We start from the raw sequence: 57,671 nt of genomic DNA on the forward strand, positions 1-57,671 counted from the left end.
TGCATCGTAGACATCGTCATTGAGCGTCTCGGTCGCCGAACCTTTTGTATAAACCTCAATTGCATCCCAGCCGTTTTTCACGCGCACATCCGAGCTGATGCGCAGCAGAACATTTCGGATATTGGTACTGAGCTGTTTGGTCAGCAGCTTGCGAACCGGGCGCGTTTTAATGGTGATTTCAGGGAAGAGTTTGACAACAAATTTCATAGCGGGATCGACATAAATTAATAAAGCGGCGGAGTATAACATTCTCTTACTGCGATGGTGATTGCCAGCTTTGAATATGTTGCATAGTATTTAAAGGACTTCGACTGTTTTAAGGCGGCTTGCTGCGTCTTCAGGCATCCGACATGATCGCCACTTTGAAATGTTCGCACTTATTAAAACAGAGGTACCGGAAACTATGCTCGAGTTTCAACAGCAGGCTGGCGCTGAAACCCCACTATACATAGAAGATACCGATATTCCATTGCCGGAAACTCTCAACCCTCGAACGCGCTATGCTTATTTCAGCACCATTGCCAAGGGTGGAAAATCGCTGATTAAATCCTGCAGGGACCTGCATCTGCGACGCACCGTCTGCTATAAAACTTTAAGACCGGAGTTTGTCGGCAACAAGATCGAGTCGACCCGGTTACTGCGCGAAGCGCGAATTTCAGCCATGCTGCAACACCCCAATACCATACCCACCTATGAAGTGGGCCGGGATAATCGCGGCAATTACTACTTCACTATGAAACTGGTGCACGGCTACACCCTGCGCGAGGTCTTAAATTACCGGGAGCGTTACGACCTAGGCCAACTGATGGATGTGATCATCCATGTCGGTAATGCCCTGGCTTATGCACATTCTCGCGGTGTCATCCACCGAGATATAAAACCGGAAAACATCCTAATCGGCGCTTATGGCGAAACCCTGTTGCTGGACTGGGGCTTAGCGAAAGTCTGGCACAAAGAAAAGGATCAACCCGACAACGAAGCCGACATAGAGGAAGTGGATGCCGACCCAGGCATGACCGGCGAAGGTAAGCTTCAGGGAACCGTGATGTATATGTCGCCGGAGCAAATCAGACGAGACCCATCAATTGATTCCAGGTCCGATGTTTATAGCCTGGGCGCTATCCTTTACGAGACACTGACCGGCGTTACACCGTTTCAGGGCGAGGTTGTCCAGACGCTTTTAAACCAGGTGGAAAATGATGTTCCTAAAAGCCCTCAATCTGTATCGAAAACCAAGGTTCCTTCGGTTTTGGCTGATTTGACCATGCAGTGTCTGCACAAAGAACCAGGGAAACGCCCCGAGTCTGCCGCCGAAATTGTTCGCACCCTCAAAGGTGACTGGAAACGCTAAAGAATACAAAAGTCAACGACACTAAAAGCGATCAGAAACATGCCACACATTGATCTAAAAGAACTTGCAAAACTGGGTGAGCAGCTCGATGCCACAACCTCCGAACTTTGCTGGGAAAGTGCAGCAAAAAGCGATGTTGGCAAGGTTCGGAAGGTCAACGAGGATGCCTATATTTGTTCGCAAGAGCAAAACTTGTGGGCCGTGGCCGATGGCATGGGTGGTCACAGCCGCGGCGACTACGCCAGCCAGGTCGTTGTTGAATCCCTTCTGTACTTCAGTAAAAAAGGCTCTTTAGACAAAACCATAATAGAGATAGACAGCTGCTTAAAAAACGCCCATCAAGTTTGTCGAAACACCTTCCCCTCTGAGCGAGTCGGCTCAACCGTCGCAGCGCTGTATGTGCAGAGCAACTATTGTTTTTTCCTTTGGGCCGGCGATAGTCGAATTTATCGACTGCGTGATGGTTTGTTCGAACAACTCACTTGCGACCATACGCTTGCGCAACAAAAATGCGCTCGCGGTGAGTTAAGCCCAATCATGGCTGCGGTTCATCCTTCTGCAAACATACTCACACGCGCCATCGGGGTTAACCAGGTTCTCACCATCGAAATTGTCTACGAAAAGGCCCTCGCTGGAGATCGCTACCTGATTTGCACTGATGGCCTGTACAACGATTTGGGGAGAAAGGAGATAGAGACCTCACTTGCACAAGGGTCACCTAAAGAAGCATGCTCTCATCTGATTACTTCCGCGATCGCCAACGGCGGTCGGGACAACACTTCAGTCATCGTTCTGGATGCGAATGCACCGGATTAGTCTCTCACCTTCAAATACCTGCCCCATATAAGTGCGGTCAGCAGTTTTTCGCCTCCTTTTGAGGCAAAACTCATTCTTCCACTCGAGATTCCCTTGCGAAAGCTTCATACCTGCAAACACCCGTCACCGCTCGCTCATTGGGCATTCATGCGCTCTTTTTGGGCAAAACACCCATATAAAGCGCCAGATTCATCCGTTTTTTTAAGAATTGGAATAAAACCTGCTATATCCCGAACTGTTATTCGTGAACAACAAACTACCCAGTGTTTACGACTAGGTTCGTGAACACTAACGCAATGAAACACAAGTGGAGTGAATCTCACCATGAAAAGTAAGTTGGAGTACATCTGGCTTGACGGCTACAAGCCAACCCAGAGCCTGCGCAGCAAAACAATGGTCCGTTCTAACTTTGGCGGTACGTTAGAAGAATGCCCAATGTGGTCTTTTGACGGAAGCTCTACCGAACAGGCTGAAGGCAATGCATCCGATTGTCTGCTGAAGCCCGTTGCGATCATTCCTGATCCAGGTCGTTTGAACGCTTACCTGGTCATGACTGAGGTTCTGAATGCAGACGGTACGCCACATGAGTCTAATGGTCGCGCAACCATCGAAGACGATGATGATGATTTCTGGTTTGGTTTTGAGCAGGAATATTTCCTGTGGAATCCTGAAACCAACTTACCTCCTGGCTTCCCTGCAGGCGGCTATCCTCCACCGCAAGGTCCATACTACTGTTCAGTAGGTGCACGCAATGCTTATTGCCGTGACCTGATCGAAGAACATTTGGATCTGTGTCTTGAAGCAGGCCTGAACGTTGAAGGCATTAACGCTGAAGTCGCTGCTGGTCAGTGGGAATTCCAGGTCTTCGCTAAATCAGCAAAACGTGCTGGTGATGAAATCTGGCTAGCACGTTACCTGCTTGAGCGTACTGCCGAGAAATACGACTTATCTATTGACTGGCATCCGAAACCACTGGGTGACACTGACTGGAATGGCTCCGGTATGCACTCCAACTTCTCCAATGGCGCGATGCGTGAAGCTGGTGATGAATCTGTATTCACCAAGATCTGTGAAGAATTTGGTAAGCATGTTGAAGAGTGTATCGCTGTTTACGGCGCGCACAACGAGCAGCGTCTGACTGGTAAGCACGAGACTCAGTCAATCGATCAATATAGCTATGGTGTTTCTGACCGTGGTGCTTCGATCCGTATTCCAATCGGCACAGTAGAAGATGGCTGGAAAGGTCGTCTGGAAGATCGTCGCCCAGCGTCTAACGCAGATCCATACAAGGTAGCGGCCATTAACGTTAAAATCACTAAAGCAGCTTTAGCATAATCGCTTAACGAGCTTTAGTTGTTTATGTATAAAAGTCAGGCATTGCCTGGCTTTTTTTCTGCCTCAAACCCAGACTATAGCTGCGTTGATTTTAGTACAGCAAAGCAGGCATAATCTGGCGCGGAAAGTTCAACACCACTAATGGCAAAGCATTTGCCACACCATGCTCACTGTTAGTGTCTAGTAGGGAGACAACTTAAGCCTTCCCGTACACCACCTTATAACCGCTCAAGAATTGAGCGTTTTCAAAATGGAGACGTAAAATGTCGCATACGCTTTCGCTGATAAAAGAGTCTGAAGCTCGCTGGGTTGACCTGCGTTTTACTGATACAAAAGGTAAAGAGCAGCACGTAACAATCCCCTCTTCAGAAGTGGAAGAAGATTTTTTTACAGAAGGTAAAATGTTCGATGGATCATCTATTGCTGGCTGGAAAGGTATTAACGAGTCAGACATGATTCTGATGCCAGACGACTCTGCATCTGTTCTGGATCCATTCACTGAAGATGCGACTGTTATTGTACGTTGCGGTATCGTTGAACCATCAACTGGCGAAGGCTACAACCGTGACCCACGCTCTATTGCGACACGCGCTGAAGAATACCTGAAGTCTACCGGTCTGGGTGACGCAGCTTACTTCGGTCCTGAGCCAGAGTTCTTCGTATTCGACGACATCAAGTGGGGCGCAGACATTTCTGGCGCGTTCTACAAGATCGATTCCGACGAAGCTGCATGGTCTTCTGAGAAAGCGTTCGAAGACGGCAACTTCGGTCACCGCCCTGGCGTTAAAGGCGGTTACTTCCCAGTACCACCTGTTGACAGCCTGCACGAAATCCGCGCACAAATGTGTGACGCGATGGAAGCTATGGGTCTGGAAATTGAAGTACACCACCACGAAGTAGGTACAGCGGGTCAGTGTGAAATCGGTGTTGGTGCCAACACTCTGGTTAAGAAAGCTGACGAAGTTCAAATCCTGAAGTACTGCGTACACAACGTTGCTCACGCATACGGCAAAACAGCGACCTTCATGCCTAAGCCACTGGTTGGTGATAACGGTTCCGGTATGCACGTTCACATGTCTTTCGTTAAAGACGGTGTTAACCAATTCGCTGGTGACGTCTACGCAGGCCTGTCTGAAACAGCTCTGTTCTACGTTGGCGGTATCATCAAGCACGCTCGCGCGCTGAACGCATTTGCGAACGCTTCTACCAACTCATACAAGCGTCTGGTTCCTGGCTTCGAAGCTCCGGTAATGCTGGCTTACTCTGCCCGTAACCGTTCTGCTTCTATCCGTATTCCTTACGTTACTGCGCCTAAAGGCAAGCGTATCGAAGTTCGCTTCGGTGACCCATCAGCTAACCCTTACCTGATGTTCTCTGCTTACCTGATGGCTGGCCTGGACGGTGTTCTGAACAAGATCCACCCTGGCGATGCGGCAGACAAAGACCTGTACGACCTGCCAAAAGAAGAAGCGGCAACTTACCCAACCGTTGCTTCCAGCCTGGAGCAAGCTCTGCAGGCTCTGAGCGATGACCGTGAATTCCTGAAAGCTGGCGGCGTATTCGACGATGACACAATCGACGCATACATCGAACTGAAGATGGAAGAAGTTACTCGCCTGGCAATGACGACTCACCCAGTTGAGTTCGACATGTACTATTCAATCTAATTCTTCGGAATCAGCTTGAAATGAAGCCCCGCTCTGCGGGGCTTTTTAGTTCAGGGGTACTGAAATAGCGCGCCCCTAAGTTTAACCGTCATTAATGATTAGCCTAAATCATGACCACTATTTTCTATTTGGAAATCACCGAGAAGCCGCTAGGTACAACGCTATTGCCAGAATCACTGACGGTCAGTGAAATTCAGATCGACCAGCCGCAGTTCAACCGCTTTCTATACCAGCTGATCGGCGCACCATGGCAATGGACCGATAAACTAAAACTCAGCGATGAGGATTGGAACAGCTATGTCTGCCGCCCGGAATTACGCACCTGGGTTGCCTATAAAGAAGGCGCCATCGCCGGTTACTTTGAATTGGAAACACAGGGAAAGGCTATAGAACTGAAGTACTTTGGTCTGGAACAGGGCTTTATTGGCCAGGGTTATGGCAAGGCACTACTTAGCTACGCCATTGCGCAGGCCTGGGCGATTGCCGGCACTGAGCGCGTTTGGGTTCATACCTGCTCACTCGATCATGAAAATGCGCTCAACAACTACCAAAGGTGCGGCTTTAAACTCTATAAGACCGAACAGGAGTAAGCAGTTACTCAGGCTTGGGCTCTCGCCGCTTGGGTCATTGCCGCTTCAAGGTCATCCAGCTGATACTGATTGAACACCTGAATCCCATTGCGCTGCAGCAGCTCAGCCGTAATGCCCGAACCTTCAATCAGCTTGCCACTGTAGCTGCCGTCATAAATCTGCTGATTGCCACAAGACGGGCTCCGCGCTGCCATCAACGCAAAGGCACAACCCTCTTTTTTGGCAACCTCCAGCGCATTATTCGCACCGGAAGTGAATTGCTCAGTGACATCGATGGCGTTAATGGTCACGACTCGAACGGCCGACCCGCTTGATTGAATTTCAGCCGGCGGCCTGGGCGTCGGCAGGCCACCATCAACCTCCGGGCACACGGTTATGACCCGCCCGGCATCAATCAGCGCAGCAAGAAATGGATGGTCCACCAGCTGACCACTCCCGTTGTAACGGACCTTTTCACCCAGTAAGCAAGCACTTACCAGCAAGTTTTCCATCTGATCAGGCATCTACTGAACTCCTTCGGCAATGGCTTGCCACTTGGTCACTCCTTCCCGGGCTGCGCGAGCACCCGAGATATTTCCTGCTGCGGAGCGCGACTGAGCAATAATCTGCCACAGTTCCGCTTTTACCTTTGGGTTATCATTGGCGTGCGTCATGCCCTTCAGTGCGATCTGCTCCGCCTCATCAAACCTTTGCTGCCCCATGCGCACCGTCGCCAGTTGCCGGTACAGATCCGGGTCATCGCCCAAAATGCGCAGCGCCCGCTCCAGTTTCAGCTCAGACTCCGCCCAGTTACCCTCCGCCTGACTTTGCAGTGCTTCTTTCTGCAACTGCTGCACAACCTGGCTTTTGGTATTTTCCGGCTGCACCGAAGACACTACGACCGGGTCTTTAACAGTCGCAGCGGCTTCATAACCGGGGTCGGCTTGCTCCATCGGTTTCGTTGTCACGGCCCCGTGCGTAGCAGATGCTTGCCCAGCACTTTCTGAATCTGCTGGCAGCGTATTACAGCCGGCAACAAACACGACCAGTAAAGCAATTACACCTAGTTGAAAACTTTTTGCCACCATGATTTTTTATCCGTTTCACTGTTCTGTTCAGAATTATGGCAGCCCAGCCCTTTCGCTGGTTTGCTGCCTGCTGCAAAGGGTATATCTCGGGTATTGCCGCACCAGTCTGGCACTTCAATACCGGCATCATTCACCGAGTAATAATTTACCCCCACCGGAGTGGAGCGGCGATCCTGCACCGGCTGCAACTGATCCATTACCCGAATCCAGATGGGCAGGGCACCGCTGGAGCCGGTTAACGGCGTCGGCTCATTATCATCCCTGCCCACCCAAACAACCAGCTGCCGGTCTCCGGTAAAGCCGGCATACCAGGCATCCCGGTTTTCATCTGTAGTGCCGGTTTTTCCGGCCGCCCACCAGTAGGGGGGTAAATCGCGGGCAATGCGTGCACCGGTTCCGGTCTGCGTCGCTTCATGCAGGGCGGCCTGCAGCAGATAGATTACTTCAGGCTTAAAGCGCTGGTCGACCTTGAGGTTGAAGCGCTGAATCACCCCTTTGTCCGGATGAGTGACCGCACGAATCAGGTTCAGTGGCGAATAGAAGCCATTGCCCGCCAGGGTCTGATACATCTGCGCCACCTCGAAAGGTGACATTTCATGCGCACCCAGCATCACCGAAGGCACCAGCGGCACATTGTCGCTAACACCGAGCCGCTCGATCACATCAAATACATTGGCCAGGCCAACCTGCATACCCAAGCGGGCTGTCGCCTGATTGTACGACTTGGCCAGTGCATCGATCAGCATTGGGTTGCCGTGACTTTTTTTATCGTAGTTGCGCGGAGTCCAGACATCGCCTTCGCGGGTCGAGACCGCCACATCCGCATCGCTGATGGTATCTGCCAGCGTATAGCCGCTTTCCAGGGCTGCCAGATACACCGCCGGCTTCATCAGCGAGCCGACCGGCCGAACAGCATTCAAAGCGCGGTTAAAGCCAGTTTCTTTCGCATAACGGTTGCCGGTAATTGCCAGTACATCGGCGGTAGAAGGCCGCGTCATCACCGCAGCGGCCTGCAAACTGCCTGATTGCAAACCATAGCCGCGCTCAGCCTGGCTCACTGAGGCATGGACGTTGTCTTCCAGTGCCGCCTGGGCCACAGGGTCGAGCGTTGTATAGATAGTCAGGCCTTCGGCCAGTAAATCATCCTTGCGGTAATCTGTCGCCAGCTGCAGGCGCAAAGCCTCCATAAAAGCCGGGAAATCCGCCTGGCCTGGCTTGCTGGTCACGCCTAGCGGCGAATTGATGGCGTTATTAAATTCAGATTCGCTGATCAGAGCCTGCTCAAACCAGACATTCAGCACAACATCGCGTCGCGCTTTCGCCCGCTCTGGGTTGCGGCGCGGGTTGTAATAGGAAGGCCCCTTAATCAAACCCACCAGCATTGCCTGCTGTTGAATAGACAGCCCTTCCAGGGTGGTGCCGTAGTAAAACTGCGCGCCCAGCCCAAAGCCATTGATCGAGCGCGACCCCTGCTGCCCGATATAAACCTCGTTCATGTAGGTTTCCAGAATGTCATTCTTGCTGTAATGAACCTCCAGCAGAATAGACATCAGCGCTTCGTTAACCTTCCGGATAAGGGTTTTTTCCGGCGTCAGATAGAGGTTTTTAACCAGCTGATTGGTCAGCGTACTGCCCCCCTGGCGCGCCGAACCCGAGGAAATATTCGCCCACAGCGCCCGCGCAATGCCCCGAAATGAAATACCCCAGTGCTCAAAGAAGCGATCGTCCTCGACCAACAGCAGGCCCAACACCAACCGTTCCGGCAGTTCATCCAGCTTATAAAGCACCCGGTCTTCAGCAACACCCGGGTATATCTGACCTAAGTACAGTGGGTCCAGGCGGGTCAGCAGTACCGAGCGGCCGGCCATATCGGTAATGGAACGAATGCTGTCAGCGCTGAAATCCACCACCAGCCTCTGGGCCTGTTCACTGCCGTCCCAGAATTCAAAGCCTCGGCTGTAAAGTACGATCGACGAGCCCTGCTGCTTGTAACGGCCCGGCTGATTGACCAGTGAAGACTCCACATATCCCAGCTGATCGAGCAGTGCTGTCAGCGTCTGCTGGCGCATGGTTGCACCGGCATACAGCTCCTGTGCTTCACTGTAGACGCGCGCAGGAATCTGAAAACGCCGGCCTTCAAAGCCTTCGCGGACCACGGCATTCAGGTAAATCATCCAGAACACGATCAGGCAGACAATGATCAGGCTGATCTGCAACAGCAGCTTCGGCAGCCACGAGAAGCGCCCTTTAGCTGTCTTTTTTGCGCTGGCGGACTTGCCTTTGGCGGGCGTCTTTCGCTTTGGCGCTGAACCGGCTTTGGGTTTCGTCGTTCTGGAACTTTTTTTCGGGGAGGTTTTTTTAGTCATAGGGGCGGCATTATAGAGGTGTGATTTGGGCCTGTCTCTGAACTCTTCAGCATATTGAGGTCAGCTATCGGCAATTTATTGTCATCATTTTTGAGGAAACGTGAACAGATTCTTAACGCCAACTTCGCAATCGGCAGATAAGGAGGTTAAACTAAAGTCGTGTTCTGAACTGAAAAGTTGCCAGTATAAGGATTTTCAAATGTTGCAACGGCTATTCTTACTAATCGTTCTTTGCCTGCCTCTCACCTCAATGGCTGCCGGCAAGGTATACACCTGGACCGATGAATCCGGCACCGTTCACTATGCGGACCGGCCACCTGCAGATATAGAAGCAGAAGAGATTGAGTTTCAGGGCAAAAAGAAAGCGCCTGTTTCGGTCAATGAGGGAACTCTGGCCGGGCAGTGGTATGGCCGCTCCGACAAAGGCAGTGAAGTGAAGCTGACCTTCAATGAAAACGGCACCATCACCTATACGCAAACAAAGTCTGATCAATCGGTGTTTAACTATCAGGGCTTGTGGAGCCTGGAAGGTAGCAGTATTTCAGTGATCACTGAATTCAGCCAAACCGCGCCGGCCAATGGCGACTTCAAACGCTCACCAGAGCCCATGCAATACGTGTATAACGTGCTCGCCTTTGGCAACAACAGCATGGAATACATTATCGAGTCTGAGCGCTTTACGGTCAGCCGCATCGATTTCAGCCAGTAGCGCACTAGAAGAGCGACATCTGCTCATCAATCAGCGCAAAAAAATCCAAATCTAAAAAATGCAGCAGCGCCTGAGCAACAGGTGCCAGCTGCTTTTCTATGTAGTGCTCGTAATCCGGCGCAGCGGTCACAAAAGGCACCGGCTGCCAGCCTTCAACGGTACGCACATACTCTATGGTCCGCCCCTGCCAGCCAGGCTGTAATCGCCGCCTGATTAAGGCCGCCTGTACATGCGGCGGAATATTTTTCTGATACTGCTCCGGCCTCCGGCGTAAAGATTTACGGTAAATAATCTGGTCATCCAGCTCACCGTTTTTAAGCTGCAACACCGTTTGCGCGATCAGGGGTTTAAAATTAACGCCGGTAAAGAAGCTCTCGTAGAGCGATATCTGAAAGCGTTTGGCAAGCGGCGTCCAGTCTGAACGCACGGCCTCCAGGCCCTTGAACACCAGCTCATGACCGGCTTCTGTTTTTTTCCAGCCGGCATAGCGCTTTTTAGAGCCTTTGTCGGTGCCGCGAATGGTTGGCATGACAAACCTTGAATAGAGCGTTTCAAACTCAATTTCCAGGTGGGATTCAAGCCGATAAAGGCTGGCCACCTGTTGCTGCCACCAGCGGTTGAGCAAGCCGGCAAGTTCGTGCCCAAGCTGTTCCGGGTCGTGGTGATCGGCGGCATGCACAAATACAGAATCGGTATCCCCATAAATAACTGCAAAGCCTCTGGCCTCAATAAACTCACGGGTCTGCTGCAGAATCTGATGGCCACGCATGGTAATGGAACTGGCCAAACGGGGGTCGAAAAAGCGGCACAAATGGCTGCCCAGTACGCCATAAAAGGAATTCATAATAATCTTAATGGCCTGCGACATTGGCGCATTCTTTTGTGCCTTAGCCTGATCGCGCGCGGCCCATAGCTGATCAATCAACGCAGGCAGAATGTGCTTTTCACGATGGAACCGGGCGCCCAGAAAACCCTCCACCGATTCATCCTCAGAGCCTGCCAGACCCAACTGCAGGCCGAGCGGATCAACCAGGAAGGTACGGATTATCGATGGGTACAGGCTTTTGAAATCCAGAACCAGCACATTGTTGTAGATGCCCGGCGCGCTATCCATAACAAAGCCACCGGGGCTGGCATCGTGCAGCACCTGCTCTCCAACGTGGTTGGCAATGAAGCCGTAGCGGTGCAGTCGGGGCAGATAAACCGTATTGAAGGCAGCCGATGAGCCGCCGGCACGCGACATCGGCAATCCGGTCAGGTGGGCACGCTCGATGAGAAAATGCCACAAACCGGCAGCATCAAACAAATCCAGCACCAGCTGCGCATCTTCAAGGTTATATTGGGCAAAGGCAGTCAAATTCTGGCGATACAGCCGTTCGATCTCCGCCACGCGGTCATCTACATGATCAATCCTCTTACCCCGCTTTAATACAGACTGAGCCACGGTTTCCAAAGAAAAGTCCTCAAAGAACCAGGCCGCAGAGCGGAAAGCACCCGGGCCATCAACCACCTGCCGGCCTTCCAGTTCAATGGCGTATCGCTCCTGATTGTCGCTGCGCTGACGCCAGACCGGTGACTGACGGTTGCGGCCAATGCTGAACGGCACCCCCTCCCGGTCACAATGCTGCTGCAGTATGCGCAAATCAAAATCAATGACATTCCAGCCGATGATGCAGTCCGGATTGACCTGCTGAATAAAGGCAACCGTTTGCTGCAGGCAGGCTTTTACGGTGTCGACAACAACCAGCCCGGGCATATCTTCGGGCGGCCGGCTTGCACCGCCGGGGTCAACAATCAGGACCTGCTTTTCACTTGGGGTGGCAAGCGCGACGCTGTACAGCGCCGGCAGCTTACCGGGCGTATACCATTCGGTTTCGATATCCACAGACAGACAATGCAAGGATGGCTGACTGTGAGCCGGTTGCGGCTTGGCGTCCGTAAATTGCAGGCTGCCAAACAGGAATCGCTCCATCAGGTAACGATCCGACGGCATTACATCATCTTCCCAGACGGACATCCCCTGGCTGCGGCCCTCTTTCACCCAGCGACGCTGAGCCCGCACCGACCGACTGTATACCGGCACCGCCTGCGCGCCCATCAGGGTCGTAAAGACGCGCTCGCCCACCCGCACGGCGAACCTTTTCTGCTGCCAGAGTCGCTGCCAGGCGGGCAACTGTGTCTGGGCGACAAAGCACACACTTTCCTGCGCGGTCACAAGCCACTGCTCGGCGTGGTTTTCGCCCTTCAGCCAAAAACGCAGATCAATACCGTCTGCCTGTTCCTGCCAGTGATGGCTGACTACGAATAAAGGTGTATGTTCTTTCAACGGGAGTCTCTTAATCTAACAGCTGGTTAGAGTCTAACATTCCGACGCCAATCTAACCTTCAGGGTTGCTCGCTGGTTCACGTTCAGGAATAGTATGCCCCTCTATAATTGGACCAAGACAATCTTAAACAAGAAAACAGGTGGAAAAATACGATGTTATTGCTTGGTGAACGCCCGGAATATGTAGACCAACTGTCTGATCGACTGCGTAAATTATCGCAGCGGCTGTTTGAAGACTTGCCCCATGGCAAGCATATTACTCTGAACGCCACCAGCGATCTGTATGCACTGGAATCGTCCGAAAACCTGTTTCTGATTAAAAATGGCGGTGTTTCCGGTCATGGTGACAACCGTCTGTGTGTCTATTTTGAGCCCTTTGATCTGATCGGCCTGACCCAGTGCTATCAGCTGAAATCCCTGCGAATCTCAGTCGACGACAGCGCCGAGGTTATCCAGGTCAACGCCGATACCCTGCTGCGCTACGTGAATGAAACCAAAGAACGCCAGTCGATCTGGCTCAGCTATCTGGTTACTCTGATTTCTCTGTTCCAGGATGGCTTCGCCCGCAACCAGATTCAGGCCAGCCAGCCCCATACCGGCTTTCTGAGCTTTACCCAGGGCCAAACCATTATCTCCCAGGGTGATGACGCCCATGAAGTATTCACAATTCTCAGCGGTAACGCCGATGTTTTCGTCGATGACGTAAAGGTTGGCGATATCCAGACTGACGAAATTTTCGGTGCAATGGCCGTGTTTACCGGCGAGCAACGCAGCGCCACGGTCGTGGCCAGCGAAAACTGCACCGTACTGGCCGTGCCGCGTGAAGACTTCATCAGCCTGATTCAATCCCACCCGCAGACCACCATGACGCTGATTGACAATATGGCGCGCCGCATCCGTAAGCTGAACAGTCTGCTGGCAGAGCAAGATACATGAACCGAAGCAAACCGACCCCGCAAGATGAGAACCCAGAAGCCGGCGCTAGCGTAACACCGAAGATACTGGTCGTCGGCGGTGCCAATCTGGATATCACCGGCAGCTGCTTCAATCGGCTGATTCCGGGCGATTCCAACCCCGGCATTATCAAGAACAGCCCCGGCGGCGTTGGCCGCAACATTGCTGAAAACCTTCAGCGGCTGGGCATTCAGACATCGTTACTGAGTATTATTGGTCGCGATTTCGGGGGCAGCCTGATTCTCCGGTACTGCAACGAAGCCGGCATCGATACCTCGGCCTTCTTTGAACACGAAACCCTCAGCACCGGCACCTATATGGCCATTAACAACCAGATTGGCTCGCTGCTGGCGGCCATTTCTGACATGGCCGTTATCGATACCCTAAGCCCCTGTCTGCTGGAAAAAAGGCTCTCCTATTTTGCTGCGGCCGATGAGATTATTCTCGAGGCCAACCTGAGCAAAGAGGCCATTGAATGGATCTGCCAGACCAACCCACGCAAACGCATTCATGCCGATGCCGTGTCTGCCACCAAAGCCGTTAAGCTGAAGCCGGTGCTTAAGCACCTCGATACCCTCAAGGTTAACCGGGAAGAAGCCGCCGCCATTATCGGCAGCCACGGTGACGATGAGTTCCTGGCCAAATCGCTGTTCGACCAGGGTGTAAACCGGGTGTTGCTCAGCAAAGGGCCACAAGGCTGTTCGCTTTACTCTAAAGAGGCGATAGAGGACACTGCCGCGATAAAAGGCGAGAACATCAGCGATACCGGCGCCGGCGATGCATTGCTGGCAGGTTTCATTGCCGCACAATACCTTCTGAAAAGCCAAAAAGACCGGCTGCAGTTTGCATCGGCCTGCGCCACCTTTGCGCTCGGCAGCGAGGAATCTGTCAATCCGCTGTTAAGCACAGAGCAGATCAGAAGCCAATTTTTAAGTCACCTTGATAAGGAAGCCTGGCTGTAAATTCAGGTTAAAGCATGAATCAATTACTCGATATAAACCCGGAAGTTGCCAAAGCCCTGGCAGAAAACAAACCTGTCGTTGCGCTGGAAAGCACCATTATTTCCCACGGCATGCCCTGGCCGGATAATGCCGAAACCGCCCTGCTGGTCGAACAGACCATTCGCGATAACGGTGCGGTACCGGCAACGATCGCCATCATTAACGGTCGCCTGAAAGCCGGGCTGACCAAAGAAGAGATTGAGATGCTGGCCAAGGCCGGTCAGTCCGTCATCAAGTGCTCCCGCCGCGATCTTCCCTATGTGTGCGCCAAACAATTGCATGGTGCCACAACCGTTGCAGCGACGATGATCATTGCCCAGCTTGCCGGTATCAAAGTCTTTGCCACCGGCGGTATTGGCGGGGTTCACCGTGGCGCCCAGCAGACCTTCGATATCTCTGCAGACCTGCAGGAACTCGCCAACACCTCAGTTGCCGTGGTGTGCGCCGGCGCCAAGTCGATTCTCGACCTGGCACTGACCCGTGAATATCTGGAAACCCAGGGCGTGCCGGTATTGGGCTATCAAACCAGCACCCTGCCGGCCTTCTATACCCGCAGCAGCGATCAGAGCGTCGATTATCAACTGGACAGCGGTAAAGAAATTGCCGACTTCCTGCAGGTTAAATGGGATATCGGCCTAACAGGCGGCGCGGTCATTGCCAACCCGATCCCGGAGCAATACGCCATGCCGGAAGAAACCATTACGGCAGCCATCGACCAGGCACTGGCCGAGGCAGAGCAGCAAAGCATCCATGGCAAAGAATCAACGCCCTTCCTGCTGGCGCGCGTTGCCGAACTCACCGGTGGCAACAGCCTGGCGAGCAACATTCAGCTGGTACTGAATAACGCCCGCCTGGCCTGTGAAATTGCCAGAGAACTCGCTTAAAACAGCGGATCTGCTGTCTGGGCCGGTCTGCTAACAAGGCGGCCCAGACGCTTCAGAACATCTCAGCTGGCATCGCCATGGTTGGCGCACTTCCGGCACAGACCTTGGCATAGTAAGCATCGGCTTCGGGCAGCAGCTTGTCGAAGAAGTACTTCGCGGTCATTTGCTTGGCCTGATAGAAATCACCAGCACCGGTTTGCGCCGCCTGATCCATTTTCAGCCACATGTGGCCATAGGCAACCAGACCAAACAGATTCAGATAATCACAACTGGCGGCACCAATAACGGCCGGATCTTGCTGAGCGGTAGAGCAAACAAAATCTGTAGCCTGCTCAAGCTTTCCCAACGCCTGGGTCAGCGCGGCAGCATAAATGTTGCCTGACGCTGAGGCGATATCATCACGGATCAACTGGCTGTAACCAGCAAAGGCCTCGCCGCCATCGGCCACCACTTTTCGGCCCATCAGGTCGAGCGCCTGAATGCCATTGGTACCCTCGTAAATCTGCGCAATGCGTGCGTCGCGGACAAACTGCTCCATGCCCCACTCACGAATATAGCCATGACCGCCGAATACCTGCTGCCCCAACACAGTGGCATCAAAACCCCGGTCGGTGAAGTAGGCTTTCGCAACCGGCGTCAGTAAAGCGACCATCGCCGCTGCATTGGCTTTCTGTTCGTTATCCGGGTGATTTTTCGCGATATCCAGCCACATACCCACGTAGGCAGCAAAGGCCCGGCCGCCCTCATTATAGGCACGCATGGTCAGCAACATACGCCGCACATCGGGGTGCACAATGATGGGGTCGGCGGGCTGATCCGGCTGCACAGCACCGGCGGGCGAGCGCGACTGAACACGCTCAAGTGCGTAGTTACGTGCAAACTGATAGGAAACCTCACCCAAGCCAATGCCCTGCAGGCCAATCGACAGGCGCTCGTAGTTCATCATGGTGAACATGGCGGCCAGGCCTTTGTTTGGCTCACCGATCAGATATCCGGTGGCGCCGTCAAAGTTCATCACACAGGTGGCAGAAGCTTTGATGCCCATTTTATGTTCCAGGCTACCGCAGCTGACGTTATTCGGTTCAGCACATGCACCCTGCTCATCGAGCAAACGTTTAGGCACCAAAAACAGCGAAATACCCCTTGGCCCGGCTGGGGCATCCGGCAGCTTGGCGAGCACCAGATGAATGATGTTTTCAGTCAGATCGTGATCACCCCCGGTGATAAAAATCTTGGTTCCGGTCAGGCGGTAATTGCCATCCTCTTGCGGCACGGCCTTGGTTTTCAACAGACCCAGATCCGTTCCGCAGTGAGGTTCGGTCAGGCACATGGAGCCCGCCCAGCGCCCTTCATACATGGGCGGCAGGTAGGTCGATTTCAATGTTTCACTGCCATGGGTAACAATGGAAAGGCAAGCACCGGCAGTGAGCGCCGGGTACAGTGCGAAGGAGGTATTGGCCGAATACACCATCTCTTCAAACATGACGGTGAGCATTTTGGGTAGCCCCTGCCCGCCGTAATTGATATCGCCACCCAAGCCAATCCAGCCACTTTCAGCAAAGGTATTGTAGGCTTCCTTGAAGCCTTCGGGCGTATGCACGATACCGCCTTCCAGCCTTGCACCCTGTTCATCACCGGACCGGTTTAACGGCAGCAGCTCGCCTTCGCACAGCCGGGCGCCTTCTTCATAGATGGCACGGGCCAGCTCCATGTTGACATCTTCCGTTGCCGGCATCGATGCCCACAGTTCATCAGCCCGGAAGACCTCATCGAGTACAAATTGAATATCGCGAATGGGGGCTTTGTATTCCGACATAACTCACCCTTTAATTAATTGTTTTTATTCAGAAACGGCAGGTAAAACCTGCCATTCGGGTTTAATAAGCAGTGCTATCAGAACGCAAACTGCTCGTCATCCAATGCCATCAGGGTTTCAACGCCGGCAAGCATCATCTGCTTATGGCCGCTGATGCGCGGCAGAATTCGGGCAAAGTAAAAGCCCGCCATTTTAATCTTGGCCTGATAGAAACCTTGCTCTTCGGTGCCGGCATTGAGGGCATCCTGCGCGGTTTTTGCCATGCGCAGCCAGTAATAGGCCAGCGTGACATAACCGGAATACATCAGGTAATCGACGGCAGCGCCGCCCACCTCATCACGGTTGGTCATCGCCTTCATACCCACCTGCATGGTGATTTCACCCCACTCTTTATTAGCTGCAGCCAGCGCTGCGACCATCTCTGCCAGCTCGTCATTGCCTTCCAGTGACTGACAGAATTTATGCACCACTCTGGTAAATCGCTTCAGGCTTTCACCCTGACTCATCAGCACCTTGCGGCCGAGCAGATCGAGCGACTGAATTCCGGTGGTACCTTCATAGAGCTGGGAGATACGGTTATCGCGCACAATCTGCTCCATACCCCACTCTTTTATATAGCCGTGACCACCAAACACCTGAACGCCATAGTTGGCCGCTTCGGTCCCCACTTCGGTCAGGAATGCCTTGGCAATTGGCGTCAAGAATGACAGCAGCTCGTTGGCTTCATTCCGCTCTTCGTCAGAGCTGGCGTATTTCACTTTATCGACCATAAAACCGGCATCATGCAGCAACGCCCGGCCGCCTTCGGCGAAGGCCTTCTGGGTCATCAGCATTCTGCGCACATCCGGGTGAACAATGATCGGATCAGCAATCTGATCCGGCGCTTTTACTCCGGTCAGCGAGCGCATCGCCAGACGCTCACGGGCATAGGCCAGTGCGCCCTGGAAGGATAGCTCAGAGGAAGCAACACCCTGCATGGCGGTACCAAGGCGGGCAAAGTTCATAAAGGTAAACATGCAGCGCAAGCCTTCGTTTTCAGGGCCCACCAGAAAACCCTTTGCGCCGTCGAAATTCATCACGCAGGTTGAATTGCCGTGAATACCCATCTTGTGCTCAATGGCGCCACAGTGGACATCGTTGCGTGTTCCGTCCGGCAACACCTTAGGGACGATAAACAGCGAAATACCCTTGGTGCCTTCTGGCGCACCTGCGATTCTCGCCAAGACGATATGCACGATGTTTTCGGCCATATCGTGCTCGCCGGAGGAGATAAATATTTTCGTGCCGGTAATGCGATAAGCACCGTCTGCAGCTGGCTCGGCTTTGCTTTTCAGTGTCCCCAGGTCAGAGCCACAGTGAGGCTCGGTCAGGCACATAGTCCCCGTCCACTCACCGGAGACCAGCCGGGTCAGATAGGTCTCGCGCTGCTCATCGGTACCATGAATTTCAATGGTATTCATCGCGCCGTGCGATAACCCCGGGTACATCCCCCACGACCAGTTCGCGCCGGAAACCATTTCAGAAACGACATTACCTATCGACTCGGGTAAGCCCTGACCGCCAAATTCTGCCGGTTGCGCCAACGAAGGCCAGCCGTTATCAACCCACTGCTGATAGGCCTCTTTAAAGCCCGTTGGAGTGGTCACCTCTCCGTTTTCAAAGGTACAGCCTTCGTCATCACCGACCTTGTTCAGTGGCGACAGCACTTCTTCACAGAATTTAGCGGCTTCAGACATGATGGCATTGACCATATCAGGGGTTGCGTCTTCAACTCCAAGAGCGGCGTAATGCTGCTCCGAGCCGAGCACTTCATGCAATACAAATTGCAGATCACGTAAAGGGGCTTTATAGGCGGGCATATGTCTTTCCTCTCTGAACGGCCCTCGCTGGGGCTCTGTCTTGTTATTTTTTTCGCCGATGCAGCCTGAACTGAACAAGAAAGCATCAAACGATCGTTTGAAACATATGTTCGCATTGCTGTTTAGTCAAGTAAGCCTTTGGTCTAGCACACCTGCCGTTTGGCAGGCAGACTGCACGAAAGCCACGGATTCAGCGGTACCGAAGCCTGTTGGATCAGGCAGAGTGACTCTAGATTGAATCGTTACTTATAGCGGTTGATTTATGCCTTAAGGTCATAATTTATGTGCTTACATCTTTGCTTGTTATTGTGCTCGGGTATAAACTCCCAAGATTACCAACATGACTAAGTAATCCCATACCTGCCTGATGACAACTGACACCGACTGGTTTAAACGAGTTCAGCAATTACACCTGCCTGCGGTGCTACCGGTAAACTCGCTACCCCAAGCCGACGCACCTCTTGGCGAGTGGATGGATGTCATTCGTGAAGACCCTCTGCTGACCATCCATCTGTTTCGCTTTGCTAACAAAATGCTGGCAAGCCACGATGTTTCTGTCCGTACGCTTGATCAGGCCGTGTCTCTGCTGGGCAATAACCGCCTGGTCGAGCTCACCACCAAGGTACCGCGCATTGCTGAAAACACACCTTCAGAAAAGGGCTTACTGAGGGTTATAGGCGATAGCCTGCTTGCGGCCAGCCTGATGCGTCAGTGGTTTGAGATCCGCAGAATCCCCTGGACTGAAGCCGATTACTGGATGACTCTGTTCTATGACATTGGCTTATGGGTGTGCTGGCTGCTGGAACCGGAAAAGATGGAGACCATTGAAAACCGGGTAAGAGAAGGGGAAAACCGCGAGCACCTGATTGAACAGTTTATGGGCGTCAATACCCGCGACTGGAATCTCAAGTTGTGCAACTATTTTCAGCTACCTGTTCTGCCGGATGAAGACACCATTGCCCAATCCGGTGCTCACCTGCAGCCGTTTAAAAAATCGGCACTCAAATTCTTCCTGCCTTTCAGCCACGAGCTTTCCTTTGCTGTTCGTCAGGACTGGAATTCAGACGCCATGAAAACACTGTGCCGAACCGGTGAAACATCGTTAGGTCTGCCCGATTTCTATCAGCAGTTAAAAGTCTGGGTTGCCAATGCTGCCCGTGAGTTCCGCTTGCATCACACAGCCACTGCCGCACGCCATTTACTGGCTCAGCAGCCATCGGTATCGACCAGTCATGATTGCGGCGGCTTTTCTGAATCGGATCTGGCAGCCGCCAACAAGATTGCCGCTGCCGCCATCGAGCGCAGCAAATCAGAACAAAAAAGCATCTGGGATATTACCGATGAGAGCCTGCCCTCTATCTCAGAGATCGATCTGGGCACCGACACCAGCTTTACTGACAGTAATGAGTGGCCCATTCTAAACAAGCCAACCCGACGACTCAGTGTTGATCTGGATGCACAGAAGGAAATTCGCCGGCAATTTCGCAACAGAAAAACCTGGCACTCGGCACTGGAAATTCAGGAAAGCGCGCTGTTTGGCTTAAGAAAAGGCCTGCGCCTTTCACGCATTGTCACCATGGAGGCGGAAGGCGGCTTCTGGCAAGTGTTTGATTCAGATGGCTGCAAAACCAGCCCTCTACTGCGCCGCTTGAAATTCCCCATGCATTCGTCTGAGTTCATCACCCAACTCAGCAAAAAAGTTACCACCCTGTGGGTGAACGACAGCAACCGGGAAAAGGCCGACAGGCTTCTGCCCCCGCCACTGATGATGGCAGCCGGAGGTGAAGGTTTTTTCCTGCGCTCATTCGCCATCGGTTCTGACATTACCATGCTGCTATATGCGGATGCTTTTGAACAAAGCGACTACCTCAACGAAATTGACTACCAGCTGTTCAGAGACTATTGCGCCGATTGGAACGTCGCTTTAAACAAAATGAGATCCTGATGACCCAACTTAAAAACGCGCTGTTCCTGGCGGCCCAATTCCTGCTGCCGCACCACCTTGTTTCTCGCCTGGCCGGGCTGTTAGCCGATTCGACTCTGTCGGCGGTTCGCAAGCCATTAATCAGCCTGTTCGCCAAGCATTTCAACATCTCGCTGGCAGAAGCCCAGATTGAAGACCCTGATGACTTCGGCAGCTTCAATGATTTTTTTACCCGCGCCCTGAAACCGGAAGCGCGCCCGGTTGATTCCGCAGCCGACACCTGGGTATCGCCAGTAGACGGCGAAGTCAGCCAGTTCGGCCCCATTGAAAACGACCGGGTCATTCAAGCCAAAAAGCACAATTTCAGCCTGACAACCCTGTTTGGTGGCGATAAAGAAATGGCCAGGCGATACGATGGCGGCAGCTTTATGACCCTGTATCTGTCGCCCAGTGACTACCACCGGATTCACATGCCGAAGGCAGCAAAACTGGTTAAAACAACCTTCGTACCGGGCCGGCTTTACAGTGTTAACCAGCTGACGGCTGAAAACGTCAGCGGGCTTTTTGCGAAAAATGAACGCCTGGTCTGTGAATTTGAATCTGCAAGCGGCAACTTCACCATGGTGCTGGTTGGCGCCATGATCGTTGCCAGCATTGAAACAACCTGGGCCGGCGTTGTTGCACCCGTTCAGAAACGCATCGTTCAAACTGACTTCACCAGTATTAAGCCAGTGGCATTTGAGAAGGGTGAAGAGATGGGCCGATTCAGATTAGGCAGCACCGTCATTCTGACTTTTCAATCAAACCAGGTTAATTTTGAAAAAAATATTGCCCTGAATTCAAAAATTAAAATGGGTGAAGCCATTGGGCAAAACTGTAACAAAAAGTAATCTGACAGCCAGAACTGCCAGCCAGCAAAATCTGAACCGAGCCCTTTACGCCAAGCTTTCGGCGTATTTGAATTTCTATCAATGGTTGAGTTAAGAAAACCCATTTAAGCCCAAAAACCGCCACGTTCCGGCACTACCAGCAGAATTAGAATGGGGTCACAAAGCCCCAAATTCCGATGGCAATACTTCAAATTCCAACTAGGTTTAACTTATTAATTTGAACAGCATGGAGCGAGCGATGCAAAACCAACTCATGATTTTTTCGGAAACCAATATCTATATCTTATCTAAGCTGGTCGCGCTGGTGAGAAGAGAAACAGGCACCCGACACCGCCTGAATTCCGAAGACTCAATCAAAAATTTGTTAATCGATGCATCGCGCTCCAGTGACGAACGCATTCAGAACCATTACTTCCGCTTTCTGGAAAACCTCACACCGGAGCAACTGGTCAGCTTCAAGCAATATGGCCTGACTATTCCAAGCAAGTATATGCGCAAGCCAGGCCTGCTACCCACGCCGGTCAGCCGCAAATATGCCTACATGCCTCGTTAGCCATTACTAACTACCCGGCAGTAGGTCAATCTCTGCCGGGTTTGAGTAACAATTCAACTTTGCAAACGCCCCATAACCGAGTATCCTGCGCCGCTCAAACTAAACAATGCTCAGAATTCCAAAAATGTCAGAACAACCAGCAATCCCTCAGAATCAGGAAGAAACCAAACTGAAACTTGAGGCTAAGCGAAAGAAAGAATACGAAGCCAATCGAAAAGCCCTTGAAGAACTTTGTACTCTGTATCCGGAAGTGTTCAATACATCCTCACCCAAGCCTCTGCAGATTGGCGTACACAAAGCCATTGCAGAAGATGGGAAGCTGTCTAAAACCCGTATCCGCAGAGCATTGAACCTCTATGTTCGCATGCGCCGTTACATCGCCTGCCTGCAGGAAGGAGCTGATCGGGTCACGATAGGTGGGGAGTCTGCCGGCGTTGTAACCGCAGAAGAGGCGAAGCACGCGGCTGAAAAGCTGGCTGAAATCGATAAAAAGCGCGCTAAGCGTAAGCCTCAGCCAGAAAAGCCTAAGCGTCGCCCTGCCCGCAAGCCGACATCTGCATCCAAAGCAGTCAAGCCAAGTGCCAAACAACCGGCTAAAGCAGCTGTAAAGGCTGAATCGAATGAAAATTCTGAAGAGCGTTTTCAGGCAAAGCTGGCAGCTCTGGTCAATAAGCGCACCAACTAGGCTTATCCAACAGCCAAGGTTAACTAACAGCCGCTGCTGATCAGCAGCGGCCATCTGCTTAGCTGCGATCCTGAGTAAAGGCCATCACTCCACCGATATCGGCCTGGCCGAGTAACACCATCACCAACCGATCGACCCCAAGCGCAACCCCAGCGCAATCCGGTAAGCCATGCTCCAGCGCTGCCAAAAAATTATGATCAATAACTGGCTTTTGCACACCCATAGCCGCCCTTAGGTGAGCCTCTTCCTCAAAGCGTCGCTTCTGCTCGGTTATATCGGAAAGCTCATAATAGCCATTGGCCAATTCCATCCCCTGCCAGTAAAGCTCAAACCTTCGCGCCACGGTACAGCCATCAACCTCACGAAAGCGCGCCAATGCGGCCTGCTGCCTGGGGTAATCATAAACAAAGGTAAGCTGCTCAGGTGGCAGCCCGGGTTCAACAACCATCGACATCAGCGCATCCAGGCAATCATCGCGCGTCCAGTCAGCCGCGTCACAATTGAGCTGCTGATTACAGGTACGCCGAAGCTCATCAACCGCAGCCGTATGAGGGCATGGCAGCGCAAAGCGGCTGAAGGCCTGTTTATAGCTTAACTGAACAACGGGTAATTCTGGCTGCGAAGCAAGGCCTCGCACCAACTCCGCAACCTCATCCATAAGCTGAAACTCATCGAACCCCAACCGGTACCACTCCAGCATGGTAAATTCAGGGTTATGACGACGCCCACACTCATCCAAACGAAACACCCGGGCCATCTGAAAAATATCGCCGCTGCCTGCGGCGAGTAAACGCTTCATAGCGAATTCCGGCGAGGTATGCATGAAATAGCCATTGGAGGTTTGCCACTGACTCAACTGAACATCGGTTCCGCTGGCCCGGGAAAGTATCGGTGTTTCAACCTCGAGCACATTTTTGTGCTCAAAAAACTGCCGGATACTGCGCACGACCTTCGCGCGCTCAATCAGGGAATCAATAGAGGCATTGGGTTTCCAGCTCTCAGACAAGGTAATCTCCCGGAAATAATCGAAAAAAAAAGCCGCATCAGCGGCTTTATGCATTCAAAGAATGCGATTAGCTCTTGGCGCGGCTCAGGTAATCGCGTGAGCGGGTATCAACACGAATAACTTCACCTTCATTGATGAACAACGGTACTTTCACGACTGCACCGGAAGACAACTTCGCCGGCTTGGAGCCACCGGTTGCGGTATCGCCCTTTACGCCCGGGTCGGTTTCAACAACTTCCAGCTCAATGTGATTTGGCGGTGTAACCACGATAGGCGCGCCATTGAACAGCGTCACCTCAAAGGCTTCCTGTTCTTTCAGCCAGTCAATGGTGTCGCCAACGGCAGCTTTGTCGGCGGCAATCTGCTCAAAAGAGCCATCCGTCTTCATGAAGTGCCAGAATTCGCCATCGCTGTACAGATATTCCATTTCAATATCCATAACATCGGCCGCTTCAATAGACTCACCAGATTTGAAGGTACGCTCCCAGGTGCGAGCAGTTTTTAGGTTCTTCAGCTTTACACGGTTAAAAGCCTGACCTTTACCCGGTTTAACAAATTCATTTTCAACGATAGCGCATGGCTCACCGTCTAATAAAACTTTCAAACCAGACTTAAATTCATTGGTAGAATATGTCGCCATAATCCCTATCTTCTGTTTACCGAATTAAAAGAGCGCATATGATACCTGTTTCTGCTTCAACTTTGGACTCCAATCTCATCGGAAAGTCGGAGCACTCCACCCTCAGCTGGCAGCAACAGATGGCACAGAGCTTTAAATCTGCCGGTGAATTACTGGAATTCCTCAATCTGAAACCGGCAGATCTGCCCTATAGCATTGATGACAGCCAACCTTTCAGCACTCGGGTTACCCGCCACCTGGCCAGCCTGATCAACGCCAACAACCCCTACGACCCGATTCTGCTGCAGGTGCTACCTACTCAGCAGGAAAACACCGACATCAAGGGCTTCGTGGCTGACCCGCTGGAAGAAGCAACCGCTAACCCCATACCCGGCCTGATTCATAAATATAAAAACCGGGTATTGATCATTGCCCATCAGGCTTGTGCCATGCATTGCCGCTACTGCTTCCGCCGCCACTTTGAGTACCAGCAAAACAACCTCAATTTTGAAAACCTGGAGAAAATTAGGTGCTACTTGAGTGAGCACCCGGAAATTAACGAGGTGATTCTCAGTGGTGGCGATCCGCTCAGTATTTCTGACAACAAGCTGGCCGCGATCATCAGCACGCTAAACACCATTCCTCATCTTAGGTTCCTGAGAATTCACAGCAGAACACCCGTTGCTATCCCCGACCGACTGAGTGATGACTTTATTAATCTGCTGACGAACCAACGACTCACAACAACAATGGTTGTTCACATCAACCATCCGAACGAACTGCCTGAGCAACTCAAACGGAGGTTGCTGTCCTTAAAAGCTGCGGGGGTCAACCTGCTGAATCAATCAGTACTGCTAAAAACCATCAACGACAGCGCAGACATACTTATTGAGCTGAATAAAAAGCTGTTTGAAGCCGGGGTCATGCCCTACTACCTGCACATGCCTGATAAAGTTCAGGGTACAAGCCACTTTTACATCGACCATACGCAGGCCGCTGAAATCTGGGATAAAATGCAGCGGGAGCTATCTGGCTATCTGGTGCCAAAACTGGTCAGAGAGATACCTGGCAAGGTAAGTAAAACTTGGGTTAACCCAACGCATGAAAGTGAATATTAGCTCACACGGAAGTAATCATTTCTGCGATATGCTGAGCAAGGCTCAACCATTTGATTAGTAGATAAAAAATCAGGACAATGCGAAGATTACTATAGCTATAGTTTGGTGCAATTTGACCAGCTTCAACCATAAATACGCAGGTTTTTTGCAAAATCTGATCAAAGGTTGAATTTGAGCAAAAGCAGCTATACTGACAGGGACGACGGATAGAGAATTGCATGCGACACCGCAACCAGCCATACCTAAATATACCTGAGCAAACTCAGACGACTCTGACCTTTTGCGACCCGACTACCAGGCAGGTTAGGGCATGGGTTGATAGTCTGCCAATGGCAAACATCGGCGAAACGTCTCGCCAGCTCTATCACGCAATTATCGAATTCAACCAGCTGAAGAGCACTGATGCCGTGCGACTTGAGCTGCTGGATATGATTCGCCCGCCTATTCACTTTGTTTGCCAGCAGTTAAACAACCGCTACCTGTATCAGGGTGTGGTGCTGGATGAACAGCAGCGCAAAGTCGCCAACCTCGCCCAGGCTCTGCAAACACACCTGGCGATTGGCTATAAAATTGTGGTCCAGCGCCTAATGGACCAATCCGGCACCACCAGCAAGCAAAAGGCGCCTCTGGCGAAAGCCATTCAGCGATCCATGACCGAGCTTATGCCGGCTATCCTGCGCTCTTATCAGCTCTACATTCAGACACCGACGGGTATCTGGCAGGAAATTCATCAGCTGTATCAGATAGCCTCCGCATTCAACCTGCAGAATGAAGTGGTTAACGACCCTATGGAAAGCACACAGCTGAGCATTCAGCAGGCTTACCTTAAAACCATTCTTTTAGGTGCGTGCCAGCCAAACCAGCTGCTGCAACGTGAGCTGAGCGATGTTTATGCTGCCCTGAGCAAATGGGTTTCCTTTTTAACCATCGATGAAGTTGCCGATGATAAATCCGTTCTGGTCATCAACCCGGAAGTAGACAGCGCCCCTATCTACCGCTACCTGATCAAAAAATCGAACCTCTCCGATTACCTGGGCGTAAACGTACTGCCATTAGTTCGGGTGCTGCATAGCGACCATAAAACCCTTTCAGCCGCCAATAGAACCAGCAAAACCCTTATCGTTGACGAAAAATTTAACATCGGCCTGCTGGAGCACCTGATTCAATCCTGGGGTGGCATGAAGCAGCGCAGCTTTTCGCGCACACCCGCCAGCGGCGATGTTTCAATCGCTGTCGGCCTGACGGCAACACACTTCCATATTGCCGAAGGCGTGGGCTTTTATTCGCTCCTTTATGGTTCAGGTCACAGTAACAACCCGTTTATGGGGGCTGTCAGCAGCCGTTTCAGCGCCGCAGACACCCAAAGTATTAAAGAACAACAGGATATCTGGAGTGCCTCTTTCGATGCTGATGGCGCTGCCGGCACTTCAACGGGTGCAACCGACGACCCGATTGAGTTTTCTGCTGATAAGGATGAAAACCACCCCAAATATGCCGGCCAGCTGGTAAACCTGAGCCCGAGGGGCTATTGCATTCAGTGGACCGACTCACCCGCTTCTAACCTTAAAACCGGTGAAATTGTCGGCATTAAAGAAGATCAGCTGAGACACTGGAATTTAGGCGTGGTCCGCTGGATCCGCCAGGGCAAAGAGATTGGTACCCAAATGGGTATTGAACTGCTGGCACCCAACAGCCGGCCATGCGGTATTCGCCTGCTGAATAAAACCGGCTCGCATGGCGACTTTTTGCGCGCGCTGTTCATTCCCGAAATCAAAGCCATCGGTCAGGATGCCTCGGTCATCACCCCCAAGCTGCCATTCAACATTGGCAACAAGGTAAGCATTAACATTAACGGCACCGATGAAAAGTACCAGCTGACCAAGCGTATTATGTCGACCGGCATTATCAGCCAGTTCCAGATTCGCTCGGTCACTCAGCGCACTATGGAACCAGAACAGAGCACCTCATCCTCCGAGGATGCCGACAGCTTTGAAAGCCTGTGGCGTCAATTATAAGCCAGCAGGCCAGCTGCCAAATGTGCAAACAATATGGAAGTGACGCCTTGTCAGAGTCCATGTCAACGATACCTCTCGCTTTATAGCGCCAACTTGGTAACACTTTAACGAATCCATTCATTCAGAAAGTGTGAAGTTCTACCGTTTAACTCTATACTTCTACCATTAATCAATATTTCAAACTAAAGCAGTTAATTTCATGAGCCCTAGTTCAAGCAGTGCTATCCGCATTCTCCTGATACATGACACGCAAAATGAAGCCGAGCCGGTTGCCAACGCAATTCGCAACTCGGGTCAGGCTGTGCGCAGCCATTTTATTGCGTCAATTGGCGAATTGTCGGAAGTCATTGACGAACAAGCCTGGGACATCATGCTGGTAAAACTGAACACCGCCACACTCGATGCCACCGAAGCTGTGGAAACGGTTCAGCGAGATGGTAAAGACATCCCCATTATTGGCCTGATTGACGACTACAACGAAGACATCATATCCAGCGCGCTGGATATGGGTATGGCCGATGTGGTGGTTGAAAGCTCTGAGCAACATATCGCACTGGCCACAAAACGGGAATTCGCAGCACTGAAAGACCGCCGAAGCCTGCGTAGCCAACGGGTCAGCCTGCGCGAATCTGAAAAGCGCTGCCAGCTGCTTCTTGAAAGCTCTGTTGATGCTATTTCCTACGTTCATGAAGGCATGCACATCTATGCCAACCCGGTGTATATGGATTTATTCGGCTACGGCGATATTGAAGAGCTGCAGTGCATTCCGTTAATGGATCTGGTTCAGGGTGATGAAGTCAGCAAGCTGAAAGACACGCTGAAACACTATTCAGATGGCAACATCAGTAGCCTGGATACCGTTGGGGAAAATGCTGACGGTAAAACATTTAAGATCAACATGACCTTTTCAGAGGCCTCATACGAAGGTGAGCCCTGCACGCAGATTGTTATACGCAAGAGCGAATCCAAGAGCGAAGCCGAGCTTAAAGAAAAGATCAAGGAAATCAGCCATCAGGATATCGTTACCGGCCTGCACAACCGTGTTTACTTCAATGAAAAACTTGAACAAAGCTACCAGCAGGTGCTTGCGCAGGGCAAACGACAAATTGTTTCGCACATTGGCATCGCCAATTTAGAATCGGTTAAGGTCAACATGTCTGTCACCGATACCGACGACCTGCTGAAACAGATTGGCGAACAATTACAGAAACACCAGACAGCCGATTCCACCCTGGCGCACTATTCGGATGGCATGTTCTCCGTTATTTACCACCAGCTGGATCTGGAGAAGGCCCAGGAACACTGCACGTCAATTCTCAGTAGCCTGAATAGCCACCTGTTTGAAGTCCGGAATAAAACCATTCCTGTGGAGCTGGTATTTGGACTGGCGCATATCGATGAAGCCTGCAAAGACGGCAATGAAGCGCTGGTCCATGCCGACCTCGCCTTTAACCAAGCGGTCAAAGAAGGCAAACAGATCGCCTATTTCGACAAGTCCGATATTGCTAATCTGATGGATAACTCGATCATCGCCAAAATTGAGCATGCGCTGAACCATGACGGCATGCATCTGCAGTTTCAGCCAATCATGAGTCTGCGCGGTGACAGTCAGGAACACTATGACATTCTTGTCCGGCTTAAAGACAAGGATGGTGCAGACATATCACCAAAAGAATTTTTACCGGCTATTGAGCACAGCGAACTGAGCGGAAAGCTCGACCGCTGGGTAGTGGAACACTGTGTTGAATCCCTGTCGGAGCATCGCAAGCGCGGCAACAACACGCAGCTGCTGATTCACCTGACCTCCGCTACCATTCAGGATCCAACCTTCTTACCCTGGGTTAACAGCCTGTTGAAGAAGAACAAACTGCCGGGCGATTCGCTTTGCTTCCAAATCTCAGAAGATACCGCGCTCAGTTACCTGAAGGTTGCTAAAGCCTTCAGCAAAGGCTTATCGCTTCTGAAGTGTCAGCTGTCAATCAACAACTTCGGCATGGCCCGCGATGCTTTCTCGCTGACCCGCCACCTGCATATTGATTACGCCAGAATTCACCCAGCCTTTGTTGATCAGCTGCTCGAGCAAGGCCAGGCCTCTGAAGAGCTGACCAACCTGCTGAAAGAAATCCACAGCAATGAGATCAACTCTATTATTCCGAAGATAGAAAACGCCGAGGTACTGGCGTCCCTGTGGGAGCTGGGGGTCAACTACATTCAGGGCTACTACCTGCAGGCCCCTCTGGATGACATGGAGTACGATTTCGACTCCGACGAGGAAGAGGCTGTTTAAAGCCTCTTTTTTTTCGCTAAAACAAACTCAGGCGTGCATTTCCTGATCGCGGAAGCCCAGGAAGTAAAGCACACCATCCAGCCCCAGTGTAGAGATTGAGTGACGGGCACTTTCCTTGACAATTGGCTTAGCTCTGAAAGCAATGCCCAGCCCTGCCTCTGACAACATTGGCAGGTCATTAGCGCCATCGCCTACTGCAATGGTCTGCTCCAACTGTATGCCTTCCTGCTCGGCCAACCGCTTCAGCAGGCGCGCCTTCATGGCACCGTCAACAATATCGCCCGTGACCTCTCCGGTGACCTTACCATCGACAATATCGAGTTCATTGGCATAGACAAAATCGATACCCAGCTTCTTCTGCAGGTAACGGCCAAAGTAGGTAAAGCCGCCGGAAAGAATCGCCGTTTTGTAGCCATAGGCTTTCAAATTACGAATCAGACGCTCGGCCCCTTCTGTAATTGGCAGCTGCTCGGCAATTTCAGAGAGTACGGACTCATCCAGGCCCTTAAGCAACGCCATTCGACGGCGGAAACTCTGCTGAAAATCGAGCTTGCCCTGCATCGCCTCTTCGGTAATGCGGGAGACCTCATCACCAACACCGGCAGCCTCAGCCAGCAAATCAATAACCTCAGCCTCGATCAGCGTGGAGTCCATATCGAAACACACCAGACGGCGGTTTCGGCGGTAAACGCTGTCGACCTGGAAGGCAACATCTACATCCAGCTCAGAACTGATCTGCAGAAAACGAGCACGCAGTTGCTCCAGGCTCTTCGGATGCCCCTGCAGCGTCAGCTCAATACAGGCCTTATCGCTATCAACATCGTTATCCAGCGCCACCCGCCCTGTTAGTCGGGAAATATTCTGAATATTCAGATTCTGCTCGGAAACGGCCTGTGATACATGATTCAGATGAACGGCATTTATTCTGCGCGCCAGAATCGTCAATACGAAGCGATCCTTACCCTGCTGATTTACCCATTCCTGATAGGCCTGATCACTCACCGGCGTAAACTTCACCTGCAGGTCCCGCTCGTGTGCCTGGAACAGCAGCTCTTTAAGCATGTGGGCGCTGTCCTCGGATTCCGGTAACTGCACCAACATCCCCAGGGAAACCTGATCATGAATGACTGACTGACCGATATCGAGAATCGTCACGCTGGATTCCGCCAATATCTGACTCATTGCAGCGGTCAGACCAATCTGATCCTGACCACTGACTTTCAACATTAAAATAGTACTCACGCCGTCTCCGATGTCTTCAGCTTTTCAGCTGATCTAACGTTTTTAAGGCGTCGTCAGCAACACCTTGTAATTCATGGATCAAGTCATCCGTTTCATGAGACGATAATGCTCTTACACGATCTTTCGGACTCATTAAAAACAAGCCCTTCTGCAAAGCCTTAATTTGCTTTTCCAACTGTTCAACAGCGTTGCTCATACGGATTCCTCTCTTCTTATAGTGGGTGGTCTGTTCTTATTGTGCGAACACAGACGATGATTTTTATTGCTCAGCCCTTTAAGATAGCCCCAGCTGACTGGGCTTGCGAGCTTGCGCTGTTATTGTATCGACTAACCTGATTTAATCCACCATCATGAAAAACCTGAACTGGCTACTCCAACCGCTCGCTTTCTTTGCCGCGGCCATGCTCATCCTGCTGAACGTACTGCTGTTTGCAATCTGGTACATTCCGGCAGTCAACAATCTAAGCTCAGCGACAGAGCAGCTGGGCAACAGCCTGGTTCGCAACCTCGCCTTTGAGGCCACCTCGGCGCTGCACAGCAACAACCGGGTAAGCCTGAGCAACCTGCTAAACCGGGTCAGCGATCAGGATAACGTTCTGTTGGCCACCGTCATTGCCGATGAAACCGGCAATCGCCTGAGCTCGCGAACCAAGAACACCACCGAAACCGGGCGGGTATTCAGAGCCCCAATTCAGTTCAGCAACGAACTGCTTGGCTACGCCGAAGTCTCGGTCAGTGAGCGTAATATTCAGCACTGGAAAAAACAGGCCATCAACAGCTGGCTGGTGTTTAACATCGTCGGGCTTTTTGGCCTTGGCTTGTTCCTCTATTTACGCCATCAGAATCACCAGAAAGAATGGGCCAGCATTGCGGGCACCATTAAAGAGCAACTGCCTGCCGTGGCCCAACAGCTCAAAGGCACACCCGAACAACAGCTTAAGCAGCTGTTCACCCTGCTGAACCAGCCAATGCAGCAGCATGGCAAACTCATGCAGCACCTGAATCAGAGTGAGGCCGGCCTGAATACCGAGCGATTGTTTGAGCAGGTAGAGCTGGGAGACGGTGGCAGTCAGTATCTCGATGTTGCACTGGTTTCGGTCGTATGCCAGAACTGGGAACAGCTGATTCGCATCTATGACGCCAATCAATTGCAGCAGCTCTGGCAAAGCTATGAGCAACTGATGATTCAGGTCAGCGAGTTGTATCAGGGTATCGTTCTGCCAGACGGACTCACCCTGGCATTCGGTCTGACCGGCTCTGACGACTACGCCCTGAACGCCGTCTGCTCTGCCCGTGTAATACAGATAGCGCAGGACTTAATGGGCCAATCCCTCGATCAGCTGGCACCTGCGCTGGGCATTGCCGTCAGTTCAGGCCCGGCCTTTATCAGCCGAACCCACAAACACGGCCTGCCACTGCCGATGGTCGCCGGCGATGCAGAAACCCGCCTGTCGCAAATAAAAGCCCTGCAGCCGGTCGATCAGATCCTGCTGGCTGAACCACTTTTGCAGCACCCGGAAGTCAACGCCAAGATTGAGGCCAACCTGGTCAGAGATATCACCCTGCGTGACGGGCAGCGACTGGAAGTTTGGGAGCTGGACGCGATCAGTGAAATGGACAGACTTTTACATCAGCAAGCTGCAACCCTTGCAGACAGCAATCAGATTTGAGGAACGCCATGACCGTCTTATGCCACATACATGATCTGGAAGAAGGTAAATCCCGCGGCTTCGACAGCCCTGCCGGGCCGGTTTTTGCGGTCAAACGGGACGGCCAGATTTTTGTTTATAAAAACGAATGCCCTCATCTTCACACCAACCTTGAATATCAGGCCGATCAGTTTCTTGATGCTGAAGGCGCACTGATTGAATGTTCGGTGCATGGCGCACTGTTTGAGATTGAAACCGGCGCCTGCCTGGCCGGCCCTTGCCAGGGCGAATCACTGATTCCGGTTGAGTTTGAAATACAGCAGGAAAAGATATGCATTGCCTAGAGATTACATACCTGCAGCAAAGCTAATCCAGATAGCTAAAGCGAAACTCAACCTCTTGCAACCACTGCTGACGGTTGCCCTGTTCCTGCCATAGCTGCAGAAAGGTATAGTCTTTGCCCGGCACCGTCTGCCCGGGCAACAAACGCGACAGCGGCAGCGTTACAAAGGCGTTAAAGAACAACTCCGGGCGCGGCAACTCAATACCCTCAACCACACCGGCCTGCGCGCCATAGGTGACGACATCAATATCCAGTGTACGCGGTGAAAACTTCGGGCTGCGGCGATCCCGGCCATGATCATCTTCAATTTGCTTTAAGCGGGCGATCAATTCAGTCAGTGACAGGTCGGTGCAAATGACCGCAACCATGTTAAGGAAGGGGCTACCATCGAAACCGACCGACGCCGATTCATAAACCGGCGAGCAATCCAGCGCTCCAAATTGCTCGTGCAGGGCCTTTAACCCGGCATTGATATTCCGGTAACGATCAACGTTGCTGCCAAGGCTTAAAGCCACCTGCTGCTTATTAAGAGACTGCCCGGTCATTCAAAGCAGCGCTCTATGCGAGTTCCAACCGCCGAACAGCCTGGCACGGCCGCAGGCTTATTAATAGCCAGACGCACCCGCTTCACGCCAAACTCCTGATGCACCAGGCGACACAAACCTTCACCGATCGACTCAATGAGCTCAAAGGTTTGCTCTGCACACCAGTCGCGCACCAACCTGGACAGGCGATCGTAATCCAGAGCCAGGCTCAAATCGTCAGTTGCACCGGCAGCAGCGCAATCAAAATCTATATCAAAGTCGAGAATCAACTTTTGTCGGGCATGGCGCTCAAAGTCATAGACACCAATCAGGCTCTCAACCTCTAATCCGTGAATGTACACTACATCAGACATTAATCGGCTCCAGTTCATCCAACGGCCAGCGCGCCTTTACTTCAACCTTGAGCGAAGATTGCTGACCGGCCTTAAGGCGCAGCCAACCGGCATAGGCAATCATGGCACCGTTATCGGTACAGAATTCTGGCCGGGCATAAAACACCCTGGCCCGCTCTTTCTTACACATGGCATGCAGCGCCGTACGCAGCGATTTGTTGGCGCTGACACCTCCGGCAATGACCAGTGTTTTATGGCCGGTCTCACGCAGTGCCCGGCGACATTTAATAGCCAGCGTTTCAATAACAGCCTGCTGAAAGCCACAGGCAATGTCGGCCTGAATCTGCTCTTCCACTACCTCATCAACGGCGTGCCGGGCTATGGCAAGCCGTACTGCTGTTTTTAGCCCTGAAAAGCTGAAGTCCATGCCCGGGCGGTCAATCATCGGCCTTGGAAACTCAAACACACCCTTTACACCCTGATCAGCCTTCTGGCTCAGCAGTGGCCCGCCCGGATAGGGCAGCCCCATCATTTTTGCGGTTTTATCAAAGGCTTCACCGGCGGCATCGTCGAGGGTTTCGCCAAGAATCCGATAACAGCCAGGTGCGCTGACATCAACCAGCATGGTATGACCACCACTGACCAACAGCGCGACAAACGGATATTCCGGCGGCTGCTCTTCCAGCATCGGGGCCAACAGGTGACCTTCCATATGATGCACAGCAATGGCCGGCACACCCCAGCCCATCGCTAACGAGCGCCCCATAGAGGCACCCACCATTAGGGCACCCACCAGGCCCGGCCCGGCGGTATAGGCGATGCCGTCGACATCACCAAACTCAAGACCGGCATCGGTAAACACGCCGCGGATCATAGGCGCCAGCTTGCGAATATGGTCACGCGAGGCCAGCTCCGGCACCACTCCGCCAAATTCGGCATGCATTTTTACCTGACTGTACAGCTGATGCGCCATCAACCCCTGTTCACTGTCATAAATAGCGACACCGGTTTCATCACAAGAGCTTTCTATTCCCAAAACACGCATAAAAAAATTGACTGTAGCTTTAAAAGGTCGCGTAGTTTATCGATATTGATGCTTTGCTGCCACTCAATAGCGGGGCTCGGTGCACGGCCAACATTCGCCAAAAGACGGCAAATACCGGCCGCGACCACAAGTTAATTCAAATCCAGTCTTGATACCCTAGGGAGGCATCAGTATAATTACGCGCCTCGAAAATCTGAGCGCTGCTCTGGTTTCGATCAACCCATAATTTTTAGGAAGATTAAATGCCACACGTTAAAGTAAAAGATAACGAGCCATTTGACGTAGCACTGCGTCGTTTCAAGCGTTCTTGCGAAAAAGCAGGTGTACTGTCTGAAGTACGTCGTCGTGAACACTATGAAAAGCCAACCTGGGTTCGTAAACGTGCGCAAGCTGCAGCTGTTAAGCGTCATGCTAAAAAGCTGTCCCGTGAAAACAAGCGCATGAACCGTCTTTACTAATAACTTTTAGTAAGTTTTAAAAATACGTGGGTTAACGATATGTCTGAGCTCAAGCAAAACCTCACTCAAAGCATGAAAGAGGCCATGCGCGCCAGGGAAAAGGAACGCCTCGGTGCGATCCGTATGATCCTGGCAGAGCTCAAACGCATTGAAGTCGACGAGCGTATTGAACTGGACGACAACCGTGTTTTGGCCGTTCTGGACAAAATGACCAAACAAAGACGCGACTCTCTTGCTCAATATGAGGAAGCCGGGCGCGAAGATCTTGCCGCGATCGAACGTTATGAACTGGAGGTGATATCCACTTTTCTTCCGGCGGCGTTGACTGAAGACGAAATAAGCGCTTTAGTCTCAGAGTCAATCTCACAGGTTGGCGCAACATCCATGGCCGACATGGGTAAAGTGATGGGCTTAATCAAGCCAAAAGCCCAGGGCCGGGCCGATATAGCCGAGATCAGCAAGTTGATCAAGGCGCAACTGAGCTAAACCATCACCCGCCACTAAGCCTGTTTTGCTTTCAGTATTTGCCAGAGAGACCTTATGGCCGGCTTAATTCCCAATGACTTTATAGAGCAACTGCTCGATCGCACCGACATCGTTGAAGTTATTGGTAATCGGATCGACCTTAAAAAGAAAGGCAAAGATCACTGGGCCTGCTGCCCATTCCACAAAGAAAACTCTCCCTCATTCTCAGTAAATTCCAGCAAGCAATTCTATTACTGCTTTGGCTGTGGTGCTTCCGGCACAGCGGTTAAATTCCTGCAGGAGTACGAAAGCCTAAGCTTTGTTGAAGCCATTGAAGAGCTGGCACGCATGGCCGGGCAGGATGTGCCGCGCGAAGAAGTCAGCAAGGAATCCCAACAGCGACAACAGCAACGCCGAACACTGCACGACCTGATGAGCAGCTGTGCGGATTACTTCATCCACCAGCTCTATCAGCATCCCGATGCTGCCGCAGTGCAGCAATATGCACTGACCCGCGGCCTGACCGAAGACACCATTCGCACTTTTGGCATTGGCTTCGCCCCAGCCGGCTGGGACAACCTGATTCAGCACTTCCGCAACGACAAAACCACGCAGGAACTGCTCACCACCGGCATGCTCACCCAGAACAATCAGGGCCGGGTCTACGACCGCTTCCGCAACCGGTTGATGTTTCCCATTCGCGACATAAAAGGCCGGGTCATCGCCTTTGGCGGCCGGGTCATGACACCGGATGAAAAGCCCAAGTACCTGAACAGCCCGGAAACACCCATCTTCCATAAAGGGGCTGAGCTGTACGGCCTGTATGAAGCCCGCAAGGCGCTGAAAGACTTTGAAAACATCATCATTGTTGAGGGCTACATGGATGTTGTCGCTCTGGCTCAGCACAAGGTACGCAATGCAGTGGCTACGCTGGGTACCGCGACATCCAGCACCCATATCCAGAAGCTGTTTAAGCATACCGCTGAACTGGTTTTTTGCTTTGATGGTGATAAAGCCGGCCGCAGAGCTGCAGAACGGGCACTGGCGAACTGCCTACCGGAAATCAAAGATGGCTATCAGGTGCGCTTCCTTTTCCTGCCGGAAGGCGAAGACCCGGACACCATGGTGCAAAAAGAAGGCTTTGATGGCTTTATGCACCGGGTGAAGCAAGCACAAAGTTGCTCGGATTTTCTGTTCCAGCACCTTCAGAGCCAGGCCGATATCTCCAGACTGGATGGCCGTGCCAAGCTCGCCAGCCTGGCCCGCGGCTGGATTGAAAAAGCCCCGGACGGCATTTTCAAACAACTGCTTTACCGGCAACTCTCAGACCTGATTGGTCTGACGACCGAACAAATCATCGACAACTACAAAGCCGAAGCACCTGAACCGGCCCCTGCCGAGCCCGCACCAGCAGATGAGCCGAGGCATTTTGCGCCACCCTACCAGGGCGACGAAGCCCCCAGAGTTGCACAGCCCAAAAAATCATCCAAACTCGATGTGCGCATCGGTGTTGTTCATCGGGCATTGGCCTGGTTAATTCGCTATCCTGAGCTAGCCTTGTCAATTGATATGGGCGCCGTGGGCCACCTGCCCGGAGATGATGAGCACCAACTGTTAAAAACCGTAATCAAGCTGTTACGCGAGGCCCCCAAAAAAGATATCTATTTCGCCTTTGATTACTTATGCCAACACAACCTCAGAGAGGCCCTTTCACCGATCTCCACCTCTGATTACTTATGGCTGGAAGCTTCGAATGAAAACCACTCCGATGAGAAAGAGTTTGCTAAGCAGGAACTTGAAAAAATAATTAACGCCCTAACCCATAGGGCACCCGATGACGAATACGAACAGCTTAAACAGCGAGTTCTTACGCTGGATCCAACCCTAACGGACAGCGACAAGCAGAGATACCGCGATCTGCTGAAACAAAAAAAGCGGCGATAAAAGCCTGAAAGGTAAAAACGCCGGAAAACCACTGTAAACGGTGGCCAAGGCATTTAAATGTGCACTGAAATATAAGCTTATCACAGGAAATATACTTGATTTAGACCATTACCAGAGTGTCTAAGCTGTTGATTTCCTGTACAATATCCGGCTATTTGCGTGCACTATCAACCAAAAACAGAGTTTACAGGTTATCTATGGCTGAAAAATCCCAGCGTCAGTCCCGACTTAAAGAACTGATTGCCAAAGGTAAAGAGCAAGGTTACTTAACCTTTGCCGAGGTGAACGACCACCTGCCGGAAGAGATTAACTCTCCGGATCAGGTCGAAGACATCATTGCAATGATCAACGATATCGGTATCGAGGTGTTTGAACAAGCACCGGATGCCGATCAACTGCTGCTTGCAGAAAGCGATCAAAACACCGATGAAGACGCCACCGAAGAAGCAGCAGCAGCCCTTGCCGCTGTAGAAAGCGATACTGGACGCACAACAGACCCGGTTCGTATGTATATGCGCGAAATGGGCACGGTTGAACTGTTGACCCGTGAAGGCGAAATCGTAATCGCCAAGCGCATCGAAGAAGGCACGCGTGAAGTCATGCAGGCCATGGCTTTCTACCCGGGCGTAATTAAAGACATTATCGAAGCCTATGAAGCTACACTGGAAGAAGAAGGCGGCCGCCTTTCTGACATCCTTACCAGCTTCCAGGACCCTGATGAAGAAGATCCACTGCCTGCGGCAGATTCACCGGATGCAATTCAGACCGAAGACAACAGCGACGACGATCTGGATGACGACGATGATGACGATTCCGATGAAGAAGTCGATAACGGCCCGGATCCGGAACTGGCTCGTGAGCGCTTTACCCTGCTGAAACAGCAGCTCAGTGAAGCTCTGAAAATCATTGAAGAAAAAGGCCGCTACAGCAAAGAAGCCAATGCTGCCCTCTCTGCGATGGGTGAAACCTTCTCATGCTTTAAGTTAACGCCTAAAGCCTTTGAAGACTCGATCAACCCAATCAAAGTGACTGTTGAAGACATTCGCGCGCAAGAGCGCAAGGCCATTGCCATCTGTGTTCGCACGCTGAAAATGCCGCGCAAAGAGTTTATCGACCTGTTTGTGGGTCACGAAACTGAAGATCAGTGGCTCAACCAGGTTCTTGAAGACCCTAAGTACGCAGAAGAAGCCTTCCGTCACGAAGTGGAATTACGTCGTGCTCAGCGTAAGTTGCGCAACATCCAGAAATCTACCGGCGTTACTCTGGCAGAAGTGAAAGATATCCACCGTCGCATCTCTATCGGTGAAGCCCGCGCCCGTCGCGCCAAGAAAGAAATGGTCGAGGCGAACCTGCGTCTGGTGATCTCCATTGCCAAGAAGTACACCAACCGTGGCTTGCAGTTCCTGGATTTAATTCAGGAAGGCAACATCGGCCTGATGAAAGCGGTCGATAAGTTCGAATACCGCCGTGGTTATAAGTTCTCGACTTATGCGACCTGGTGGATTCGTCAGGCGATTACCCGCTCTATTGCTGACCAAGCGCGTACTATCCGTATTCCGGTACACATGATCGAAACGATCAACAAGCTGAACCGTATTTCCCGCCAGATGTTGCAGGAAATGGGTCGCGAGCCAACACCGGAAGAACTGGCTGAACGCATGGACATGCCTGAAGACAAGATCCGCAAGGTGCTGAAAATTTCCAAAGAGCCGATCTCACTGGAAACACCCATCGGTGATGATGAAGACAGCTCACTGGGCGATTTCATTGAAGACAACACCATGGAGCTGCCGATTCACTCTGCTACCTCCACCGGTCTGCGTGAAGCCACCAAAGAGGTTCTGGCTGGCCTAACCGCGCGTGAAGCCAAGGTGCTGCGTATGCGTTTTGGTATTAACATGAATACCGACCACACGCTGGAAGAAGTCGGCAAGCAGTTTGATGTGACGCGTGAGCGTATCCGTCAGATTGAAGCCAAGGCACTGCGCAAGCTGCGTCATCCTTCTCGCTCTGACCACCTGCGGAGCTTCATAGACGAATAGTTTTAGCAACGCTAAAAACAGCAAAAAGCCCGGCCGATGTGCCGGGCTTTTTTTCGCCTGCAATTAAAGAACACTCGTACAGCAATCGAAAGAAATACGAAAACAAATCGAAATTCAGCCCAGAAACCTACAACAAGAATGAATTGTCACTATGAAAAAACAAATCTATAAAGCACTACCAATAGCATTAGTAAGCCAAGCCTCATTAATCAGCTCGCCAGCAATCGCTTCTGGTTTCCAACTATCAGAGTACTCTGCCACAGGTTTAGGCCGGGCTTATGCTGGCGAATCTGCTATTGCTGATAACGCAGCCTCTCAGTGGAGAAACCCGGCACTGCTTAGCTTCATTGAAGGCACGCAAATTTCTGGCGGTGTGGTTTATGTTGATCCCGATGTTGATGTTGAGGGCACCTATACCAATGATACCTACGGTATGAACTATAGCGCTTCAAGCGAAGACTATGTTGATAGCGGCGTTATCCCCAACATATATCTGTCTCACCAGATAAATGACAAATGGGCCATTGGTCTAGCCGGCGGCACAAACTACGGTATGAGCACTGACTTGGGTGAGGATTTCATGGGTTCATCAACGGGCGATACCGCTGAAATCATCACAACTGAAATGAACCTAAACCTGGCCTATATGATTACCGAGAGCTTTAGCATCGGCGGTGGCATTCGTTATGTCATGGCTGAAGGCTCCTTTGGCTCTACCTGGCCGGGAAGTGACACAGTATTAGGCTTCGTTGAAGGTGATACCGAGGAGTGGGGCTGGCAGCTTGGCGCTGCTTGGCAGATCAACGAGAAAAATCGCTTGGGTCTAACTTATAAATCAGAAGTGAATTTAAACCTCGAAGGGACTGCTGAGCATATAGTTGTGGGCAGTGATACTGGTTCATTAGAATTGACATTACCCGCCACAGCAGAGCTGGCCTACGCCTTTCAGGCGACCGAGCAGCTATTGCTATCGGTTAGTTTGAACTGGACCGACTGGAGCTCTTTTGACGAGCTGAATGCAGAGCTCGATAGCTATGATGTCACGATATACAAGTATGAAGGCTGGGAGGACAGCTACCGCCTTGCCGTGGGCGCAGAATATCAGCTGAATTCTAAATGGACGGTACGAAGCGGAGCTGCATACGACCAATCAGCTGTAGATGATGAGGACAGAACAGCCACCATTCCGGAAACTAGCCGTTACTGGGTGACCGCCGGTGCCGGCTTCTCACCAAACGAACGACTAACTATCGATGCCGGCCTTGCCTACATCCTCTCTGAAGATGCAACGATTGAAGACGAAGGTAGCCTGGATGGTGTTTTTACCGGGGAAACCAACGGCTCTATCTGGCTTGCCGGAATCCAGGCCAGCTACAAGTTCTAAAACAAAAAAGGGCGCTCACTGCGCCCTTAACATCTCACGTTCCACGTCTCACTTCTTACCAGTATCAACCATCAAATCATCCAACGGCAATTTGGTCAGCTTCTTCAACTGACTCAACAGGAACCACAACGCGCCAACCAGCACGATCATGCTCGGCACCACAATCACCGGGTAACTGAGCGCAGTCATTTGGCCAAGCTCGGCACTGAACTCCGTCGTTCCGGGTGGGCTTTTCAACACAACCTTTGCCAGCACATAGTTTAAAAAGGAAGACAGGAAGAACGATGACGCAACCAGATAGGTCACAACCGTCATCTTCTTTTCAAACTCAGATTCATTACCATGATCTTTCAGTGCGCTGTATACACGCTCAATCTGAATGATTTTATCGTTAAATATCAGCATCTTTACGACAGATCGATGCGACTTCTGACTAATCAACACCACCAGACCAATAATTCCCGGGATGGCCGCTTCTTTAATGGCAATATATTTAGGATCGAGTTGCAGCAGGCTTATGCCGCCGGTCAGCAGCACACTGACCACCCCCAGAATGGAAAAGCCATTCACCTTACCGGTGATGCGCATCTCCCAAAGGCCATAGGCAATCGGGAAGGCCAATGCGACAACGATACTCCAGGCAGGACCGAGTGCAGACTCACCGCTGAACTTTGTTAAAATAAATACGGGTATTACGATGTTAAACATCAGATTGCTGAAAAAACCACCCTGTTGCGGTTTGCCAGCCTGTTCTTTTGGTGTTGAATCCTGCATTACACTCGCCGGTTAAATATCTGAAACACAACTTTACCTGAATTTCACCCCACCGGCATAGCCAAGAAACGATAAAGATATGACTAATACACAGCTTAAAACCCGATTGGGTAAACGACTGAGAGCCTTACTGAATGCCATTCCCGACGGCACCAAACAGGTATGGGATCTGTGCTGTGACCACGGCGCTGTAGGTCGGGCCGTCATAGAAAGCAGACCCAACTGCGAGGTGGTTTTTAACGACATCCACCAGGACATCATGGCCAGGCTTTCGAAGAAGCTCATCGCCTTAGGTGCAAAAAACTACCGGCTGGAAGTGGCACCCGCCCAAAACCTGAAACTGAACGGTGAGCAACGGCCAACGATCATCCTGGCCGGTGTAGGGGCCGAGCAGTGCATTGAAATACTGAAGCAGCTGTTCAGTCAGCCGGCCGCCGAACAAGCCTATTTCATCATTTCTCCGGCAACAAAAACCTACTTTGTTCGCCAGTTTCTGTGCCAGGCTGGCGTTTATCTGGCGGATGAAGCCTGCATCAGCGAAAACCGCCGAAGCTATGAAATCATCTGCATTCAGCTGCAGCAAAAAGCCAGCAACAGACCCATGATCGGCACGGCAGAAGACCTGTTTGGCGCATGCTGGCAGCCCGGCAATGCAGAACAGCTGAAACACCTGAAAAAACAACTGAAGTTCTATCAGTCTGCGCAAAAACCAACCCCGGAAACGGACCTAATCTGCCAGGGCTACCAACAGCTGATTGAAAAAAAATTCCTCAATAGCCTTGAAGGTTAAATTATCCATCCCTATTAAAGGGTTACGGCGCTGCCAAGCAGGCCGTAAACAACTTAACCAAAACTGCCGGGTAACAGAGTTAACGGCACGTTTTAAACCTTTTGCTCAATTGGAGAATAGGCTATGCGTACTTCATTCGATTTTTCACCCCTATACCGCACTACCGTTGGTTTTGACCGAATCGCTCAAATTCTGGATGCTGCCAATCAGGCGCAAACTGGCAACAACAACTACCCTCCGTACGACATTGAAATCACTGGCGAAAATCAGTACACCATCACCATCGCCGTGGCCGGTTTCCTAGAAAATGAAATAGAGATTCATTCAGAGAATGGCGTGCTGCAGGTTCGCGGCAAAAAAGAGAAACAGCCGGAAAAACAAAAGTTCCTGTATCAGGGCATTGCCTACCGTTCTTTTGAACGCAAGTTCCAGCTGGCGGATTACGTCAAGGTATTGGGTGCGCGTTTAGAGCATGGCCTGCTGCAGATTGACCTGCTCAAAGAAGTACCTGAAGCCATGAAACCAAAGAAAATTGAGATTAACTCAACCAAAGCCATTGAACAGGCGACTGTTTAATCTCAAAGACGAGGCACCGCCACCCGGCGGTGCTTTTCAATGCTCTAAACGGTTTGCCATAAACCGAACGCCATCCACGACATCACAACACACAAAGCAGCATCAAACATTCGCCAACGCACGGGTGATTTCAACCAGTGACTTAACGGCTGACCAATGGCCGCCAGTGTAGAAAACCACACTGCCGAGGCCAGTGCTGCACCACTCCAGAACACCCAGGGTTGCGCACTCGATGTGGCAATACTTCCGACCAGAATAACGGTATCCAGATAAACGTGGGGGTTCAGCAACGACAAAGCCATGACCGCCAAAACCGCCTGAAGAGCCGTCATTTGCTTACTACTACTGCCGTTTGCCACAAGCCCTGACGTACCCTTGACTGCACGCAAACCTGCCTGAACTGAAAGCCAGGCCAGCATCAATACGCCCAACCAGGTAAACCAGGGAATAACGGCAGGCAACCAGCGCTGAATTTCATTGAAAGATACAACGCCCACCGCCATCAACGTGGCGTCGATGAACATACAAACGAAAGCAATCGTCCAGGGATAGCAACGTCGAATACTCATACCCAATACCCAGGCGTTCTGCGCACCAATGGCAACAATTAAGCCGATCGATAAAAAGAAGCCTGTCAGAAATGTTTGCATTGGCCCTGCCCCTGAAGAATTTGCTATAGATTAAAACCACGTTGTTGATTAATCTAATTAATATTCCTTATCTTATATAAGCCTAACTTATGCTAGATTATCGTGCTCTGGAGGCATTGGCGGCTGTGGTATCCCAGCGGGGTTTCGAAAAGGCTGCAAATATACTTCACGTCAGCCAATCTGCCGTTAGCCAGCGAATTAAACAGCTGGAAGCCCAGCTGGGTCAGCCGGTCATTCTGCGGCAAACGCCTCCGGTAGCTACGCCGCTTGGCTTAAAGCTCATCACCCACCTGCAAACGGTGCAGCACCTCGAAGCCGACCTGGGTTTACACAACCAAGCCACGGGCAGGGTCCACGCGCGCATTGCGCTCTCTGCCGATGCCATTGCAACCTGGTTTGGTGAAGCATTGGGCAGAATCACCGATGAAGTGGATGTCGACCTGATCCTGACCGATCAGGATAAAGGCATTGAACTGATGCGCGGCGGCGAAGTACTGGCAACCCTGTGTGCCGATGGCACCCCGATTAACGGCGCACGGGTCGACCGCCTGGGCATGATGCGCTACCGGGCTTACGCCAACCAGGATTTTCTGACGCGCTTCAACCTGATCAATGACTTTGACAACCTGCACAAGGCACCGGCGCTTATCTTCAACGAGGATGATCAGTTACAACATCGCTTTCTTGCCCTGCTGAATCAGCCGGCACCACAAAACCCGATCAAGTGCCCGTCTACCGAAGGCTTTATCCAGCTGGCGGCGACCGGTTGCGGCTTTGGGTTGATGCCGGAGATACAAGTCAACCAGTCCATCCTGTACGACAGACTGATCGATATAGCGCCGGACCACTATCTGGATGTGCCCCTCTACTGGCACAGCTGGCGATCATCCGGCGAGGTCATGAAACGGCTGCGCAGCTCTGTCATTAAAACCGCGCATCGCTGGTTGCGATTCGAATATTAGGAGTTAGGATTGGAAGTTATAGGCTGGCAGCTTTGGCATGCAAATGGCGACCAGCATCTCACTGATCAAGCTCCAGACATCGTCCTTAACCTGACCTTTCACGGCCGCATCAATGCCGGCACAGGCTATTAGGCAACGCTGGTAGTGTTTCGCGGAGCACCGTTGCAGTGCTGAGGAATAGTCGCGCTGACGCTTATCGAAGATCCGCAGGCGCTTAAATGCCGCAGCCATCGGCTGGCCCGCCTGTTGGGCTTCAGCCAGCTCGATCAGCAACCGGAGCTCACGGGTAATCAGCCACAACACCACCGCAGCCTCAATACCTTCACCCTGCAACACATGGGTGATCTTCAGCGCCCTGGCCAGATCACCGGCCAAAAAGGCTGCGGAAAGATCAAACACCGTATAGCGCGAGCTATCGGAAACACTGGCCAAAACCGTTTCTGCCGTTAAATCACCATTACTCAGCAACGCCAGCTTTTCTATTTCCTGCTTGGCAGCCAGCAGATTGCCATCGAGACGCTCGACCAGCAGCGCCAGCGCGTCCGGGTCGGCCGACAAACCGGCTTGCTTCAGGCGGGCATTTAGCCAGCCGGAAAACTGATGACGCTCAATCGGCCATATCGGCAGCCACCAGCCGCTAGATTCGACCTGACTAAACCACTTGGCCTTGGTCTGCGAGGCTTCCAACTTAGGCGAGACGATGAGCAACAGGTTATCCGGATTGGCGGTTTCGCTGTATTCAATCAGCGCCTTGCGGCCTTTGTCATTCAACTTGGCGGCCATGCGCAACTCAATCAGCTGCCGGTCACCGAAAAGTGACATCGACTGATTGGCTGCAATCAGTTCGGCACCGTCGAATTTGGCATCAACCTCAATAACGGTTCTGTCTGTAATGCCGGCCTTTTGAGCAACTGAACGCACGGCATCGCTGGCTTCCAGCAGCTGCAAAGGCTCATCTCCGCTGATCCAGATAGTGGGCGGCAACGAGCTGCTTTGCAGGTTCTGATGAAATTGCTGAGCGTTCAGTTTCATAGCTTAGTTAGCAACAATGTTCACCAGCTTGTTCGGCACCACAATCACCTTACGAATGGTGTTTCCATCAGTGAACTTGGTTACCCGCTCATCGGCCAGCGCCATTGCCTGCACCTCGTCCTTAGTAGCTGAGGCCGGTACATCCAGTTTCGCACGGACTTTACCGTTAACCTGAACCACATACAGCAGCGTATCTTTTACCAGTGCGTCTTTATCTGCCACAGGCCAGCTCTGATCAATAATCAGATCATCGTGACCCAACTCCTGCCATAGAGCCTGGGTAATGTGCGGCGCAATAGGCGACAGCAGCAATACCGCCGTTTTAATGGCTTCGTGCACCACTGCGCAGGATTGCTTGGCGTTCGACTCAAACTTGGTGACAGCATTCAGCAGTTCCATGATCTTGGCGATCGCGGTGTTAAAGGTTTTGCGCTCACCAAAGTCGTTGGAAACACCCTCGATGGTTTCGTGTGTTTTACGGCGCAGCCCTTTTTCAACATCGTTCAGTTCAGCCGGGTTCAGCGCGGCAAAGTCGCCACAGGCTTTAATTTGATGGGCAGCACGCCATAAGCGCTCAAGGAATTTCTTCGCGCCCTGCACGCCAGATTCGGTCCATTCCAGGGTTTGCTCCGGAGGGGCGGCAAACATAGAAAACAGGCGCAGAGTATCGGCACCGTATTCTTCAATGGCCGACTGCGGATCGCGGCCGTTCATCTTCGATTTGGACATCTTCGCCATACCAGCGTACTGAACCGGCTCATTGGTTGAAGCCTGAATGCCACTAACGATACGGCCCTGCTCATCTTTCTGTGGTTCAACATCTTCCGGAGACACCCAAACACGCTCGGTGCCGTTCATCTTGTACCAGGTTTCTGCCAGCACCATGCCCTGACACAACAGGTTGGTGAACGGCTCACTGGCTTTCACAATACCTTCATCACGCAGCAGTTTCTGGAACAAACGCGCATACATCAGGTGCATGGTGGCGTGCTCAATACCGCCAATGTACTGATCGACCGGCAACCAGTAGTTCGCCTCTTCAGGCTCAAGCATGCCTTCGTCATAATCAGGTGTACAGTAACGGGCGAAGTACCAGCTCGATTCCATGAAGGTATCGAAGGTATCGGTTTCACGGGTTGCAGGCTGACCCTGCCAGGTAGTCGCTTCAAATTCGGGGTTATTTTTCAATGGCGAGTTGATGCCATCAAAGGTGACTTCATACGGCAATTCAACCGGGAAGGTTTCCGCAGGCTTGGCTTCACCATCGACATAGACCACAGGTACAGGCGTGCCCCAATAACGCTGACGGCTCACACCCCAGTCTCGAAGGCGATAGTTCACGGTAATTTCACCGTTACCCTGTTCCGCCAGCTTGGCGGCAATCGCCTCGAAGGCGGCATCGAAGTTCATACCGGTGAACTCGCCGGAATTGACCAGTAAGCCTTTTTCTGTGAAGGCCGCCTGTGATAAATCACACACCAGATCGCTGCCCGCTTCCGGCTCGATAACCTGCTCGATATCCAGGCCATACTTGGTGGCAAATTCCCAGTCGCGCTGATCATGACCCGGTACCGACATGACTGCGCCAGTGCCGTAGTCCATCAATACGAAGTTTGCGGCCCATACAGGCACGCGTTTACCGGTGAGCGGGTGAACGGCGTAAATACCGGTGGCACAGCCTTTCTTCTCCATCGTTGCCATATCGGCTTCGGAGGTGGTTGACTGGTTACATTCTTTAATAAAGGCCTGCAGCTCGGCGTTACCTGCCGCGGCTTCTGCAGCCAGCGGATGCCCAGCGGCAACGGCCAGATAAGTAACACCGAACAGCGTATCCGGACGGGTGGTATAAACCTCAACCGCTTCGTCTTTACCCTCGACCGCAAATTTCAGCGTGACCCCACGGGATTTACCAATCCAGTTACGCTGCATAGCCTTTACTTCATCCGGCCAGCCGGGCAGGTTGTCCAGCTCATTCAGCAATTCTTCGGCATAAGCCGTGGTGCGGATAAACCACTGCTCCATCTCTTTGCGTTCAACCGGGGTATCACAGCGCCAGCAGCAGCCATCGTGCACCTGCTCATTGGCGAGTACGGTCATGTCATTCGGACACCAGTTCACGAAGGACGACTTTTTGTAGGCCAGATCTTTTTCGATCAAACGGGTAAAGAACCACTGCTCCCACTTGTAGTAATCCGGCTTACAGGTGGTAACTTCACGGTCCCAGTCATAGGCGAAACCCAGGCTCTTCAGCTGGGTACGCATGTAATCAATGTTTTCAAACGTCCATTTAGCCGGTGCAACACCGTTTTTGATGGCCGCGTTTTCTGCCGGCATACCAAACGCATCCCAACCCATCGGCTGAATGACGTTTTTGCCCTGCATACGCTGATAACGGCTGATCACGTCACCAATGGTGTAGTTACGAACATGCCCCATGTGTAGCGCGCCACTTGGGTACGGCAGCATCGACAGGCAATAGAACTTCTCTTTGTTAGTGTCGACAACGGCCTTAAAGACCTGCTTTTCTTCCCAAATTTGTTGAACTTTGCGCTCGATAGCGGCCGGGGAGTAACTTGCTTCCATTGGTTCGCAACTCATATGTTAAGGTTAAACAGACCGGATAGAATATCCGAAGAAAAATAGGCGCTAAGAATACAGCAGAGCCGTTAGCAATTAAACTGATCACTGAGGCAATTGCCGGTCCTGCCCTTATCTATACAAGGAGCTTTCCTATGAAAACTGCATTAGTACCACTGGCTCAGGGATGTGAAGAGCTTGAAGCAATCACCATTACAGACATCCTGGCTCGCGCTGGTATCCGCGTGACCACCGCCGGTTTAAATGGCGACCTGGTCACCGCCAGCCGCGGCGCGGTTTTAAAGCCGGATGCCGATATCAACGACCTGGTCAACAACCACTACGACCTGATTGTACTGCCCGGCGGGCTGCCCGGTGCAGATCACCTGGCAAACTCAGCACCGCTGTTAAGCATGCTGCAAAGCCAATATGACGCCGGTAAAACCGTAGCCGCCGTCTGTGCTGCACCCAAGGTACTGGCCAAGGCAGGCATTCTGCCGAAGCATCGTTACACCTGTTATCCGACATCGCTCGATGAGTGCAAGCTCGAGGAACCCAGCACCGGCGAGGCTGTGGTGGTCGATCAGAATGTCATTACCGGCCGGGGTCCGGGCGTCGCCCTGGATTTCGCTTTAACCCTGGTTGAACAGCTGTGTGGCCGCGATAAAAAAACAGAAGTTGAACTGGCGCTGGTGCGCTGAACGAAAAAAGCCCGCGACCTTGCGGTTCGCGGGCTTTTGGTATGGCTGGCGCTTAGTGGCCCAGAATCTGACTCAGGAACAGCTGAGTACGCTCGTTCTGCGGGTTCTCAAAGAACTCAGTCGGCGTATTCTGCTCAATTACCTGACCGGCATCCATGAAGATAACGCGGTCAGCAACCTTCTTAGCAAAGCCCATTTCGTGCGTTACACACAGCATGGTCATGCCTTCCTCTGCCAAAGTAGTCATTACATCCAGTACTTCGGCAATCATTTCAGGGTCCAGTGCAGAAGTCGGTTCATCGAACAGCATGATTTCCGGCTTCATACAGAGTGAACGTGCAATTGCTACACGCTGCTGCTGACCACCAGAAAGCTGCCCCGGATATTTGTTAGCCTGATCCGGAATCTTAACGCGCTCTAAGTAATGCATAGCCGTCGCTTCCGCTTCAGACTTAGGAACCTTACGCACCCACATAGGCGCAAGCGTCAGGTTTTCCAAGATCGTCAGATGCGGGAACAGGTTAAAGTGCTGGAAGCACATACCTACTTCACGACGAACCTCTTCAATGTTCTTAACATCGTTGGTCAATTCAGTGCCATTAACAATGATCTGACCTTGCTGATGCTCTTCCAGGCGGTTAATACAACGAATCATCGTTGATTTACCAGAACCGGAAGGACCACAGATAACGATGCGCTCGCCTTTGGTTACTTCAAGGTTAATGTCTTTAAGCACATGGAACTCACCGTACCACTTATGCATTTGGTTAATTCGAATGACAATCTCATCCGATAATTCACGTTGATTTGATTCAGTCATTTCGTTTCCTTAATTTCTGTGGCCGGTGTTCAGGACGCGTTCCAGGTGCTGCGAGTAACTACTCATGCTGAAACAGAATACGAAGAATCCAACAGCAGCAAAAACGTAGCCTTCTACAGTGAAGCCAAGCCAATTAGGGTTGGTTGCCGCCAGCTGAGCCATACCCAACAGGTCAAACAAACCAATAATTAATACGAGGGTTGTATCTTTAAACAGCCCGATAAAAGTATTTACGATACCCGGGATTACCATCTTCAGTGCTTGCGGAAGAATAATAAGAATCATGCTCTTAGGGTAGTTTAAGCCCAGCGCGGCTGCGGCTTCATACTGCCCTTTCGGGATGGCCTGCAGACCACCACGCACCACTTCAGCCATATAGGCAGAAGAGAACAGGATAACGCCCACTAATACGCGTAACAGCTTATCGGGGCTGAGGCTTTCCGGCACAAACAGCGGAAACATGACAGATGCCATGAACAACACGGTAATCAGCGGAATGCCTCGCCAAAACTCGATAAATACCACACAGAATGACTTAATCACCGGCATATTCGAGCGACGCCCTAACGCCAGTAAAATACCCAACGGTAACGATAAAACAATACCGGAAACGGCGATCACCAGCGTCAGGAACAGACCACCCCAGCGAGGTGTCTCAACCACTTCCAGACCAAAGCCGCCACCGTAATACAGGTAGAAGCAAATAATCGGGTACACCACCAGTAAAAAGGCCGCCAGGACCAGCTTGATCTTTTTAGGCACTGCGCTGAAGAACAACGGTATCGCTGCCACGATGGCAATGACGTAAGAAAGATTAATACGCCAGATGGAATCGCTTGGATAGCGGCCATACAGCAACTGATCGAACCAGACCCGGATAAACACCCAGCAGGCACCATCTTTGGTACAGGCGTCTTTTGAGTCTCCGGTCCAGTCGGCATAGATAATGGCCCACTTCAGCAGCGGCGGTAACAACGTAATGATCACATAGAAAGAAAACAGCGTCAGAATGGAGTTGAGCACTCCGTTAAACATGTTTTCTTTCAGCCAGAACAGCACGCCGACCGTATTATTTGGTGGCGGCAGGTTGGGATGCTGACCTACTGGATACTTTTGCGTAGTCATATTCATTTACTCCTATCGCTCTACTAACGCTTTCGAGGCGTTATACCAGTTCATCAGAGATGAAATTGTCAGGCTGAGGAACAGATACACAGCCAACGTCATCCCCATAATTTCCACGGCCTGACCTGTCTGGTTCAGTGCGGTACCCGCAAAGATTGAAACCAGATCCGGGTAGGCGATCGCAGCTGCCAGTGAGGAGTTTTTAGTCAGGTTCAGATACTGCGACGTTAGAGGTGGAATAATGACGCGCATCGCCTGAGGAATAATCACCAAACGGGTTGTCCAGGAAGGCTTCAGCCCCAGCGAGTAGGCAGCTTCAGTCTGGCCCTTATCGACCGACATAATACCGGCACGCACAATTTCCGCGATAAACGAAGAGGTATAGATTGAAAGCGCAAACACCAGAGCCGAGAACTCAGGCGTCATCACCATTCCGCCCCGGAAGTTAAAGCCTTTAAGCTCAGGGATATCCCAGCTCACCGGGAATCCAGTGCCAATCAGCGCCAACAGTGGCAGCCCGATAATCAGCCCCAGCGATGTGTAAAACACAGGGAAACGCTCACCGGTATTTTCCATTCGCTTCTTAGCCCAGATACGCAAAACAATGATGCCAACAATGGCGGCAATCAATGCAAACAGAATCAGGCCAGAGCCGTCTTCAAAAATGGGTTTAGGACCATAAAGACCACGGTTGGAAAGGAAGATAATGTCAAAGAAATTATCAGCTTGCTTCGGGTTCTTCAGCGGACGCAATACAGCGAAATACCAGAAGAAGAGTTGCAGAAGCAGCGGAATATTACGCAATGTATCAACATAAACAGCCGATAAGCGTGCCACCAGCCAGTTTTTTGAAAGACGGGCAACCCCCATGATAAAGCCAAGGATTGTCGCCAGAAATACACCAATTACAGACACCTTAATGGTGTTCAGCAAACCCACCAGGAAGGCGGTAAAGAATGACGAGCTTTCATCGTACGGTATGAGCGTCTCTGCAATCTTAAAACCCGTACTCGTTTCCAAAAAGCCAAAGCCCGAGGAAATACCACGCGCTTCCAGGTTAAGCATGGTGTTTCGAATAAGGGTAAAAAGCACCACAACTACCAGCAACAGAAACACACCCTGAAAGACCAGCGCCCGTTTGTCAGGGTCGCGCCAGAAAGGGGGTTTTGCCGGAGTAGACGATTTGGTTTGATCAGTCACCAATCTGTCTCCAATATTATTTATGTGCTCGAAGCGAGCGATTTACTACGGTTCTTTTAGAGTAATTACGGGAGGGCTGAACGCCCTCCCAGAATTGAGCGCAGGTTATATTAACGCAGTGGTGGCGCGTACATGATACCGCCTTTGCTCCACAGGTTGTTCAAACCACGCGGCAATTCAAGAGGCGCTACGTTGCGCTCCCAGATTTCACCGTAGTTACCTACCTGAGAAATAACGTTTACAGCCCAGTCTGCTTCCAGACCCAGGTTTTCACCCAGAGAGCCTTCAGCACCAACGAAACGTTTTACAGCAGGCGCAGCATCTTTGTTCGCTGCAGCAGCTTTGATGTTAGAAGAATTCAGACCCATCTCTTCCGCTTCAACAGTCACGAAGATAGACCATTTAACGATGTCGAAGAACTGGTCATCGCCGTGTGCTACAGCAGGGCCTAATGGCTCTTTAGAGATGATTTCAGGCAGCACTATGTGTGCTTCCGGCTCAGCCAGTTTAGTACGCTGTGCAGCCAGACCTGATGCATCGGTAGAATAAACGTCACAACGGCCAGCGTCGTAAGCAGCAACAACTTCGTCAGACTTTTCGAAAACAACAGGCTCGAACGTCATGCCGTGTTGAGAGAAGTAGTCTGCCATGTTCAGCTCAGTAGTCGTACCCTGGTTAGTACACAGAGAAGCACCGTCCAGTTCCAGAGCTGAGGTTACACCCAGATCTTTACGAACCATAAAGCCCTGGCCGTCATAATAAGTTACGCCAGCGAAGTTGATACCCATTGAAGTATCACGAGACTGTGTCCAGGTAGTGTTACGTGACAGCATGTCGATTTCACCAGACTGCAGCGCAGTGAATCGCTCTTTAGCAGACAGAGGAGTATATTTAACTGCGTCTGCATCGCCGAAGATGGCAGCGGCGGTTGTACGACAGAAATCTACATCCAGACCAGTCCAGTTACCTTTCTCGTCTGCATTAGAAAAACCAGGCAAGCCCTGGCTCACACCACACTGAATAAAACCTTTCTCTTTGATTGAATCAAGAGTCGCGCCTGCGTGCGCTGTGCCCATCATAAGTGTTGAAGCTACAGCAACACTTAGGGACGAAAGTACAACTTTCTTAATCATTTGAGTCTCCTAGATTTATTTTTTGCTAAAAAGCGAAGGCATTTAGTAGTTAACCTTTCTGATTAAAGCGAAGTCAGACTATCACGGGTTATTTCAAAATCGAAGACGTCGAAAATGGCTAAAATTAGCCAGCGCATTAAATTTGCCCTATAACAGTGCGCGCCCTGTATTGGGGCATTTTGGGCGCACACTGATGTTGCGAATACCCCAAAAACAGGGGAAATTTCATCTTTTTTAAGTGTCAGATTATTGTAAATTTTTTGCATGCATTAGACCTTAGTCTAATGAGTAGTTGCACCTTCGTTAAATTCAGACCACCAATATTCAGCCAACTCTATTTGCTCCTGCTGGTCTACAGCCCATTGCGCTTTACCCCACCAGGAAAAAAACAAATACAGCTGACCATCGATAATTCGGTAGATCTTAGGGTTCGCGGTCACCAGGTGTCCGTCACTCAAACCATTGGCGCAGTGCCCGTCAAATCTGGGCTCATAGCGTTCGGGCTCTTCTTTGAACAATGCCAGGTTGTGCTGACTTGAGAAATGCCAGACTCTGCCATTCCATTCTGTCTGAAAGCGGCTTTCGCCCTGCACGGGCTTTTTTTCCGTAAAGTAAGAAACGACGTCATAGCCGGATATCGCCAATTCCACCCTGTCGCTGGCATTTACAAACGAAACCAAAAACAACGACAACACAGCAAAGGCAAGCGAGATAGTACGCATGAATTGAACTCCTTAGTTGAACGGTGCTTTGAGCGACCAACGCAACAGAAGTTCAATAGAAAGCCATACTCAGAGTAAAATAAGCTCTTTCAGGCGGGCGGGCTCTTTGAAGGTCCAGGCCAGAATGCGGCTGCTTTTATTACCCTGCGTCATGGAGATTACCTTATGGTCCAGAGTACCGGCAGCACGGACAATCTTGACCAGTGGCGATACATTCGCGCCATTGGAAATCAATGAGGTAAACCAGCCAACCTGGCTGCCATAGCCGGCACTTTCCCGGATCATCTGTTTAATGAACGCCAATTCACCGCCGTCACAAAACAGTTCACTGGCACTGCCGCCAAAATTAGCGGAGGGTTTCACGGCCGTGTTCGCACCGGGCTTGGTACGGCTGAGGTTTCGGGTCTTGCGCATTCTGGCGCTTGACGCCTCTGCCTGGCTTTTAAAGAACGGCGGATTGCACATCGTCAGTTGAAAGTAATCTTCTTTCTGTATAACGCCATCAAAGATACGTTTCGGGTCGGACTGCCGCCTTATAGAGACTGATGACTGCAAATTCCGGTTGCCGGCGATAATTTCGGCGGCATTTTCAATTGAGACCGGGTCAACCTCTGAGGCAACGAATTGCCAGTGATACATCTGACTGCCCACAATGGGGTATATAAGGTTAGCCCCGGTACCGACATCCAATGCCCGGATATTCAACCCTTTAAAGTTCTTCCGGTTAGCGCTCTGCAACAGCAGATCTGCCGTATAATGAACGTAATCCGACCGCCCCGGGATGGGCGGGCAAAGGTAGCCCGGAGGAATATCCCAGTTACTCACCCCATAGTAATGCTTCAACAAGGCTCGATTGAGCTCCAGTACCGAGAGTGGGTTGGCAAAATCGATGGTTAACTCATCACGCGGGTTTTTAGTCAGGTGAGCGGCCAGAGGTGGATGACTTTTGCACAACAGAGCCAGGTCGTAGCGCCCTTTATGTAGGTTTCTTTCATGCAAAATGCCTTTAGATTTCAACTGCTTATACCTCTTAAATAACAAAACCGGAAAGACCCGGGGCGAATACAATAAATTATTGCTGCTTTCTATAGTACTGTACAATCCGCCTGACAGGCTTAATCGGTCTGTGCAGAGCCCTGTCTCACTTGTGGGCAACCGAGTCTGCAAAATGACACATTGCCGAATCGTGTAGCGCCTCAAAGCAGGCAAGCGTTGACCAGAATCAATGTGGTGCTAATGAAATAAAATTACATTTGTCGGCCATTTTTTTGGTTATATTTACAAAAAGCTGTAATTACCCAAAACAACACAATTTTCTTATCCCAACTGGAACTCTACTGATGCTAAATTCAAACGAAGCAGAAGTAAGCGTAGAAGAAAAAAGCTACGCGGAACTTCACCGCCCTGCCTCTGAATTTGAAACACGCAGTGATTACTTAGATCACGAACTGATTATTATGAAGCCACGCCGCTGGCGCCTGAACCTGCCTGGCCGTGACTTCCGCTTTGAACTGGAAGACTTAGTACCGGCAATCGCAGGTACCATCGGCATTACCGTTATGTACTCCGCGGTAATGACCTCCTGGGCAAATGGCTTCGGCTTAGATGCGAACTTCATCATCGAAAACGTTCGCGTTGAAATGCTGGTTTCGGCCTTCTTCTTCTGCATCATTACCTCCGGTTTCCTGAACCCGCGTGCAAACCTGGCCGGCAACCATGGCCCAATGATCCCGCTGATCGGCATGATCGCGGCTTCCGGTGCACACCCTCTGGCACTGGCTATTCTGCTGGGTATCTTTGGTTTGATCCTTAGTATCACGAAAGGCGGCTCCCGCCTGGTTACCCTGACGGGCGACGGTGTTGCCGGTGGTCTGCTGGTATACCTTGGCCTGTCCGGTTCGATCTCTCAGATCAACTCGCTGATCAGCTGGTCTGCCGATGTTGGCGTTGCGCACGTTGGCTTCATCGTATTGCTGGTTAATATTATCCTGTATTCCTACCTTGCCCGTGTTGGTAAGCGCTGGCTGGCAATTCCTGCCTGCTCCGTACTCGCGGTAGTCGTTGCACTGGTATTGGGTGCCCCCTTTGAATTTAAAACAGCACCCGGCCTGCCTAACCTGAACCCTGCTTACTGGTGGCTGTCCACCGAAACCGGCTGGAAACTGGGCCTGCCAAACATGCAGCACTTTATTGCTTCTCTGCCGTTCGCGTTGCTGGCTGTCGCCATGTGGTCTCCAGACTTCCTTGGCCACCGCATCTTCCAGGAACTGAACTACCCACGCCAGGCCAAGAACACCCTGATGGATGTTGATGACACCATGACCGGCTGTGCAATTCGTCAGATCGTTGGTACTACGTTCGGCGGCGGTAACGTAACGTCCTCTTGGGGTACTTACATGATCCCTGCGGCCATTGCTAAGCGCCCAATCCCGGCTGGCGGTATTCTGCTGGGTACCCTGTGTATCATTATTGCGATTGCCGGCTATCCGATGGATATCACCGTATGGCGTCCGGTAATGAGTATCGCACTGCTGGTGGGTGTATTCCTGCCACTGCTGGAAGCCGGTATGCAAATGGTTAAAGACACCAAAGATTCTCAATCTGCCGGTATCACCATCTTCTCATCTGCAGTTGTTAACCCGGTGTTCGGCTGGGCTATCACCATGCTGCTGGATAACAACGGCCTGATCGGTGACAAAGAACGCGCTAAGACGCTGTCTTTCGCAGACCGCATCATCATTCCGCTGAGTGCATTCATCATCTCCGGCGTCGCAATGGCTGCTGTGGGTATGCTGCCGGGCATCCCTGCCCTGCTGTAACCATGAACCTTGCTCTGTAACTAAAAACGCCGGCTAGTTGCCGGCGTTTTTGTATCAGCTGCAGTCACTCTCGGGAAACAGCGACATCGTTTTACCGGTCACTCTGTAAACCAGCAATCCAACCCACTCGTGTAAAGCATGCTCCAGATCACTCAGGTGATACGCAAACGCCCAATGCGGCGTTAAACGGCCGCCCCAATAAAAGTGATCCACCGGGTAGGGAACAACATTCCAGCCTAACTTACAGAACACACCGCGGGCGCGGGGCATATGATAGGCACTGGTAATCAGCCACCACTCTTCGCTCGCCTGCGGTTGCACCAGGCGCTGAGAAAACAGCCCATTCTCATAGGTGTTCCGGCTTTTGCTTTCAAAGACCATCCTGCCGGGTTGTACACCCAAACGCTGATAAAACTCCTGGGCAATGTCCGCCTCAGCCAGCCCTTCACCGGAAACCCGGTTGTTTCCACCGGTAAAGACCAGCCTTGCCTGCGGATACTCCC

General features: G+C 51.6%; 53 protein-coding genes (2 of these 53 cut by a window edge). 28 read left to right on the forward strand and 25 right to left on the reverse strand.

Features of this window, described 5'->3' with window-relative positions:
• On the reverse strand, positions 1–207 hold the 5' end (the start) of the coding sequence (thiI, locus tag BCF53_RS02540; RefSeq protein ID WP_132699585.1) for a tRNA uracil 4-sulfurtransferase ThiI. It extends 1,257 nt beyond the left edge of the window; only the first 207 of its 1,464 coding nucleotides appear in the window; its start codon is at positions 205–207; its stop codon lies beyond the left edge, outside the window.
• Positions 208–403: 196 nt separating this feature from the next.
• On the opposite strand from thiI, the gene BCF53_RS02545 reads away from it, so the two are divergent.
• From BCF53_RS02545 to BCF53_RS02565, 5 genes are all read left to right on the forward strand, one after another.
• Positions 404–1,351, forward strand: a complete 948-nt coding sequence (locus tag BCF53_RS02545) for a serine/threonine-protein kinase (RefSeq protein WP_165901784.1) — start codon at positions 404–406, stop codon at positions 1,349–1,351.
• A gap of 39 nt (positions 1,352–1,390) precedes the next feature.
• Entirely contained in the window at positions 1,391–2,167 is a 777-nt protein-coding gene (locus tag BCF53_RS02550; protein ID WP_132699589.1) for a PP2C family protein-serine/threonine phosphatase, read from the forward strand.
• Between the two features lie 324 nt (positions 2,168–2,491).
• Positions 2,492–3,502, forward strand: a complete 1,011-nt coding sequence (locus BCF53_RS02555; RefSeq protein WP_132699591.1) for a glutamine synthetase beta-grasp domain-containing protein — start codon at positions 2,492–2,494, stop codon at positions 3,500–3,502.
• 263 nt (positions 3,503–3,765) lie between these two features.
• Positions 3,766–5,169, forward strand: a complete 1,404-nt coding sequence (gene glnA / locus BCF53_RS02560) for a glutamate--ammonia ligase (protein WP_132699593.1) — start codon at positions 3,766–3,768, stop codon at positions 5,167–5,169.
• 110 nt (positions 5,170–5,279) lie between these two features.
• Entirely contained in the window at positions 5,280–5,759 is a 480-nt protein-coding gene (locus BCF53_RS02565; RefSeq protein WP_132699595.1) for a GNAT family N-acetyltransferase, read from the forward strand.
• Between the two features lie 8 nt (positions 5,760–5,767).
• Here BCF53_RS02565 and BCF53_RS02570 read toward each other — a convergent pair whose 3' ends face one another.
• From BCF53_RS02570 to mrcB, 3 genes are all read right to left on the reverse strand, one after another.
• Positions 5,768–6,262 carry a 2-thiouracil desulfurase family protein gene (locus tag BCF53_RS02570; RefSeq protein ID WP_243645755.1) on the reverse strand — a complete coding sequence of 165 codons (495 nt, stop codon included), beginning with the start codon at positions 6,260–6,262 and terminating at the stop codon, positions 5,768–5,770.
• Positions 6,263–6,706, reverse strand: a complete 444-nt coding sequence (locus BCF53_RS02575; protein WP_132699597.1) for a tetratricopeptide repeat protein — start codon at positions 6,704–6,706, stop codon at positions 6,263–6,265.
• Positions 6,707–6,801: 95 nt separating this feature from the next.
• Positions 6,802–9,192 carry a penicillin-binding protein 1B gene (gene mrcB / locus BCF53_RS02580; RefSeq protein WP_132699599.1) on the reverse strand — a complete coding sequence of 797 codons (2,391 nt, stop codon included), beginning with the start codon at positions 9,190–9,192 and terminating at the stop codon, positions 6,802–6,804.
• Positions 9,193–9,391: 199 nt separating this feature from the next.
• Here mrcB and BCF53_RS02585 point away from each other — a divergent pair, with 199 nt between their 5' ends.
• Positions 9,392–9,901 carry a DUF4124 domain-containing protein gene (locus BCF53_RS02585; RefSeq protein ID WP_132699601.1) on the forward strand — a complete coding sequence of 170 codons (510 nt, stop codon included), beginning with the start codon at positions 9,392–9,394 and terminating at the stop codon, positions 9,899–9,901.
• Between the two features lie 4 nt (positions 9,902–9,905).
• Here BCF53_RS02585 and BCF53_RS02590 read toward each other — a convergent pair whose 3' ends face one another.
• Positions 9,906–12,227, reverse strand: a complete 2,322-nt coding sequence (locus BCF53_RS02590) for a DNA polymerase II (protein ID WP_165901785.1) — start codon at positions 12,225–12,227, stop codon at positions 9,906–9,908.
• A gap of 153 nt (positions 12,228–12,380) precedes the next feature.
• Here BCF53_RS02590 and BCF53_RS02595 point away from each other — a divergent pair, with 153 nt between their 5' ends.
• The 3 genes from BCF53_RS02595 to BCF53_RS02605 are packed head-to-tail and all read left to right on the forward strand — an operon-like array spanning position 12,381 to position 15,066.
• The gene (locus BCF53_RS02595) at positions 12,381–13,163 is read left to right on the forward strand and encodes a Crp/Fnr family transcriptional regulator (RefSeq protein WP_132699605.1); all 783 of its coding nucleotides are present in this window, start codon (positions 12,381–12,383) and stop codon (positions 13,161–13,163) included.
• Positions 13,160–14,143 (forward strand): carbohydrate kinase family protein, encoded by a 984-nt coding sequence (locus tag BCF53_RS02600; RefSeq protein ID WP_132699607.1) that lies wholly within the window; start codon positions 13,160–13,162, stop codon positions 14,141–14,143. Before BCF53_RS02595 ends, BCF53_RS02600 begins: the two co-directional genes overlap by 4 nt.
• A gap of 14 nt (positions 14,144–14,157) precedes the next feature.
• Positions 14,158–15,066 (forward strand): pseudouridine-5'-phosphate glycosidase, encoded by a 909-nt coding sequence (locus BCF53_RS02605; protein ID WP_132699609.1) that lies wholly within the window; start codon positions 14,158–14,160, stop codon positions 15,064–15,066.
• Positions 15,067–15,118: 52 nt separating this feature from the next.
• Here the strand turns inward: BCF53_RS02605 and BCF53_RS02610 are convergent, their stop codons facing one another.
• Entirely contained in the window at positions 15,119–16,882 is a 1,764-nt protein-coding gene (locus tag BCF53_RS02610; RefSeq protein ID WP_132699611.1) for an acyl-CoA dehydrogenase C-terminal domain-containing protein, read from the reverse strand.
• A gap of 77 nt (positions 16,883–16,959) precedes the next feature.
• On the reverse strand, positions 16,960–18,741 hold the full coding sequence (locus BCF53_RS02615) for an acyl-CoA dehydrogenase C-terminal domain-containing protein (RefSeq protein WP_132699613.1): 1,782 nt from the start codon (positions 18,739–18,741) through the stop codon (positions 16,960–16,962).
• Positions 18,742–19,108: 367 nt separating this feature from the next.
• On the opposite strand from BCF53_RS02615, the gene BCF53_RS02620 reads away from it, so the two are divergent.
• The 4 genes from BCF53_RS02620 (at position 19,109) to BCF53_RS02635 (ending at position 22,793) form a co-directional block, all read left to right on the forward strand.
• Positions 19,109–20,686 carry an HDOD domain-containing protein gene (locus tag BCF53_RS02620; RefSeq protein WP_132699615.1) on the forward strand — a complete coding sequence of 526 codons (1,578 nt, stop codon included), beginning with the start codon at positions 19,109–19,111 and terminating at the stop codon, positions 20,684–20,686.
• Complete coding sequence (asd, locus tag BCF53_RS02625) at positions 20,686–21,555, forward strand: archaetidylserine decarboxylase (RefSeq protein WP_132699617.1); 870 nt, start codon at positions 20,686–20,688, stop codon at positions 21,553–21,555. Before BCF53_RS02620 ends, asd begins: the two co-directional genes overlap by 1 nt.
• A gap of 238 nt (positions 21,556–21,793) precedes the next feature.
• Positions 21,794–22,108: a hypothetical protein gene (locus BCF53_RS02630; protein ID WP_132699619.1), complete on the forward strand. Its 315-nt coding sequence runs from the start codon at positions 21,794–21,796 to the stop codon at positions 22,106–22,108.
• 124 nt (positions 22,109–22,232) lie between these two features.
• Positions 22,233–22,793 (forward strand): ProQ/FINO family protein, encoded by a 561-nt coding sequence (locus BCF53_RS02635; RefSeq protein ID WP_165901786.1) that lies wholly within the window; start codon positions 22,233–22,235, stop codon positions 22,791–22,793.
• Positions 22,794–22,851: 58 nt separating this feature from the next.
• Here the strand turns inward: BCF53_RS02635 and epmA are convergent, their stop codons facing one another.
• Positions 22,852–23,799 (reverse strand): EF-P lysine aminoacylase EpmA, encoded by a 948-nt coding sequence (gene epmA, locus BCF53_RS02640; protein WP_243645756.1) that lies wholly within the window; start codon positions 23,797–23,799, stop codon positions 22,852–22,854.
• 67 nt (positions 23,800–23,866) lie between these two features.
• On the reverse strand, positions 23,867–24,439 hold the full coding sequence (gene efp, locus BCF53_RS02645; protein ID WP_132699625.1) for an elongation factor P: 573 nt from the start codon (positions 24,437–24,439) through the stop codon (positions 23,867–23,869).
• A 38-nt stretch (positions 24,440–24,477) separates the two neighbouring features.
• Here efp and epmB point away from each other — a divergent pair, with 38 nt between their 5' ends.
• The 3 genes from epmB (at position 24,478) to BCF53_RS02660 (ending at position 29,838) form a co-directional block, all read left to right on the forward strand.
• Positions 24,478–25,536 carry an EF-P beta-lysylation protein EpmB gene (epmB, locus tag BCF53_RS02650; RefSeq protein ID WP_132699627.1) on the forward strand — a complete coding sequence of 353 codons (1,059 nt, stop codon included), beginning with the start codon at positions 24,478–24,480 and terminating at the stop codon, positions 25,534–25,536.
• Between the two features lie 329 nt (positions 25,537–25,865).
• Entirely contained in the window at positions 25,866–27,551 is a 1,686-nt protein-coding gene (locus tag BCF53_RS02655) for a hypothetical protein (protein ID WP_132699629.1), read from the forward strand.
• Positions 27,552–27,750: 199 nt separating this feature from the next.
• A complete protein-coding gene (locus BCF53_RS02660; protein WP_132699631.1) occupies positions 27,751–29,838 on the forward strand; it encodes an EAL domain-containing response regulator in 2,088 nt (695 codons plus the stop codon).
• A 27-nt stretch (positions 29,839–29,865) separates the two neighbouring features.
• Here the strand turns inward: BCF53_RS02660 and serB are convergent, their stop codons facing one another.
• Both serB and BCF53_RS02670 read right to left on the reverse strand, forming a co-directional pair.
• Entirely contained in the window at positions 29,866–31,080 is a 1,215-nt protein-coding gene (gene serB / locus BCF53_RS02665) for a phosphoserine phosphatase SerB (RefSeq protein ID WP_165901787.1), read from the reverse strand.
• A 16-nt stretch (positions 31,081–31,096) separates the two neighbouring features.
• Complete coding sequence (locus BCF53_RS02670) at positions 31,097–31,276, reverse strand: hypothetical protein (protein ID WP_132699633.1); 180 nt, start codon at positions 31,274–31,276, stop codon at positions 31,097–31,099.
• A gap of 154 nt (positions 31,277–31,430) precedes the next feature.
• On the opposite strand from BCF53_RS02670, the gene BCF53_RS02675 reads away from it, so the two are divergent.
• Positions 31,431–32,750 carry a hypothetical protein gene (locus BCF53_RS02675; protein ID WP_132699635.1) on the forward strand — a complete coding sequence of 440 codons (1,320 nt, stop codon included), beginning with the start codon at positions 31,431–31,433 and terminating at the stop codon, positions 32,748–32,750.
• An 8-nt stretch (positions 32,751–32,758) separates the two neighbouring features.
• Positions 32,759–33,073 (forward strand): Rieske (2Fe-2S) protein, encoded by a 315-nt coding sequence (locus BCF53_RS02680; RefSeq protein ID WP_132699637.1) that lies wholly within the window; start codon positions 32,759–32,761, stop codon positions 33,071–33,073.
• A 22-nt stretch (positions 33,074–33,095) separates the two neighbouring features.
• On the opposite strand, the gene folK is transcribed toward BCF53_RS02680, so the two are convergent.
• Genes folK through tsaD form a run of 3 tightly spaced genes read right to left on the reverse strand, consistent with a single transcriptional unit; the run spans position 33,096 to position 34,994 of the window.
• Entirely contained in the window at positions 33,096–33,617 is a 522-nt protein-coding gene (folK, locus tag BCF53_RS02685) for a 2-amino-4-hydroxy-6-hydroxymethyldihydropteridine diphosphokinase (RefSeq protein ID WP_132699639.1), read from the reverse strand.
• The gene (gene folB / locus BCF53_RS02690) at positions 33,614–33,970 is read right to left on the reverse strand and encodes a dihydroneopterin aldolase (protein ID WP_165901788.1); all 357 of its coding nucleotides are present in this window, start codon (positions 33,968–33,970) and stop codon (positions 33,614–33,616) included. The genes folK and folB overlap by 4 nt, the downstream gene beginning before the upstream one ends.
• Positions 33,963–34,994, reverse strand: coding sequence for a tRNA (adenosine(37)-N6)-threonylcarbamoyltransferase complex transferase subunit TsaD (gene tsaD / locus BCF53_RS02695; RefSeq protein WP_132699643.1), 1,032 nt, complete (start codon positions 34,992–34,994; stop codon positions 33,963–33,965). Before tsaD ends, folB begins: the two co-directional genes overlap by 8 nt.
• A gap of 242 nt (positions 34,995–35,236) precedes the next feature.
• Between tsaD and rpsU the strand changes: the two genes are divergently transcribed.
• The 5 genes from rpsU to BCF53_RS02720 all read left to right on the forward strand — a co-directional run bounded on the left by rpsU (position 35,237) and on the right by BCF53_RS02720 (position 41,287).
• Positions 35,237–35,452, forward strand: coding sequence for a 30S ribosomal protein S21 (rpsU, locus tag BCF53_RS02700; protein WP_132699645.1), 216 nt, complete (start codon positions 35,237–35,239; stop codon positions 35,450–35,452).
• Positions 35,453–35,491: 39 nt separating this feature from the next.
• Positions 35,492–35,938, forward strand: coding sequence for a GatB/YqeY domain-containing protein (locus tag BCF53_RS02705; protein ID WP_132699647.1), 447 nt, complete (start codon positions 35,492–35,494; stop codon positions 35,936–35,938).
• A gap of 54 nt (positions 35,939–35,992) precedes the next feature.
• On the forward strand, positions 35,993–37,861 hold the full coding sequence (gene dnaG / locus BCF53_RS02710) for a DNA primase (protein WP_132699649.1): 1,869 nt from the start codon (positions 35,993–35,995) through the stop codon (positions 37,859–37,861).
• Positions 37,862–38,058: 197 nt separating this feature from the next.
• Complete coding sequence (gene rpoD, locus BCF53_RS02715) at positions 38,059–39,903, forward strand: RNA polymerase sigma factor RpoD (RefSeq protein WP_132699651.1); 1,845 nt, start codon at positions 38,059–38,061, stop codon at positions 39,901–39,903.
• A gap of 151 nt (positions 39,904–40,054) precedes the next feature.
• Positions 40,055–41,287: an OmpP1/FadL family transporter gene (locus BCF53_RS02720; protein WP_132699653.1), complete on the forward strand. Its 1,233-nt coding sequence runs from the start codon at positions 40,055–40,057 to the stop codon at positions 41,285–41,287.
• 48 nt (positions 41,288–41,335) lie between these two features.
• On the opposite strand, the gene BCF53_RS02725 is transcribed toward BCF53_RS02720, so the two are convergent.
• Positions 41,336–42,061 carry a VC0807 family protein gene (locus tag BCF53_RS02725; protein ID WP_132699655.1) on the reverse strand — a complete coding sequence of 242 codons (726 nt, stop codon included), beginning with the start codon at positions 42,059–42,061 and terminating at the stop codon, positions 41,336–41,338.
• Positions 42,062–42,140: 79 nt separating this feature from the next.
• Between BCF53_RS02725 and BCF53_RS02730 the strand changes: the two genes are divergently transcribed.
• Together BCF53_RS02730 and BCF53_RS02735 are read left to right on the forward strand one after the other, a co-directional pair.
• Positions 42,141–42,851, forward strand: coding sequence for a tRNA (adenine(22)-N(1))-methyltransferase TrmK (locus BCF53_RS02730; RefSeq protein ID WP_132699657.1), 711 nt, complete (start codon positions 42,141–42,143; stop codon positions 42,849–42,851).
• Positions 42,852–42,974: 123 nt separating this feature from the next.
• On the forward strand, positions 42,975–43,427 hold the full coding sequence (locus tag BCF53_RS02735) for an Hsp20 family protein (RefSeq protein ID WP_132699659.1): 453 nt from the start codon (positions 42,975–42,977) through the stop codon (positions 43,425–43,427).
• Positions 43,428–43,471: 44 nt separating this feature from the next.
• On the opposite strand, the gene BCF53_RS02740 is transcribed toward BCF53_RS02735, so the two are convergent.
• Entirely contained in the window at positions 43,472–44,077 is a 606-nt protein-coding gene (locus tag BCF53_RS02740; protein ID WP_132699661.1) for a LysE/ArgO family amino acid transporter, read from the reverse strand.
• Positions 44,078–44,166: 89 nt separating this feature from the next.
• Between BCF53_RS02740 and BCF53_RS02745 the strand changes: the two genes are divergently transcribed.
• The gene (locus BCF53_RS02745; protein ID WP_132699663.1) at positions 44,167–45,039 is read left to right on the forward strand and encodes an ArgP/LysG family DNA-binding transcriptional regulator; all 873 of its coding nucleotides are present in this window, start codon (positions 44,167–44,169) and stop codon (positions 45,037–45,039) included.
• Between the two features lie 3 nt (positions 45,040–45,042).
• On the opposite strand, the gene holA is transcribed toward BCF53_RS02745, so the two are convergent.
• Positions 45,043–46,071 carry a DNA polymerase III subunit delta gene (holA, locus tag BCF53_RS02750; protein ID WP_132699665.1) on the reverse strand — a complete coding sequence of 343 codons (1,029 nt, stop codon included), beginning with the start codon at positions 46,069–46,071 and terminating at the stop codon, positions 45,043–45,045.
• Between the two features lie 3 nt (positions 46,072–46,074).
• Positions 46,075–48,654 (reverse strand): leucine--tRNA ligase, encoded by a 2,580-nt coding sequence (gene leuS, locus BCF53_RS02755; RefSeq protein WP_132699667.1) that lies wholly within the window; start codon positions 48,652–48,654, stop codon positions 46,075–46,077.
• Between the two features lie 149 nt (positions 48,655–48,803).
• On the opposite strand from leuS, the gene BCF53_RS02760 reads away from it, so the two are divergent.
• Positions 48,804–49,349 (forward strand): DJ-1 family glyoxalase III, encoded by a 546-nt coding sequence (locus tag BCF53_RS02760; protein WP_132699669.1) that lies wholly within the window; start codon positions 48,804–48,806, stop codon positions 49,347–49,349.
• 52 nt (positions 49,350–49,401) lie between these two features.
• On the opposite strand, the gene BCF53_RS02765 is transcribed toward BCF53_RS02760, so the two are convergent.
• From BCF53_RS02765 to rlmF, 6 genes are all read right to left on the reverse strand, one after another.
• Positions 49,402–50,169, reverse strand: coding sequence for an amino acid ABC transporter ATP-binding protein (locus BCF53_RS02765; RefSeq protein WP_132699671.1), 768 nt, complete (start codon positions 50,167–50,169; stop codon positions 49,402–49,404).
• Positions 50,170–50,178: 9 nt separating this feature from the next.
• Complete coding sequence (locus BCF53_RS02770; protein ID WP_132699673.1) at positions 50,179–51,294, reverse strand: amino acid ABC transporter permease; 1,116 nt, start codon at positions 51,292–51,294, stop codon at positions 50,179–50,181.
• Between the two features lie 12 nt (positions 51,295–51,306).
• Complete coding sequence (locus BCF53_RS02775; RefSeq protein WP_132699675.1) at positions 51,307–52,494, reverse strand: amino acid ABC transporter permease; 1,188 nt, start codon at positions 52,492–52,494, stop codon at positions 51,307–51,309.
• A gap of 110 nt (positions 52,495–52,604) precedes the next feature.
• Entirely contained in the window at positions 52,605–53,627 is a 1,023-nt protein-coding gene (locus BCF53_RS02780; protein WP_132699677.1) for an amino acid ABC transporter substrate-binding protein, read from the reverse strand.
• A gap of 281 nt (positions 53,628–53,908) precedes the next feature.
• Entirely contained in the window at positions 53,909–54,349 is a 441-nt protein-coding gene (locus BCF53_RS02785; protein WP_132699679.1) for a YHS domain-containing (seleno)protein, read from the reverse strand.
• A gap of 69 nt (positions 54,350–54,418) precedes the next feature.
• A complete protein-coding gene (rlmF, locus tag BCF53_RS02790; protein ID WP_207902631.1) occupies positions 54,419–55,366 on the reverse strand; it encodes a 23S rRNA (adenine(1618)-N(6))-methyltransferase RlmF in 948 nt (315 codons plus the stop codon).
• Between the two features lie 323 nt (positions 55,367–55,689).
• On the opposite strand from rlmF, the gene BCF53_RS02795 reads away from it, so the two are divergent.
• Complete coding sequence (locus tag BCF53_RS02795; RefSeq protein ID WP_132699682.1) at positions 55,690–57,168, forward strand: DUF3360 family protein; 1,479 nt, start codon at positions 55,690–55,692, stop codon at positions 57,166–57,168.
• A 54-nt stretch (positions 57,169–57,222) separates the two neighbouring features.
• On the opposite strand, the gene BCF53_RS02800 is transcribed toward BCF53_RS02795, so the two are convergent.
• A protein-coding gene (locus BCF53_RS02800) for a YdcF family protein (protein ID WP_132699684.1) crosses the window boundary here: on the reverse strand, positions 57,223–57,671 show its 3' portion. Its footprint extends 358 nt past the window's final position; the window shows 449 of its 807 coding nt (coding positions 359–807); its start codon lies beyond the right edge, outside the window; the stop codon is at positions 57,223–57,225.

It is taken from the genome of Reinekea marinisedimentorum (assembly GCF_004341165.1).
GTDB lineage: Bacteria > Pseudomonadota > Gammaproteobacteria > Pseudomonadales > Natronospirillaceae > Reinekea > Reinekea marinisedimentorum.

What these genes read in the sequence shown, in the direction of transcription:
- mrcB (WP_132699599.1), bottom strand. Translation starts at nt 9,192, where the DNA reads ATGACTAAAAAAACCTCCCCGAAAAAAAGTTCCAGAACGACGAAACCC.
- BCF53_RS02670 (WP_132699633.1), bottom strand. Translation starts at nt 31,276, where the DNA reads ATGAGCAACGCTGTTGAACAGTTGGAAAAGCAAATTAAGGCTTTGCAG.
- BCF53_RS02620 (WP_132699615.1), top strand. Translation starts at nt 19,109, where the DNA reads ATGACAACTGACACCGACTGGTTTAAACGAGTTCAGCAATTACACCTG.
- BCF53_RS02705 (WP_132699647.1), top strand. Translation starts at nt 35,492, where the DNA reads ATGTCTGAGCTCAAGCAAAACCTCACTCAAAGCATGAAAGAGGCCATG.
- folK (WP_132699639.1), bottom strand. Translation starts at nt 33,617, where the DNA reads ATGACCGGGCAGTCTCTTAATAAGCAGCAGGTGGCTTTAAGCCTTGGC.
- folB (WP_165901788.1), bottom strand. Translation starts at nt 33,970, where the DNA reads ATGTCTGATGTAGTGTACATTCACGGATTAGAGGTTGAGAGCCTGATT.
- epmB (WP_132699627.1), top strand. Translation starts at nt 24,478, where the DNA reads ATGATACCTGTTTCTGCTTCAACTTTGGACTCCAATCTCATCGGAAAG.
- BCF53_RS02730 (WP_132699657.1), top strand. Translation starts at nt 42,141, where the DNA reads ATGACTAATACACAGCTTAAAACCCGATTGGGTAAACGACTGAGAGCC.
- BCF53_RS02745 (WP_132699663.1), top strand. Translation starts at nt 44,167, where the DNA reads ATGCTAGATTATCGTGCTCTGGAGGCATTGGCGGCTGTGGTATCCCAG.
- BCF53_RS02785 (WP_132699679.1), bottom strand. Translation starts at nt 54,349, where the DNA reads ATGCGTACTATCTCGCTTGCCTTTGCTGTGTTGTCGTTGTTTTTGGTT.
- leuS (WP_132699667.1), bottom strand. Translation starts at nt 48,654, where the DNA reads ATGGAAGCAAGTTACTCCCCGGCCGCTATCGAGCGCAAAGTTCAACAA.
- BCF53_RS02725 (WP_132699655.1), bottom strand. Translation starts at nt 42,061, where the DNA reads ATGCAGGATTCAACACCAAAAGAACAGGCTGGCAAACCGCAACAGGGT.
- BCF53_RS02780 (WP_132699677.1), bottom strand. Translation starts at nt 53,627, where the DNA reads ATGATTAAGAAAGTTGTACTTTCGTCCCTAAGTGTTGCTGTAGCTTCA.
- BCF53_RS02795 (WP_132699682.1), top strand. Translation starts at nt 55,690, where the DNA reads ATGCTAAATTCAAACGAAGCAGAAGTAAGCGTAGAAGAAAAAAGCTAC.
- BCF53_RS02740 (WP_132699661.1), bottom strand. Translation starts at nt 44,077, where the DNA reads ATGCAAACATTTCTGACAGGCTTCTTTTTATCGATCGGCTTAATTGTT.
- BCF53_RS02675 (WP_132699635.1), top strand. Translation starts at nt 31,431, where the DNA reads ATGAAAAACCTGAACTGGCTACTCCAACCGCTCGCTTTCTTTGCCGCG.
- BCF53_RS02605 (WP_132699609.1), top strand. Translation starts at nt 14,158, where the DNA reads ATGAATCAATTACTCGATATAAACCCGGAAGTTGCCAAAGCCCTGGCA.
- BCF53_RS02635 (WP_165901786.1), top strand. Translation starts at nt 22,233, where the DNA reads ATGTCAGAACAACCAGCAATCCCTCAGAATCAGGAAGAAACCAAACTG.
- BCF53_RS02570 (WP_243645755.1), bottom strand. Translation starts at nt 6,262, where the DNA reads ATGCCTGATCAGATGGAAAACTTGCTGGTAAGTGCTTGCTTACTGGGT.
- tsaD (WP_132699643.1), bottom strand. Translation starts at nt 34,994, where the DNA reads ATGCGTGTTTTGGGAATAGAAAGCTCTTGTGATGAAACCGGTGTCGCT.
- BCF53_RS02630 (WP_132699619.1), top strand. Translation starts at nt 21,794, where the DNA reads ATGCAAAACCAACTCATGATTTTTTCGGAAACCAATATCTATATCTTA.
- BCF53_RS02615 (WP_132699613.1), bottom strand. Translation starts at nt 18,741, where the DNA reads ATGCCCGCCTATAAAGCCCCTTTACGTGATCTGCAATTTGTATTGCAT.
- BCF53_RS02765 (WP_132699671.1), bottom strand. Translation starts at nt 50,169, where the DNA reads ATGACTGAATCAAATCAACGTGAATTATCGGATGAGATTGTCATTCGA.
- glnA (WP_132699593.1), top strand. Translation starts at nt 3,766, where the DNA reads ATGTCGCATACGCTTTCGCTGATAAAAGAGTCTGAAGCTCGCTGGGTT.
- holA (WP_132699665.1), bottom strand. Translation starts at nt 46,071, where the DNA reads ATGAAACTGAACGCTCAGCAATTTCATCAGAACCTGCAAAGCAGCTCG.
- BCF53_RS02735 (WP_132699659.1), top strand. Translation starts at nt 42,975, where the DNA reads ATGCGTACTTCATTCGATTTTTCACCCCTATACCGCACTACCGTTGGT.
- BCF53_RS02550 (WP_132699589.1), top strand. Translation starts at nt 1,391, where the DNA reads ATGCCACACATTGATCTAAAAGAACTTGCAAAACTGGGTGAGCAGCTC.
- asd (WP_132699617.1), top strand. Translation starts at nt 20,686, where the DNA reads ATGACCCAACTTAAAAACGCGCTGTTCCTGGCGGCCCAATTCCTGCTG.
- rpoD (WP_132699651.1), top strand. Translation starts at nt 38,059, where the DNA reads ATGGCTGAAAAATCCCAGCGTCAGTCCCGACTTAAAGAACTGATTGCC.
- BCF53_RS02770 (WP_132699673.1), bottom strand. Translation starts at nt 51,294, where the DNA reads ATGACTACGCAAAAGTATCCAGTAGGTCAGCATCCCAACCTGCCGCCA.
- BCF53_RS02655 (WP_132699629.1), top strand. Translation starts at nt 25,866, where the DNA reads ATGGCAAACATCGGCGAAACGTCTCGCCAGCTCTATCACGCAATTATC.
- BCF53_RS02680 (WP_132699637.1), top strand. Translation starts at nt 32,759, where the DNA reads ATGACCGTCTTATGCCACATACATGATCTGGAAGAAGGTAAATCCCGC.
- BCF53_RS02545 (WP_165901784.1), top strand. Translation starts at nt 404, where the DNA reads ATGCTCGAGTTTCAACAGCAGGCTGGCGCTGAAACCCCACTATACATA.
- BCF53_RS02585 (WP_132699601.1), top strand. Translation starts at nt 9,392, where the DNA reads ATGTTGCAACGGCTATTCTTACTAATCGTTCTTTGCCTGCCTCTCACC.
- BCF53_RS02595 (WP_132699605.1), top strand. Translation starts at nt 12,381, where the DNA reads ATGTTATTGCTTGGTGAACGCCCGGAATATGTAGACCAACTGTCTGAT.
- BCF53_RS02600 (WP_132699607.1), top strand. Translation starts at nt 13,160, where the DNA reads ATGAACCGAAGCAAACCGACCCCGCAAGATGAGAACCCAGAAGCCGGC.
- dnaG (WP_132699649.1), top strand. Translation starts at nt 35,993, where the DNA reads ATGGCCGGCTTAATTCCCAATGACTTTATAGAGCAACTGCTCGATCGC.
- BCF53_RS02555 (WP_132699591.1), top strand. Translation starts at nt 2,492, where the DNA reads ATGAAAAGTAAGTTGGAGTACATCTGGCTTGACGGCTACAAGCCAACC.
- BCF53_RS02565 (WP_132699595.1), top strand. Translation starts at nt 5,280, where the DNA reads ATGACCACTATTTTCTATTTGGAAATCACCGAGAAGCCGCTAGGTACA.
- efp (WP_132699625.1), bottom strand. Translation starts at nt 24,439, where the DNA reads ATGGCGACATATTCTACCAATGAATTTAAGTCTGGTTTGAAAGTTTTA.
- BCF53_RS02660 (WP_132699631.1), top strand. Translation starts at nt 27,751, where the DNA reads ATGAGCCCTAGTTCAAGCAGTGCTATCCGCATTCTCCTGATACATGAC.
- BCF53_RS02760 (WP_132699669.1), top strand. Translation starts at nt 48,804, where the DNA reads ATGAAAACTGCATTAGTACCACTGGCTCAGGGATGTGAAGAGCTTGAA.
- BCF53_RS02610 (WP_132699611.1), bottom strand. Translation starts at nt 16,882, where the DNA reads ATGTCGGAATACAAAGCCCCCATTCGCGATATTCAATTTGTACTCGAT.
- rpsU (WP_132699645.1), top strand. Translation starts at nt 35,237, where the DNA reads ATGCCACACGTTAAAGTAAAAGATAACGAGCCATTTGACGTAGCACTG.
- BCF53_RS02720 (WP_132699653.1), top strand. Translation starts at nt 40,055, where the DNA reads ATGAAAAAACAAATCTATAAAGCACTACCAATAGCATTAGTAAGCCAA.